The sequence below is a fragment of the Luteimonas rhizosphaerae genome, assembly GCF_002849595.1.
GTDB classification, from domain to species: Bacteria; Pseudomonadota; Gammaproteobacteria; order Xanthomonadales; family Xanthomonadaceae; genus Luteimonas; species Luteimonas cellulosilyticus.
The window spans coordinates 1-57671 of sequence record NZ_NRQR01000013.1; the positions used below are offsets into that span (position 1 = coordinate 1).

The following is a 57671-nucleotide window of genomic DNA, read 5'->3' on the forward strand; positions in this document are numbered from 1 at the left end:
CGCCGCGCCGCCCACCGCCGCCGCAGCGCCGGCACCGCGCGCGCCTGCCGACGCGCCACCCGCGCCGAAGGCCGCGCCGGCCGGCGAACCCGGCCTGGTGCAGGTCACGGCGGTGCGGTCGGGCCAACAACTGTATGCGCAGAACCGCGACCTGACCGTGCTGTCCTCGGTCGGCGCCGGCGCCGAAGTCATCGCCGACGGTTCGATCCACATCTACGGGCCGCTGCGGGGCCGCGCGCTCGCCGGCGCCCAGGGCAGCACCACCGCCCGCATCTTCTGCCGCAGCTTCCAGGCCGAACTGGTCGCGGTGGCGGGGCACTACAAGGTGCTCGACGATATCCCCAAAGAACTCCATGGCCAGGCCGTCCAGGTCTGGCTGGAGCATGACGAATTGAAGATCGCCGCACTCGAGTGACGGCGGCATACCAGGAGATGTGTTTTGGCTGAAATCATCGTAGTCACCTCGGGCAAGGGCGGCGTCGGCAAGACCACCAGCAGCGCGAGCATCGCCATCGGCCTGGCGCGCAGCGGCAAGCGCACCGCGGTCATCGACTTCGACGTCGGCCTGCGCAACCTCGACCTGATCATGGGCTGCGAGCGGCGCGTGGTGTACGACCTGGTCAACGTGGTCCAGGGCGAAGCCTCGCTGAAGCAGGCCCTGATCAAGGACAAGCGCTTCGACAACCTCTACGTGCTGGCCGCGTCGCAGACCCGCGATAAGGACGCGCTGACCAAGGAAGGCGTCGAGAAGGTGCTCAAGGACCTCTCCGACGAGGGCTTCGAGTACATCGTCTGCGATTCGCCGGCGGGCATCGAGAAGGGCGCGTTCCTGGCGATGTACTTCGCCGACCGCGCGATCGTCGTGGTCAATCCCGAAGTGTCGTCGGTGCGCGACTCCGACCGCATCATCGGCCTGCTGCAGTCCAAGACGCGCCGCGCCGAAGCCGGCGAGCGCGTGCAGGAATACCTGCTGCTGACGCGCTACAGCCCGGCGCGCGTCGAGACCGGCGAGATGCTGTCGATCGCCGACGTCGAGGAAGTGCTGGGCCTCAAGAGCATCGGCGTGATCCCCGAGTCGAGCCACGTGCTCAACGCGTCCAACAAGGGCGAACCGGTGATCCTGGACATGGAATCGGACGCCGGCCAGGCCTACGACGACGCGGTCGCACGCCTGCTCGGCCAGGAGCGGCCGATGCGGTTCACCACGCTGGAGAAGAAGGGGTTCTTCAGCAAGCTGTTCGGAGGCTGATCCATGGGCATGTTCGATTTCCTGAAGGTCAAGAAGAACACCGCCTCGATCGCCAAGGACCGCCTGCGCATCATCGTCGCGCAGGAACGGACCAACCGCGGTGCGCCTGACTACCTGCCGCTGCTGCAGCGCGAGCTGCTCGAGGTGATCCGCAAGTACGTCAGCATCGACGTCGACGCGGTCAAGGTCGATCTGGTCAAGGACGGCGAACACGACGTGCTCGACATCTCGGTTCTGACGACGGCAGTGGCGGCGCGCGTTGCGGCCTCCGCCGCGGCGCGCGTCGCACGCGACCAGGCTGTCATGTTCCTGTCGCATCCCGGGCGTCAAGTCGTGGCGCCCGCCGCATCCGCCCCGCGTCCGACCGCCATGGCTCCCCACCCCGACACCCCTGCCCCGATCGCGACCGCCGAGCCGGCCGTGCTGCGTGTCGGTGACATCGCATTCGACGCAGCGCAGGCGCTGCTCGCTTCGCACGGCTTGCGCCTGGTCCACGTCGCCCCCGGCACGCCGATCCCGGGCAGTTACTGGGGCGATCCGGAAGCCGGCGTCATCGGCAGCGACGTCTACGTGCGCGACGACACGCCCGTGCACTCGCTGCTGCACGAGGCCTGCCATCTGATCGTGCTGCCGCCCGAGCGGCGCGCCGTGGTGCACACCGACGCGACCGATTCGGACGAGGAAGAAGACGCGACCTGCTATCTGCAGATCGTGCTCGCCGACGCGCTGCCCGGTGTCGGCCGCGCGCGGCTGATGGCCGACATGGACGCCTGGGGCTACAGCTTCCGGCTGGGCTCGACGCGTGCCTGGTTCGAGGCCGATGCGGACGACGCGCGCACCTGGCTGCAGACACGTGGGCTGCCGGTCACCGCGGCGGCATCCGGTCCGCGCGACGGGTTCCGCTGAGCGCTTACGGCAGCGGCTGCATCGTGCGCGCGATGTCCGGCACCTGCGCTTCGGCCCAGTCGTCGAGGGCGACGAGCGCGGGCATCGGCGCCTGGCGGCGGCTGGAATGGAAGACCGTCAGCGTCGGCGTGCCGTCGCAGCTCGTGGTCGCGGCGCCGCAGTTGCGATGGATCAGGCCGGCGACCAGCACGACACCCGCGTCCGCGTCGTAGACCACCGCGCCGGCTTCATCGCAGGCGCGCTCGCGGCAGCCGGTCTGCAGGACGAGTCCGTCACCGACCGCACGCGCGCGCGACGCCGGGTCGCCGTCGGCGGGCGTCGCCATCGCGCCCACCATGCGTGCGAGCAGCGTATCCGCCGCGTCTCCACCGGCGACGCGGGCATTGCCGAAGAACGCGCGCAGCGCGGGATCGTCGGCGGTGGGCGTCCGCGCATGGGCCGCGGCGCTGGACGCGGCCTGCGCGGACGCGACCGCCGGCAGCACGGCCGCACCGCAGGCGAGCGCGGCCGCGAGCATGGGCGGCGCGGAATACCGCAGAGAGAACATGGACATGATCTGGTCTCGGGGGAACGCCGACCGCGGCGCCGCGGGACGGCCCGTGTCTGCTGGCGGGGCGCCATCCTTAGCACACCGACACTTGCGAGCCTGCATGCGGCGCACTAGCCTCCCGGGTTCCCAATGCCGACCGGTAACGTTCCGTGAATCCTCGCCTCGCCCTGCTCGCCCTCGCCGTCACCGCGAGCCTGACGCTCGTCGGCTGCAACCGCTCGCCGTCGCCGGACGCGACGCCCGCGACCGGCAGCACGGCGCCGGCCGGCGAAACCGCCGACCAGTTCATCGCCCGCGTCAACGACGAACTCAAGACGATGATGCCGGAGCTCACCGCTTCGCAGTGGCTCTCGTCGACCTACATCAACGACGACAGCCAGCTGCTCGCGGCGAAGTACAACGAGCGCTACCTGGCCCAGCTCAACCGCTGGATCGAGGACGCCAAGCGCTTCGAAGGCCAGGAGATGTCGGCCGAGACCGCGCGCGCGATCAACCTGCTGAAGCTCGGCGCGTCGATGCCGCCGCCGCGCAACCCCGAGCACCTGGCCGAGCTGACGAAGATCGCGTCCAAGATGGAAGGTGTCTACGGCAGCGGTGCCTACTGCACCGGCGAGGGCGATGCCCGCAACTGCCGCCAGCTCGGCGCGCTCGAGGACGTGCTGCGCACCAGCCGCGACTACGACGCCCAGCTCGACGCGTGGCAGGGCTGGCACACCGTCGCCCAGCCGATGCGCCAGGACTACGTGCGCTTCGTCGAGCTGGTCAACGAAGGCGCCAACGACCTCGGCTTCGCCGATGCCGGCGAAGTCTGGCGTTCCGGCTACGACATGCCCCCGGCCGAACTCGCCGCCGAGACCGACCGGTTGTGGGGCCAGGTCAAGCCGCTGTACGAGCAGCTGCACTGCTACACGCGCACGCGCCTCGAAACGCAGTATCCCGGCCGCGGTACCGTCGACGGCGGTCTGCTGCCCGCGCACCTGATGGGCAACATGTGGCAGCAGGACTGGGGCAACCTGTGGGACGTCCTGCAGCCCTATCCCAACGCCGGCAGCCTCGACATCACCGCCGCGCTCGAGCAGCAGTACCAGTCGACGCTCAACGAGCGCATGGTCCGCGAAAACGTGCTGATCGATGCCGACCGCCGCGCCGACATCGCCCACGCGGCGCAGATCGACAACGCCAAGCGCATGAACGAACGCGCGCAGGATTTCTACGTCTCGCTGGGCATGCCCAAGCTGCCCGAGAGCTTCTGGGAGAAGACCCAGTTCGTGAAGCCGCGCGACCGTGACGTGGTCTGCCACGCCAGCGCCTGGGACATGAACATGGCCGGCGACGTACGCACCAAGATGTGCACCAAGCCGAACGAGGAAGACTTCACGACGATCTACCACGAGCTCGGCCACGTCTATTACTACCTCGCCTACAACGGCCGTCCGCCGCTGTTCCAGACCGGCGCGCACGACGGCTTCCACGAGGCGATCGGCGACACCATCGTGCTGGCGATGACGCCGCGTTACCTGCACACGATCGGCCTGACCGGGGCGCAGGTGCAGACCGAGGAATCGCTGGTCAATTCGCAGATGCGCATGGCGCTGGCGAAGGTGTCGTTCCTGCCGTTCGGCCTGATGATCGACCGCTGGCGCTGGGGCGTGTTCGACGGCTCGATCACGCCGGAGAACTACAACAGCGCGTGGTGGGCATTGAAGGCGCAGTACCAGGGCGTCGCCCCGGCGACGCCGCGCGGCGAGGAATTCTTCGACGCCGGCGCCAAGTACCACGTGCCGGGCAATACGCCGTACACGCGCTACTTCCTGTCGCACGTGCTGCAGTTCCAGTTCTACAAGGCGCTGTGCGATGCGTCCGGCCACACCGGCCCGCTGTACGAGTGCAGCTTCTACGGCAACAAGGCCGCGGGCGAGAAGTTCTGGGCGATGCTCGAGAAGGGCAACAGCCAGCCGTGGCAGCAGACGCTCAAGGAGCTGACCGGTGGCGAGCAGATGGACGCCGCGCCGGTGCTCGAATACTTCGCGCCGCTGCAGACCTGGCTCACCCAGCAGAACGAAGGCAAGACCTGCGGCTGGACCGCGCCGGCGACCGCACAGGCGCCAGCGCCCGCAGCACGTCCGGCGGCACCGACCCAGGGCTGAGCCCGCGGGAGGGTGTGCAGCGACAGGCCGGCGCAAGCCGGCCTGTTGCGTTGTGGCATCCGTACGCCGCGGATCGGTGTCTTGGAGCTCCGATGCCGCGTTGCGCCAGCGTCACATCTGGTCGGTCGGTTCCAGCTGGGCGGCGTCCTTCGGGCAGGGCGGCGTCGGTGTGCCGCGCCGCTGCTCCCAACGCCAGAACAGCCAGCCGACCAGCATGAAGGACGCGCCCGCCACCGCCAGATGCAGCGGCGTGTCGCTGACCAGCGGCGACAGCACGCCGGCGACGACCGCATTGAGCACCAGGCCGGTGAAGGCCTGCAGCGACGAGGCCGAGCCGCGCTGGCGCGGGTACATGTCGAGGATCGCCAGCGTCAGGATCGGGAACACCAGCGCGATGCCGAACGAGTTGAGCATCATCGGCAGTACCGCCCACGGCACCGTCGGCACGTCGACGAGCAGGTTGTAGCCGAGGTTGAGCGCCATCGCCACGCCGCTGCAGGCGAAACCGATGTTGGCGAGCCGCGTCCCGGTGATGCGCCCCGCGGCGCGGCCCGACAGGAACGCGCCGAACATCATGCCGCTGATCATGGGGATGAAGAACCAGCCGAACTGGCGTTCGTCGAGGCCCAGGTGGTCCATGACGAACGCCGGCGCCGAGGCGATGTACAGAAACAGCGCCGAGAAATTGAACGCACCGGCGGCGGCGATCTTCTGGAAGCGCGGATTGACGAAGATCGCGACGTAATCGCGGACCAGCCGCCTCGGCACCAGCGACAGGCGATTGGCCGGCGTATGGGTCTCCGGCAGGCAGAACCACGTCACCACCAGCAGCACCAGCGAGAACGCGACCAGGAACCAGAAGATCAGCGGCCAGCGGCCCCAGCCCAGGATCCAGCCGCCGATGATCGGTGCAATGGCCGGCGCGATGCCGAAGATCATCGACACCTGGCTCATCAGCCGCTGCGCGTCGTCGCCCTGCAGCACGTCGCGGATCACCGCGCGGCCGACGATCAGGCCGACACCCGCCGACAGGCCCTGCAGCGCGCGGAATGCCAGCAGCGTGCCCAGATCGGTCGACAGCGCGCAGCCGACGGACGCGACGACGAACATGCCCAGGCCGCCGAGGATCACCTTGCGCCGCCCGATCGCATCCGACAGCGGCCCGTGCACGATGCTCATCAGCGCGTAGGCGATCAGGTAGACCGCGATGGTCTGCTGCATGGCGACCCGGTCCGCGCCGAGGTCGGTGCCCATCGCCGGGAACGCGGGGAAGATCGTGTCGATCGAGAACGGACCGAACATCGCCAGCCCCGCCAGCAGCAGCGCCAGCGTGCGCATGCTCGGCATCCTGGGCGTGCTCATTGGGTTGGCGCCGGCGACGCGGGCGGGACCGGCGTCGCGGACGCGGCAGCGGGCGGCGGGGTGCGCACCACCGGCTCGGGACGCATCGCGATCCTGGCGACCGACGAGACCGGGATCACCTCGGCGCGGCGCGTCTCGGGCCACCACAGATAGACGAACGCGCTGCTGGTGCCCAGCAGACGCGCCTCGGGAAGCGACGCCGTCTGGCCCATCAGACGCACTTCCACCCGGTCGCCGCCGCGGCCCTCGTGAATCGCCTGCGCGTCGTTGCGGTTGATGACGAACAGCATGTACATGGCCAGCAGCGCGGACCCCAGCACCAGCTGCGATTCACTGCGCGCACCCCAGAAATGCATCCAGCTGTCGCTGGCCGGGAACACCCAGCCGCCCCACCAGCGGGCGCGGATCCGTGCCGCACGCTCGGGGTCGCGCTCGTTGATGCGCTGTGGCCACGTGGACAGCCACATGCCGGCGATCGACAACAACAACATCATCAGATAGGTGGGTCGCCGCAGCCCGGCGAAGAACACGTCGCTGATCTGCAGGTATTCGAGAATCGGAATGCCAAAGCGCCGGTAGAACCAGTAGCTCGACCACAGGCCGAGGACCGAGACCAGCGCATACCCGAGCGACAGGAACAGCACGGGCTCGCGATGCAGCGTGCCGAGCAGCCGAAGCACCAGTGACGCGTCGCTCCCCCGCCCGGCCGCCTGGGTTTGCTGGCGCGCGTCCGGAGCCGCGGGCTGCACGGCAGGCCGAAGCGGCGGCGGAGTCGATGGGGGCATGGCACGGATCCTGTTGGGTGACGACTTACCGGGACGGAACCGGTAGGCCGGATGTGTCCGTTCCGCGCCGGGCCGGCGTGCCCGGCTCCGGCAGCCGGTCATGATAGAGCGCCCTCTCCCACGACAGCAGCCCGGCGTGCGTGCTCCGCCGGCACGGCCGGTATACTGCGCGGGTTCGCAGTGGGAGAAGCGGGGCGACCCGCTGCCGTAGGCGCAACCGCCCGGAATCGCTCAGGCCCAACACCGCTGCGGGCCACACACTCTGGAGAGACCGGCGGCCGGATCATCGGCACGCAGGCGCCGAAGGGGCACGAAGTCCGGCGACGCAGCAGCGTTCGTGGCTTCCAAACTCTCAGGCAAAAGGACAGAGGGGCGCGAGGAAGACCGCGGTCTTCCGGCAACGGTCGGCATGCGCCGCCGCGTCGCCGGACCGGGGCTTCCGACCTTCGCGTCTCCCCCTATCCGGATGCCCGCCATGTCCCAGACCCGCGCTTCGCTGACCGCACTCGAACACCACTCGGCGTTCGTCGACCGCCACATCGGGCCGAACGAGGACGAGATCGCGCAGATGCTGCGCGTCGTCGGACACGACTCGCTCGACGCGATGACCGCGGCCATCGTGCCGGGCAACATCCGCTCCGGCGACGCGCTGGCTCTGCCCGACGCGATCACCGAGGTCGAGGCGCTGGCCAAGATCCGCGCCGTCGCCGACAAGAACACCGTGCTGCGCAGCTTCATCGGCCAGGGCTACTACGGCACCCACACGCCGAACGTCATCCTGCGCAACATTCTCGAGAACCCGGCCTGGTACACGGCCTACACGCCCTACCAGGCGGAAATCTCGCAGGGCCGCATGGAAGCGCTGATCAACTTCCAGACCATGGTCACCGACCTGACCGGCATGGACATCGCCAACGCCTCGCTGCTCGACGAAGGCACCGCGGCGGCCGAAGCGATGACGCTGGCCAAGCGTTCGGCGAAGTCGAAGTCCAACGTGTTCTTCGTCGCCGACGACGTGCATCCGCAGACGCTCGACGTGCTGCGCACGCGCGCCGACGGGCTCGGCATCGAACTGCGGATCGGCCCGGCGACCGACGCCATCGACGCCGACAGCTACGGCGTGCTGCTGCAGTACCCCAACACCTTCGGCCGCATCGACGACCACGCGGCCGTCGCCGAGGCGGTGCACGCGCGCGGCGGCATCGTCGCGGTCGCGACCGACCTGCTGGCGCTGACCCTGATCCAGGCGCCGGGCCAGTGGGGCGCGGACATCGTCGTCGGCAACTCGCAGCGCTTCGGCGTGCCGTTCGGGTTCGGCGGCCCGCATGCCGGCTTCATGGCCTGCCGCGACGCCTACAAGCGCTCGATGCCCGGCCGCCTGATCGGCGTGTCGGTCGACGCGGCCGGCAACCAGGCCTACCGCCTGACGCTGCAGACCCGCGAACAGCACATCCGCCGCGAGAAGGCGACGTCCAACATCTGTACCGCGCAGGTGCTGCTGGCGGTGATGGCGTCGATGTACGCCGTCTACCACGGGCCCGACGGCCTGACCCGCATCGCGCGCCGCACGCATCGCCTCGCCGCGCTCCTCGCCGCCACGCTCGGCGAGGCGGGCGTCGCCGTCGGCACGGATTTCTTCGACACCCTGCACGTCACCGGCATCGATGCCGATGCACTGCACGCGAAGGCGCGCGCGGCCGGCGTGAACCTGCGCGTCATCGACGGCGCGTCGCTGGGCATCAGCGTCGACGAGACCACGACCCGCGCCGACCTCGTCACGCTGGCCGGCCTCTTCGGCGCAGCGATCACCGACGTGGACGCGCTGGACGCCGCGACCGCCGACGCCCTGCCGCAGGCGCTGCTGCGCGATACGCCGTTCCTGCAGCACCCGGTGTTCAACACCCACCACAGCGAGCACGAGCTGCTGCGCTATATGCGCGCGCTGGCCGACAAGGACCTGGCGATGGATCGCACGATGATCCCGCTGGGCTCGTGCACGATGAAGCTCAACGCGACCGCCGAGATGATTCCGGTCACCTGGCCCGAGTTCGGCAACATCCATCCGCTCGCACCGGCCGACCAGACGGCGGGTTACGTCGACCTGATCGACGGGCTGGAGGCGATGCTGGTCGAGATCACCGGCTACGACGCGATCAGCTTCCAGCCCAATTCCGGCGCGCAGGGCGAGTTCGCGGGCCTGCTGGCGATCCGCGCCTACCACCGCTCGCGCGGCGAAGGCCATCGCGACATCTGCCTGATCCCCGAATCCGCGCACGGCACCAACCCGGCGTCGGCGCAGATGGTCGGCATGACCGTCGTCGTGACCCGCTGCGACAAGGACGGCAACGTCGACCTCGACGACATCCGCGCCAAGGCCGAGAAGCACTCCGACCGCCTGGCCGCGATCATGATCACCTACCCGTCCACGCACGGCGTGTTCGAGGAGGACGTGGTCGCGATCTGCGACATCGTCCACCAGCACGGCGGCCAGGTGTACACCGACGGCGCCAACATGAACGCGCTGGTCGGCCTCGCCAAGCCCGGCAAGTGGGGCTCGGACGTCAGCCACCTCAACCTGCACAAGACCTTCTGCATCCCGCACGGCGGCGGCGGCCCGGGCGTCGGCCCGTGCGCGGTGAAGTCGCATCTCGCGCCGTTCCTGCCGCGCGCGTTCGGCGGTGAGGGCGACGTGGGCATGGTGTCGGCGGCGACCCACGGCTCGGCCAGCATCCTGCCGATCAGCTGGATGTACATCGTCATGATGGGCGCCGAAGGCCTGCGCCGCGCCACCCAGGTGGCGCTGCTCAACGCGAACTACGTGGCGACGCGTCTCGCGCCGCATTTCCCGACGCTCTACACCGGCCGCAACGACCTGGTCGCGCACGAGTGCATCCTCGACCTGCGTCCGATCAAGGACGCGACCGGCATCAGCGCCGAGGACGTCGCCAAGCGGCTCATCGACTTCGGCTTCCACGCGCCGACGCTGAGCTTCCCGGTCGCCGGCACGCTGATGGTCGAGCCGACCGAGAGCGAATCGCTGCACGAACTCGACCGCTTCATCGACGCGATGATCCAGATCCGCGGCGAGATCCGCAGCATCGAGGACGGCCGCCTGGACCGCGAGGACAACCCGCTCAAGCACGCCCCGCACACCGCAATGCAGGTCGCGGCCGCCGAGTGGCGCCATGCGTATCCGCGCGAACTGGCCGCGTTCCCGCTGGCGACGCTGCGCCACACCAAGTACTGGCCCCCGGTCGCGCGCGTGGACAACGTGCACGGCGACAAGAACGTGTTCTGCAGCTGCATCCCGATCGGCTCGGCCGAAGAGGCGCCGGAAGCCTTCAGCGAACCCGACGTCGTCTGATCCACGCCGCCCCGGTGCCGGCTGCGCCGGGGCGCAGGCCTGCAGCCGGACCGGAAGGTACCGCGGCGACCCGCCTGACCGGCGCGATCCGGCCCGTGCCCGGGGGCCGCTGCACGTCACAAACCGTCGATGCGGCTTGCGCGCGGGCCGCGTCGGGGGTGGCCCCGCGCCTTCCGTTCAGGCGGACCCCCCGTCCGGCGCGGCGGCCGTCCGGCTGAACCGTGGCATGCAACTTGCTTGAGCACGGGACCGTCGTTTCCCGCGCGTCCCCATGCTCGTCGGCACCTACAACTCCCTGCTCGTCGTCCTGTCGTTCGTCGTCGCGGCCGTGGCGTCGTTCGTCGCGCTCGACATGGCCGGGCGCATCAACGCCAGCCGCGGCGCGGCGGCGCGTGGCTGGCTGACCGGTGGCGCGGTGGCGATGGGGTTCGGCATCTGGTCGATGCACTTCATCGGCATGCTCGCGTTCGAACTGCCGATCCCGCAGGGCTACGACCTCGCGATCACCCTGTACTCGCTGGTGATCGCGGTCTGCAGCTCGGCGTATGCGCTGTGGGTCGTCTCCAGCGCCACGCTGCCGTTGCGCCGGCTCGTGCTCGGCGCGCTGATCCTCGGAACCGGCATCGCGTTCATGCATTACGTCGGCATGGCCGCGATGCAGATGCAGCCCGGCATCGACTACGACCCGTGGTGGTTCGTCCTCTCGATCGTGATCGCGGTGGCCGCGGCCGGCGCCGCGCTGTACATCGGTTTCGCGCTGCGGGCCGAAGGCGTGCGCAACCGCCGGTTCCGGCTCGCCGCCGCTCTCGTCATGGGCCTGGCGATCGTCGGCATGCACTACACCGGCATGGCGGCGGCCCGGTTCCCCGACGGCAGCATCTGCGGCGCCGCGCTCAGCGGCGGCATCTCGCCGCAATGGCTGGGCAGCCTCGTCGGCACCACCACGTTCGCGATCCTCGGGCTCGCCGTCGTGACTTCGATCTTCGACCGCCGCCTGCAGGAGCGCACGACCCTGCTCGGCGATTCGCTGAAGAAGGCGAACCAGGAACTGACCTATCTCGCGCTGCACGACAACCTGACCAAGCTGCCGAACCGGCTGCTGCTCGAGGACCGGCTGGCGAACGCGGTGCACCGGTCGTCGCGCAGCGGTACGCCGTTCGCCCTGCTATTCGTCGATCTCGACGGCTTCAAGGCGGTCAACGACGTCTACGGCCATCCGGTCGGCGACCGGCTGCTGCTGCAGGTGGCCGACAACCTGCGCGCCGCGATCCGCGCCGGCGACACGCTGGCCCGCCTCGGCGGCGACGAATTCGTGGTGCTCGCCGACATCCAGGAACCCGACGACGCCGCGACGCTGGCCGAGAAGCTCATCGGCCAGGTCGCCCGCCCGGTATCGCTGGAGCGCGGCGAATTGCACGTCACCGCGAGCGTCGGCATCGCGATCTTCGGCGCGGACGGCGACAGCGCGCGCGAGCTGATGGCCAATGCGGATGCGGCGATGTACTCGGCCAAGGGCCAGGGCCGCAACGGCTACTGCTTCTTCGAGCCGTCGATGAACCACGGTGCGCACGAACAGCTGGCGCTGATCCAGGACCTGCGCCGCGCGGTCGCGCTGGACCAGCTGTCGCTGCACTACCAGCCGAAGATGCGCGCGCCGTCCGGCCCGCTGATCGGCGTCGAGGCGCTGCTGCGCTGGCACCATCCCGAACGCGGCCTGGTGATGCCCGACCGCTTCATTCCACTCGCCGAGAAGACCGGGCTGATCCTGGAGATGGGCCGCTGGGTCATCGACGAGGCCTGCCGCCAGCTGATGGCGTGGCGCGCGGACGGCCGCACGGTGCCGTCGGTGTCGGTGAACCTGTCGGCGACCCAGTTCCGCTCGCCCGGCCTGTTCGGCAAGATCACCAGCGCGCTCGAACGCCACGGCATGCCGCCGTCGTCGCTGGTGCTGGAGATCACCGAGTCGACGGCGATGCACGACCCGGAATCCAGCCTCGCGATCCTCAAGCGGCTGTCCGACCTGGGCGTGCAGATCTCGATCGACGATTTCGGCACCGGCTATTCCAGCCTGCTGTATCTCAAGCGCCTGCCGGCCAGCGAGCTGAAGATCGACCGCGCCTTCATCCAGGGCCTAGAACGCGACAGCGAGGACGCTGCGATCGTCTCGTCGATCATCGCGCTGGGCCGCACGCTGAACCTGTCGGTGATCGCCGAAGGCGTCGAGACCGAGGCGCAGCAGAACCTGCTGACCGAACTCGGATGCACCTCGCTGCAGGGCTTCCATCTCGGCCGGCCGGTCGACGCGCTGTCCATCGTCAGCCGCTTCTGACGCCACACCGCCCGGGCGGCGCCAGCCTGCGCCGCCATTCCGGCGAGCCTCTACGCGGGCGACCGCCGCTTCGAGACGGCGGGGCGCAGCAGGTCATCCGTCAGAACCGGACGCGCAGGGCGCTCCACGCGACAACGGCTGACGCGCTCAGGTGAGCAACGCCGCCAGGGCTTCGTCGAGCGGCGCCGGCCGGCCCAGGTGATACCCCTGCGCCTGGTCGCAGGCGTTCGCATGCAGCCACGCCAGCTGACCGTCGCGCTCGACGCCCTCGGCGATCACCCGCAGACCCAGCCCGTGTCCCAGCGCGATCAGCGCCCGGCAGATGGAGGCATTGCGGGCGTCGCGGTCGACGTCGTGCACGAAGGCCCGGTCGATCTTGAGGTGATCGAGCGGCAGGTCGCGCAGGTAGGCCATGCTCGAGAAGCCGGTGCCGAAATCGTCGATCGACAGGCACACGCCCTGCTCGCGCAGCCTCCGCATCTGCGCGCGCGCGGCGTCGGGATTGCGCAGCACCACGCTTTCGGTCAGCTCCAAGTGCAGTGCGTTCTCCGGCAGCGCGTAGTCGCGCTGCAGGCGCCGCAGCACGTCCGCCGTCGTGCCCGCATCGAACTGCACCGCCGACACGTTGACCGCGATCGCGACGTCGCCGTGCCCCGCCGCCGCCAGCCGCTGGTGCGCCCGCGCCGCCTGCTCGAGCACCCAAGCGCCGATCGGCACGATCAGGCCCGACTCTTCGCACAGCGGGATGAACTGCAGGGGTGGCACGAAGCTGCCGTCGGGCTGGCGCCAGCGCAGCAGCGCTTCGAGCGCGGTCGGCTTGCCGCCCGGCACCTGCCGGATCGGCTGGAAGAACAGCTCGAACTCCGACAGCTCCACCGCGCGTCGCACGCGCCGCAGCAGCGCCAGACGGTCCGCGGCGACGGCCGCCATCGTCGCGTCGTAGGCCAGCAGCGGCAGATTGTCGCGACGGGCCTTCAGCGCCGCGAGCGCGGCATGGCCGACGACCTTCTCCGCGCCGCCCGCTTCGCAGGGCGCCGACGCGAGCCCGATCCAGGCTTCCAGCGACTGCAGACCACCTTCGAGTTCGATCGGCGCGTCGATCGCCGCCACCAGCGCCGCGACCATCTCGTCGCGATGCGCGGGATCGAGCGCCACGACGACGAAGGACTCCGCCGGCGCATAGGCGACCCAGCCGAACTGCGCGCCGATGCGGGCGAAGCGCGCGGCCGCTTCGCGCAGCAGCTTCTCGGCGGCGCGCTGGCCCAGCGTCGGCGCCACGAGCTCCAGGTCGCGCAGGCGCACGTAGGCCACTGCGAATCCCGGCGCGGCGCCGGCGTCGCAACTGGTGTCGAGGCGCAGGATCAACGCCGGCACCGTCAGCAGGCCCGTGGTCGAATCGTGGTTCGCGCGCCACGCCAGGTCGCGCTCGTAGGTCAGCCGTTCGCCGATGTCCTCGGCCAGCACCAGTCGCGCGGGACGATCGGCGAAGTCGATGTCGCGCGCCTGGATGCGCACTTCGATCTCGCGGCCGTCGCGCGCGACGTGCCGCACGATGCCCGTGCGCAGGTCGAACTCCGCGCTTTCCTGCTCGGCGACCGACGGCGCCAGCAGATCGGTATCGCGCATCGCCAGCAGCTCCTCGCGCCGATAGCCGTAGCTGTCGATCGCCGCGTCGTTGGCGGCGAGGAAGCGGCGCGTCGCGATGTCGACGACCCAGAACGGCAGGGGGTTGCGCTCGAACAGGTGCCGGAACTGCAGTTCGGCGCGTTCCAGCTGCAGCTGCGCCGCATGCAGCGCACTGACGTCGTTCACGGTGCCGGTCATCGCCGGCGTGCCGCGCCGGTCGCGGACGGTCGCGCCGCGCCCTTCCACCCAGCGGACGCTGCCATCGGAGGGCACGATCCTGTAATCCTCCTCGAACGGCGCGCCATCCATCTGCGAGTGCGCGAAGCTCGACCGGATCCGCTCCCGGTCGTCGACGTGGATGCGGTCGAAGAAGTCGTCGATGGGGACCAGGCCATCGCCCGGTTCGAGACCGAACAGCGCGGCCATCTCGCTGGAGACCCGGACCGTCGACGTGCCCGCCTCGACACGCCAGACACCGGTCTTCGTCGCGCGCTGCGCCTGCTGCAACCACTCCGACTGCGTCTCGATCTGCTCGAGCATGGTTTCGCGCGCACGTTCGTTGGCGCGCAGCCGGCGCACGAGATACAGCAGCGACAGCCAGTAGAGCAGCACCAGCGAACCGCCCGCCGCGGCATACCAGCGCCAGGCCGACAGCGCTTCGCTCAGCCCGATGCCCGCGCCGACGACGAAGGGATAACCGCTGGTCGCGCTGAAGCGCATCGCGCGTTCGACGCCGTCCAGCTGGCTGACCGCATCGCGGCCTGCGATGCCGTCTGCCCACTCCCCCGTCGCCGGCAATGCGATCCGCTTGCCGACATGGGCACCGGCACGGCGGTCGTGCGCCACGATCGTGCCGTCGCGCGCGAGGATCGCCGCGCTGCCGTCGCGTCCCGTGTCGAGGCGATCGATCATGCGCTGGAATTCCGCGGTGCCGAGCCGGGCGACCAGCCAGCCCCGCGGCGTCGGGAGCGCGACCGGCAGCGTCCAGAGGTCGCCGCGTCGTTGCAGCGGTCCGATCGACAGACCGGCCTGCGCATTCGTGCCACGGCCGGCCCAGGTCGGCAGCGTGGCATCGTCCTGCCGCCCACCGCGGGCACCGCCCTGTGCATCGAACCACTCGACCGCCTGGATTTCCTCCTGCCGGGACAGGAGGTCCGAGACCGCCGCGTCGCGGCGCGCGTGCATCATCGGGTCCAACGTCGCGTCGCCGGTGTTGCGCGCGATCCCGGCCAGCGCACGCTCGAGGTTGCGCATTTCATAATGCACGAGGCGGTCGATGCCGGTCGCGAGCGCCAGGCTCTGACGACGCGCGGCATCGATGCGCGCATTGCGATCCTGCAGCACCAGGACGCCGAGGACGATCGTGATCACCAGTCCAAGGCAGACGCCCGCGTTACGTACCACGCGTGAAGAGCCCAACCGGTGCCGTCGTGGCGTTGCTTGCAAGTGAACCATCCTTAGCCAGCAGACCCCGACGATAGCCACCCCGCATACGTCCCGCAACACCTGTCGGGGATATCACGATGGCGTGACGAAACCGCTTGATTCCACGCCTCCCGTGCGTGTGAGCCGTGCGGTGCGCCCACGCGTGCCTCGCTGCATCGCGTTGACATCGCCAGGTCTAGCGTGGGCGACTCTCGAGGACGCCCGACAGGTCCCCATCGCCACCCTGCAAGGAACCGTCATGGCCGCCACCGACAAGCCCGAATCCGCCACCAATCCCGATCAGCCCGAACAGGCCGACCATGTCGCCGTCAACGATCGCAAGTCATCGAAGGGCGACCGGTACGCGCACGACAACAACGCATACGCGGAAGGCAACGATCCGGCGCTGACCGCAGGCAAGACGCGCATCCGCGAGGTGCCGTCGGAGGCGACGCGCAAGCCGGGTGACGCGAAGCCCTGATCCCGGCGATCGCGGCACTGCCCTGCGGGCCCGACACGCCGAATCCCTTGCCGGGCGATGCGGAATTCGCATTCGCGCAGCCCGGCGCGCTTGCGTACCGCAGCACCACGGTCTCCGGGTCGACGCGATGCGACCTGCCGTTCTGCACGTGCACCCATCCCTACCGACAGAACCTCTGTGCTTGCGTGGTTCGAACCGAACCACGCCTGGAATACTGCGCTGAATACGTGCAGCGCACAGGCCCGTCACGGTGCCGCCCACAAGATCGACGCCGCCAGCCGCTGCGAGGTTCCTCCGCAGCACCGCCCGCTTTCTCCCAGGACCCCATTCATGGCTAACAAGACTGCCCGCCCGGCCAAGCCCGGCGCTCCCGCTCGTTCCACCGGTGCGTCCGGCGTGGCCGAGGTCACACGTGGCAACGGCGACGAACTCCATCAGTCCGCCGGTGGCGACCATCCGGCGTTGACGACGAACCACGGCGTGCCGATTTCCGACAACCAGAATTCGCTGCGCGCGACGGAGCGGGGCCCGACCCTGCTCGAGGACTTCATACTCCGCGAGAAGATCACCCACTTCGATCACGAGCGCATTCCCGAGCGCATCGTCCATGCCCGCGGCTCGGCTGCGCACGGCTATTTCGAGCTGACCAAGTCGCTGTCGCAGTACACGCGCGCCAGGATCCTGACCGAGGTCGGCGAGAAGACGCCGCTGTTCACGCGTTTCTCGACGGTCGCCGGCGGTTCGGGCTCGGTCGACACGCCGCGCGATGTGCGCGGCTTCTCGGTCAAGTTCTACACCAAGGAAGGCAACTGGGACTTGGTCGGCAACAACATCCCGGTGTTCTTCATCCAGGATGCGATCAAGTTCCCCGACGTCATCCACGCGGTGAAGATGGAGCCCGACCGCGGCTTCCCGCAGGCCGCCAGCGCGCACGACACGTTCTGGGACTTCATCTCGCTGACGCCCGAGTCGATGCATATGATCATGTGGGCGATGAGCGACCGCACGATCCCGCGCTCGCTGCGCACGATCGAAGGCTTCGGCGTGCACAGCTTCCGGCTGATCAACGAGGCCGGCGACAGTACCTTCGTGAAGTTCCACTGGCGGCCGAAGCTGGGCATCCAGTCGACCGTGTGGGACGAGGCGCTGAAGCTGCAGCATGCCGACAACGATTTCCATCGCCGCGACCTGTTCGAGTCGATCCAGGCGGGCGCGTTTCCGGAGTGGGAACTCGGCGTGCAGCTGTTTACGCAGGACGAGGCCGACAAATTTCCGTTCGACCATCTCGATTCGACCAAGCTGATCCCCGAGGAACTGGTGCCGCTGACGATCGTCGGGCGCATGGTGCTCGACCGCTGGCCGGACAATTTCTTCGCCGAGACCGAGCAGGTCGCGTACTGCCCGTCGCACGTCGTGCCGGGCATCGACTTCAGCAACGATCCGCTTCTGCAGGGCCGCCTGTTCTCGTATCTCGACACCCAGCTGTCGCGCCTCGGTGGCCCGAACTTCCACCAGATTCCGATCAATGCGCCGAAGTGCCCGTTCGCGAACAACCAGCGCGACGGCCACATGCAGATGAACGTGCCCAAGGGCCGCGTCGCGTACGAGCCGAGTTCGCTGCAGGGCGACGCGCCACGCGAAACGCCGGCCGGCTTCCGCAGCCATACCACGCCCGCCGACGATGGCGCCAAGGGCCGCGTGCGCGCGGAGAGCTTCGCCGATCACTACTCGCAGGCGCGCATGTTCTTCCGCAGTCAGTCCGCGATCGAGCAGGCGCACATCGCGTCGGCGCTGGTCTTCGAGCTGTCGAAGGTCGAGACGCCGCACGTGCGCGAGGCTATCGTCGGCCATCTGCAGCACGTGGACCCGTCGCTGGCGCAGCGCGTCGCCGACGGTCTCGGGCTGGAGACCGTGCCGCCTGCCCCGGAGGCACGCGTGGCCCCGCAGGATCTGGCCCTGTCGCCTGCCCTGCGCATCGTCGACCGGATGAAGGACACGCTCGAAGGCCGTTGCGTCGGCATCCTGGTGCATGACGGCTCCGACGGCGCCACGGTGCAGGCGCTGCGCAAGGCCGCCGAAGCGGCCGGCGCGATGGTCAAGATCGTCGCGCCGAAGCTCGGCGGCGCGACATTGGCCAACGGCAAGAAGCTGCCGGCGGACGGCCAGCTGGCCGGGACGCCGTCGGTGCTGTTCGACGCGGTTGCGGTGGTGCTGTCCGAGGCCGGCGGCAAGCAGCTGTCGAAGGAAGCGGCCGCGGTCGACTGGGTCCGCGACGCCTTCGGCCACCTGAAGGCGATCGCCGCGGACGCCGGCGCGCAGGCCGTGCTCAAGGCGGGCGGCATTGCCAAGGATGCCGGCGTGCTCGACGCCGGTGACGCCAAGGCCTTCATCGCCGCGGCCAAGACCCGCCAGTGGGATCGCGAAAAGATGATCCGCATGCTGGCCTGATCCGTTTCGGGTCGCGTGATGCAGAACGCCGCCGCGAGGCGGCGTTCTGTTGTGTGGGTGGCGACGGTCACGGCCAGCGGCACCTGGGCCGGTCCCCGTGACGCCAGCGGGCGCCACGGGTTCTCGCGGTGCGCGTTGCCGCGTGCCGTGGACGCATCCCCCAGCGCTCGTACGATGCAGGCGATCCATCGGCGCGACGTCGCCCCAGGCGATGAAATGCCGGTCCAAGCGGCGCGCCGTCGAGCCGACAAGCCATCGGCGCCGTAGAATCGATCCGGGTCGACGCACCCGCCGTCGCGCGCCGCGCGCGACGCAGACGATCAGCGGTGACCGGCCTCGCCGAAGCAGGGCTGCAGCGCGCCGTCGAATCCGGACGCCAGCACGCTCCCGCCGCGCGCCGCGCGCGCCAGGGTGCGGGCCTCGAGCGCGAGCAGGTAATCGGCGAAGCCGCCGCGCGCGCGCGCGACCCGGCGGGCGCTGGTGACGACGACGGGCGTCGCCTTGCGCGCGATGCACGCGCCAGCCGCCACCAGCGAGGCGACGACGGCGACATCCTCGTGCGCGGCCAGCGGCTGGAAACCGCCACAACGCCGGTACATCGCCGCGCTCATGCCCAGGTTGGCGCCGTGCACGTGCGGGTGTTCGTCGCGATCGCATTCGGTCGACAGATAGACGTCGCGCACGCGCGGATCGTGATCGCGCCAGTCACGCACGGTGACGATGCCGCAGAACGCATCGGCGCCATAGGCGAGCTGCGCCGACAGCCAGTCGGGCGGCACCAGCGAATCGGCATCGGTGCAGGCGACCCAGCGCGCACCGCGCTCGATCGCCCGGTCGGCGCCGGCGGCGCGGGCGCGTCCGACATTGCCCTCGCCGAGCACGATCGCGACCAGGCCGTGCGCGGCGACGATCGCCGCGGTGCCGTCGCTGCACCGGTCGAGCACGACGACGATCTCCACCGCCTCGCCGCGCAGCGCGTCGCAGGCGGCGGCGATCTGCACCGAGGTCAGGCACGCGGCGATCGCGGCTTCTTCGTTGTGCGCGGGAATGACGACGCCGATCATCGCAGGCCCGCCTGCGCGGCCACCGACACGCCCTGCCCGCCCCAGCCTTCGAGCCGGAGGTCGCCATCGGTGTAGGCGAACAGGCGCGGCAGGCCGAGCACGCGCCGCAACAGCCGATGCACCTCGCGCCCCGACTGCGGCGCCTCGCGGAATGGCGGCAGCCAGTGGCAGGCCACGAGCACGCCGTCGTCGCGCAGACTCGCGCGCAGGCGCAACGCCATGCGCGTCAGCGTTGCGACATCCAGGTAATAGCCGACCTCGCTGAAGACGATGAGATCGAACCGCCCCTCGGGCCAGTCGTCGGGATGTTGCGCCTGCTGCGTGCGGACATGCGCCTGGTCCTGCGTCCGCGCCGCGGCCAGCGCGACCGCGCGTGCGTTGAGGTCGGTCGCGAGCAGGCGGTCGCAACGCGGTGCGAGCGCCGCGGTCAGTTCCCCGTTCGAGCACCCGATCTCCCACGCAGCGGCGAAACGCGCCGCCGGCAGGCTGGCGAGCAGCAGGCTGCGCTTGCGCGCCTCGTACCAGCGTTCGCGATAGCCGAACGGATCGTCGTCGGCGTAGATCGCATCGAAGTATTGCGCGGGCGTCGACGCGCTCATGGCAGCAGCACTTCGAAGTCGCGACCGAACCGCGCCAGCACGTGGACCGGCAGGATCGGCGCGGGGAACGCGGGATCTTCGGATGCGAGCTGCGAGGCGAAGCAGGCCAGCGCGCGCGCCTTCGCCTGCTGCGCATCCGCGTCGAGGCGGCAACGGAGCGCACCCGGCAGCGGCGACGCGGCCGCGTCGGGCGACATCCAGTGCCAGGCCCATACCGGGAACTGCAGGCCGCGCGCCCCGGTCAACGCGACCGCCCGCTCGACCGCGCGTGCGGTCGCTTCGTGATCGGGATGCGCATCGCCACGCCACGTGGTCAGCACGCGGTCGCCTTCGCGCAGCAGGCGCCGCAGCGCATCGACCAGCGCGGCCTCGCGTGCGGCGACAGCGCCGTCGCCGAAGTCGAGCGTGACGATCGCGCCGGCAGGCACGCCGAGGCAGGCCATCGCCGCTTCGAGTTCGCGGCGACGCACGGCGCGCAGGTGCGCGACCGGCCAGACCGCGGCATCGGGATAGCAGGCTTCGCCATCGGTGACCGAGACCACGACGACATCGACGCCGGCCCTGCGGGCCGTCGCGATCACGCCGCCGCAGCCGAGCGCTTCGTCGTCCGGATGCGGCGCGACCACCACCAGGCGTTCGCAACCGGCGATCCAGTCCGCGGCCGCGTGCAGCGGCAATGCCGCCAGCCAGGCCGAACGTTGCCAGGCGGATTCCGGCGTGCCCAGGCCTTCGATGCGTGGACCGACCGCCACCGCCGCGTCGATCACAGCGACCATGCGTCGACCTCCTCGCGCGCGGCATCACCGAGCGTGGCCCAGTCGCGCTCGGCATGACTCTGCCGCAGAAACGTCGTCAGATCGGCGCAGCGTCGCGCGTGCGCGCCGTCCTCGCACAGCGGACCGGGTCCGAGTGCGCGACCGACGCGATCGATGACCTCGGTCGCAGTGCGTTCCACGACGCTGCGCACACGGGTGACAGCGGTGGCGTGCGTCCGCTGCGGCACCGCGTCGACCTGCGCGGCGGTCTCGCGCAGCAATGCGGCCGCGGCGGACAGCACCATGTCGATCGCGCCCAGATGCGCCATCGCATGCGGATTCTTCGCCGCGCGCGGCGCGCGCCGCAGGGTGTCGGCGATCGCGGTCGCCGCGCCGTACCAGCACGCGGCGATCCCGCCGCCGCCATGCCAGAAGCCGGGGCGGTCGAGATAGGCCCCGGGCGCGCCGACCAGCACCGCATCCGCGCCCTGGAACGACAGGCGCCCGCTTTCCACGCGCGCCATGCCGACCGCCTGCCAATCGCCTGCGACACGCGTGATGCCGGGCTGGTCGAGCACGACCTGCACCAACACGCGGCGATCGCCGTCGTGCGCGGTGACCAGCGCGGCGTCGACCAGGTCCGCGCCCGAACACCAGGCCTTGATGCCGTCGACGCGGCCCGCACCCGCACCAGTGCGCGCGAACGTCAGCCGCGCATCCGGCGGCTCCGCGGCCCAGACCGCGTACAGCGCATCGGCAATCGGCCCGGGCGCGTGGTCGAGTTCGTCGAGGATGGCGCGGGCATCGTAGTGCGCTTCCATCACCTTGACGCCGCAAACGTCCTCGCGCGCGATCGCCGCCAGCGTGCGCCAGCGCGACAACGTGTCGCCGCCGCCGGGACGCGGCAGCTCGGGACAGCGCGCGCGCCAGTCGCGTGCGAACGACGCCAGCGCCGCGGGCGCGGCCATCGGCGGCAGGGAGACAACGGGAGCGGACACGGACACGCGGCGAACCTCGACAGCTGGGCCGGCGACAGTGCGCCGACCGCAGTGACGGGATCGCGAGGCCGTCGCGCCCGACGCCCGCGATCAGCCGGTTTCGATTGCAGCGTGCAGATACTGCGCGGTGCGGCTCTCCGGGGCCGAGGCGACGTGCACCGGCGTCCCGGCCGCGACGATGCGACCCCCCGCCTCGCCCGCGCCGGGGCCGATGTCGACGACCCAGTCGCTCTGCGCGACGACGCGCATCTCGTGTTCGACGACGACGACCGTGTTGCCCGCGTCCACCAGCGCCTGCAGCTGCGCCATCAGGCGGTCGACGTCGGCGGGATGCAGGCCGGTCGTCGGTTCGTCGAGCACGTACAGCGCGTCGCCGCGTTGCGGACGCTGCAGCTCCGTCGCCAGCTTGATGCGCTGCGCCTCGCCGCCCGACAGTTCGGTCGCCGGCTGACCGAGCCGCAGATAGCCCAGACCGATCGCCTGCAACAGCCGTAGCGGTTTAACGATCGCCGCCTCGTCCGCGAAAAAACTGCAGGCGTCGTCGACGCTCAGCGCGAGCACGTCGGCGATGGTGCGGTCCTGCCACGTGACCTCGAGCGTCTTGGGGTTGTAGCGCGCGCCGTGGCAGGTCGGGCACGGCGCGTAGACGCTGGGCATGAACAGCAGTTCCACACTGACGAAGCCTTCGCCTTCGCAGGTGTCGCAACGGCCCTTGGCGACGTTGAACGAGAAGCGGCCCGCGTCGTAGCGGCGTGCCCTCGCGAGCTTCGTCGCGGCGAACAGCTTGCGGACCTGGTCGAACAGGCCGGTATAGGTCGCGAGGTTCGAACGCGGCGTGCGTCCGATCGGTTTCTGGTCGACCTGCACCAGCTTGCGGATGTGCTCGAGCCCGCCCGTGATCCTGCCTTCGGTGCGCGCGACCGGCAGCGCCGGCGCTTCGCCGTCGCCGGATTCGTCCGCCGGCGGCACGTGCCCGAGGTGATCGCCGACCAGTTCCACCAGCGCCTGGCTGACGAGGCTGGACTTGCCCGAGCCCGACACGCCGGTGACCGCGGTCAGCAGGCCGAGCGGCAGGTCGGCGTCGAGCCCGTGCAGATTGTTGCGATGGATGCCGCGCAGCTGCAGCCACATCGTCGGCGTCCGCGGTGCCCGCGGCGCCGGTCGCCCGTCGCGGGGAAACAGATAGGCCGCGGTCTGCGAGGCCTCGATGCCCGCCAGTCCGTCCGGCGGTCCGCTGTAGAGGATCGCGCCGCCGCGCTCACCGGCGCCCGGACCCACGTCGACCAGCCAGTCGGCGCGCCGCATCATGCCGAGGTCGTGCTCGACGACGAACAGCGAATTGCCGGCGGCCTTGAGGTCGTCGAGCGCGTCGAACAGCGCTTCGCCGTCCGCCGGGTGCAGGCCCGCCGACGGCTCGTCGAGCACGTAGACGACGCCGAACAGATTGGAGCGGATCTGGGTCGCAAGCCGCAGCCGTTGCAGCTCGCCCGGCGACAGCGTCGGCGTGGCGCGGTCCATCGGCAGATAGCCGAGTCCGAGCGCCTGCAGCGTGCCGATCCGCGCGCACACATCGGCGGCCAGACGCTGCGCGACGATGCGCTTTTCCTCCGAGAGGTCGGGCGTGCGCCGCACGTCGCTGCTCGCGGCATGCGACGCGCCACCACGCGCGGCGCGTGCATCGGCGGCCTTGCGCACGGCCGCTTTCGACACCCGGGACCGGCGCGCATCGGCCGTGGTGAAGTCGCCCGCCGCCGCCGGTGCCAGTGCCTCGGCCATGCGATCGAGCGACAACGCCGACAGCGCGCCGATATCGAGCCCGGCGAACGTCACCGCCAGCGCCTCGCGCTTGAGCCGCTTGCCGTCGCAGGTCGGACACGGGCTGCCGAGCATGAACTTCGACACGCGCTTCTTCATCTGCGCGCTCTGGGTCGTCGCGAAGGTATGCCGCACGTAGCGGCGCGCGCCCATGAACGTGCCCATGTACGCCGGTTCGGTCTTGCGCCGCAGCGCGGTGCGCGTTTCCGCCGGCGTGAAACCGGGATAGACCGGCACCACCGGCTGTTCCTCGGTGAACAGGATCCAGTCGCGGGTCTTCTTCGGCAGTTCGCGCCAGGGCGTGTCGACGTCGTGGCCCAGCGTGACCAGGATGTCGCGCAGGTTCTGTCCGTGCCAGGCCGGCGGCCACGCGGCGATCGCACGCTCGCGGATCGTCAGCGACGGATCCGGCACCATCGAGGCCTCGGTGATCGCGTAGACGTGACCGAGCCCGTGGCACTCCGGACATGCGCCCTGCGGCGTGTTCGGCGAGAAATCCTCGGCGTAGAGCATCGGCTGCTTCGGCGGATAGGTGCCGGCGCGCGAATACAGCATGCGCAGCAGGCTCGACAGCGTGGTCACGCTGCCGACCGACGAACGCGTGCTGGTCGCGCCGCGCTGCTGCTGCAGTGCGACCGCGGGCGGCAGGCCCTCGATCGCGTCGACGTCCGGCACGCCGGCCTGCTGGATCAGGCGCCGGGCATAGGGCGCCACCGATTCCAGATACCGCCGTTGCGCCTCGGCGAACAGCGTGCCGAACGCCAGCGACGACTTGCCCGATCCCGACACGCCGGCGAACACCACCAGCGCGTCACGCGGCAGGTCGACGTCGACGTTCTTGAGGTTGTGCTCGCGCGCGCCGCGGACCTGCACGAACCGGGCGCGGTCGTGGGTGGCGGTGTCGGGCTTGCGCGCGCGCGGGCGCGGCGTGGTCTTGCGGGCGGACATCGGGTGGATCCTCTGGAAGACGCGGAACGGCCTGGCACGACACCGCAACCGGCACGGCAATGTGCGGCATTCGGCAAGGCGGGCACAGGCGCGCGACCACGTCGCGACGTCCGCAGGCCCTCATCCCACCATCCGCGGCATGACCGGAGCGTGTGCGCGGCGGCATCGGGCCCGCCCGGCTGGCGCGCAGATCCACTAGAATCCGCACGCCGCCTTTCCCGGAGTTCCGCCATGTCGTCGCCCCTCGCCTACCGCCGTGTCCTGTTGAAGCTGTCCGGCGAGGCCCTGATGGGCGACGAGGATTACGGCATCGATCCGAAGGTCATCGGCCGGCTCGCCGACGAAGTCATCGAGGCCCAGCAGGCGGGCGCCGAAGTCGGCGTGGTCATCGGCGGCGGCAACATCTTCCGCGGCGCGGGCCTGGCGGCGGCCGGCATGGACCGCGTCACCGGCGACCAGATGGGCATGCTGGCGACCGTCATCAATGCGCTCGCCATGCAGGACGCGCTGGAGAAGCGCGGCGCGCGCGCCCGCGTGATGAGCGCGATCAAGATCAACGACGTCTGCGAGGACTACATCCGCCGGCGTGCGATCCGGCACCTGGAGAAGGGCCGCATCGCGATCTTCGCCGCCGGTGTCGGCAGCCCGTTCTTCACCACCGACTCGGGCGCCGCGCTGCGCGGCATCGAGATCGGCGCCGACCTGCTGCTGAAGGCGACCAAGGTCGACGGGGTCTACGACGCCGATCCGAAGAAGGTGCCGACGGCGAAGCGCTACGACACGCTGACCTACGACGAGGTGCTGAGCCAGGGCCTCGAGGTCATGGACACCGCCGCGTTCGCGCTCGCCCGCGATTCGGACCTGCCGCTGCGCATCTTCGACATGAGCCAGCCCGGCGTGCTGCTGCGCATCCTGCGCGGCGAGGCGATCGGCACCCTGGTGCAGGGCCGCAGCAACGGCTGAGCGCGGCGCGCGCACGAGCGACATGCGGTACGAGTTCGCGCTGTTCGCCGACTATTTCCAGATCCTGCTGCGCGACGATGGCGCCGACGGCGACCTGGCCGCGTGCTGGGACGACGCGGCCGTGGCCCGCATGATCACCGCCGCGCCCGGCCTCGTCGGCATCGGCACGGCCCGCAACACGACCGTGCCTGTCGTGGTCGACGTCCTGGCGGCCGATCCCGGCCCGCCTGCGTCCGATCACGCGCACGTGGCGGAAGCGTCGCTGCACGTCGCCAGCGGTCGGCTGGTCGTCGCCGGCTGCACCGACTATCTGCCCGACGCCGCGCGGATCGCACTGCCGTCCGGAGATTACCGTGTCCGGTTGTGCGCCTCGGGACTGGACACGCTGTCGGACGACGGGCTCGCCGGCGACGACCGCTATCTGGTGCAGCTGTGGCCCGCACCGCTCGCCGGCCCGGTCTGCCTGCGCCGGCACCCGGCGTGATCCGCAAACGCGGCGGCCGCGCGACGCTCTGCGGCGGTGCAGCACGTGTCTCGGTGCGTCTGCCGGCCGGCAGTGCAGCGGCGGCATCGCGTCGCGCCGACCCGCCGGCCCGGTGCGCAGGCCGCTTGCTTATATAATCGTGCGATTCCGCACACGGACCGGGCCCGAACAATGCTCAACGACATCAAGAAAGACACCCAGACGCGCATGGCCAAGAGCATCGAGGCGCTGAAGCACACCTTGATCAAGGTGCGCACCGGCCGCGCATCGACGGCGCTGGTCGAGCATCTGAAGGTCAACTACTACGGCTCGGACATGCCGCTGAGCCAGGTCGCCAGCATCGCGGTGTCCGATGCCCGCTCGCTGACGATCACGCCGTGGGAGAAGCCGATGGTCGCCGCCGTCGAGAAGGCGATCCTCGGCTCCGACCTCGGCCTGACCCCGAACACCGCCGGCACGACGATCCGCCTGAACCTGCCGGCGCTGACCGAAGAACGCCGCAAGGAACTGTCGAAGGTCGTGCACGCCGAAGGCGAGGACACCAAGGTCGCGATCCGCAACATCCGCCGCGATGCCAACCAGCAGGTCAAGGAGCTGCTGAAGGAAAAGGCGATCTCCGAGGACGACGAGCGCCGCAGCGAGGACGAGATCCAGAAACTGACCGACAAGGCGATCAAGGACGTCGACGAGGTCGTCAAGGGCAAGGAACAGGAACTGATGGCGGTCTGACGGTCCCGGCCGTCGTCGCCATGTCCAGTCCGCTGCAACCGGTCCCGCGCCACCTCGCCGTCATCATGGACGGCAACGGGCGCTGGGCCGCGCGTCGTCGCCGCCCGCGCGTCATCGGCCACCGCGCCGGCGCGCGCACGGTCAATCTGTGCATCGATTTCTGCCTCGAACGCGGCATCGAGGTGCTGACGCTGTTCGCGTTCTCCAGCGAGAACTGGGGCCGGCCCGACGAAGAAGTCGGTGCGCTGATGAAGCTGTTCATGGGCGCGCTGGACCGCGAGGTGGACGAACTGCACCGCCGCGGCGTGCGACTGCGCTTCATCGGCGAGCGTGAGCGCTTCAGCGACGCGATCCGCGCCCGCATGGCCGCTGCCGAAGCCCACACGGCCGGCAACGATCGCCTGGTGCTGGCAGTGGCCGCGAGCTACGGCGGCCGCCAGGACATCGCCCACGCGGCCCGCACGCTGGCCGGCGAAGTCGCGGCCGGCCGCCTGCGGCCCGAGGACATCGACGAGGCCGCGATGGCGCCGCATCTGGCGCTGTCGGACCTGCCGGCGCCGGACCTGTTCGTGCGCACCGGCGGCGACCTGCGGATCAGCAATTTCCTGCTGTGGCAGCTGGCGTACACCGAACTGTGGTTCACCGAGACCCTGTGGCCGGAGCTCGACGCCGCCGAACTCGACCGGGCGCTGCAGGCCTACGCGTCGCGCGAGCGCCGCTTCGGCCTGACCGGCGACCAGATCGCCGAGGGCGCGTCGCCCTCCCTCACCCGGACGAATGCCCGATGACGAGTACCCGGATCCTCGCGGCGCTGCTGATGGCGCCCGTCGCCATTGCCGCGGTGCTGCTGCTCAACACGCCGTGGATGGCCGCGGTCTCGGCGATCTTGTTCCTCGCCGCGCTGTGGGAATGGCTGCGGCTGACCGATATCGAGGACACGCTGTCGCGCACGCTGCTGCTGCTGACCAACCTGCTGCTGATGGTGGCGGTGGTGTGGGCGTCGGCGACCGGCGGCGGGTCGCTGATTTTGCTGAAAATCCTGGTGATGGTCGGCGTCGGTTGGTGGCTGCTGGCCGCGCTGTGGCTGCGCCATTACGACTTCGCGTCCGATCACGACACCAAGGCGCGGGTGTTCAAGCTCGCGGCCGGCACGCTGGCGGTGATTCCCGCCTGGTGCGCGCTGTGCGTGATCCACGCCAACGAGGGCGGTTCGAACGGCAACCGCTGGCTGCTGCTGGCGCTGGCGATCGTCTGGGCGACCGACACCGGCGCCTATTTCGCCGGCCGCAGGTTCGGCAAGCGCAAGCTGGCGCCGCGGATCAGCCCGAACAAGACCGTCGAAGGCTTCATCGGCGGCGCGCTCGCCGGCGTGCTCGTCGCGGTCGCGGCGGCGCCGCTGGCCGGCGCCACCCTGGCGCAGCTGCCGCTGGTGGCCCTGGTCGCGTTGCTGACGGTCTTCGCATCGGTCGTCGGCGACCTGTTCGAAAGCCTGCTCAAGCGCCACGTCGGCGCCAAGGATTCCGGCACCCTGATTCCCGGCCACGGCGGCGTGCTCGACCGCATCGACAGCGTGCTCGCCGCGCTGCCGGTGTTCGCGTTCGGCCAGATCTGGCTCGGCTTTTGAGGTGCCGATGCGTCCGGTGTCCGCATTGCATCACGTGATCGAGAGGCCCGCCCCGGAGCGCCCTGCGACCGTGTCCTGCGCTGCAGCGGCACGCGTCGCTGCGATCGACGGGAGCGCGCGATGATCCGCCGGGTCGCGGTCTACGGCGCCACCGGTTCGATCGGCACCTCCGCGCTCGATGTGATCGCCCGGCACCCCGGGCGGCTGCGCGCCAGCGTGCTCGCAGCCGGCAGCAACGTCGACGCCCTCGTTGCGCTGTGCGCGCGGCATACGCCCGATCACGCGGTCATCGCCGATCCGGCCCTCGCCGCCGCGTTGCGCGACGGCCTGCGCGCGGCCGGGCTCGCCACCGAAGCGCACGCCGGCGCCGACGCACTCGACGTGCTGGCTGCGGGCGATGCCTGCGACACCGTTATCGCCGCGATCGTCGGCGCCGCCGGCCTCGATTCGACCCTGGCCGCGGTGCGCAGCGGCAAGCGCGTGCTGCTGGCGAACAAGGAATCGCTGGTGCTGGCCGGAGCGCTGATGATGCAGGCCGCGCGCGAGGCCGGCGCGGCCATCGTGCCGATCGACAGCGAGCACAACGCGATCCACCAGTGCCTGCCGCCCGGCGGCGATTGCAGCGGCGTGCGGCGCATCGTCCTGCCCGCGTCGGGCGGCCCGTTCCGTGGTCGCACGCGGGCATCGCTGGCCGACGTCACCCCGGCCCTGATGAACAAGGGCCTGGAGCTGATCGAGGCGCATCATCTGTTCGCCATGCCGTCCTCGCGCCTCGACGTGCTGGTGCATCCGCAGAGCCTGGTGCACTCCCTGGTCGAGTTCATCGACGGCTCCACGCTCGCCCAGCTGGGCCTGCCTGACATGCGCACCGCGCTCGCGGTCGGTCTGGGCGATCCGCAGCGGATCGCCTCGGGCGTCGGCGGGCTGGACCTGCTGCAGCACGGACGGCTCGATTTCGAGCCGCCGGATCTCGCCGCGTTCCCGTGCCTCGCCCTGGCGCGCGCAGCGCTCGAGGCCGGCGGCACGGCGCCCGCGCTGCTGAACGCGGCCAACGAAGTCGCGGTTTCAGCGTTTCTTCAGGGGCGACTGCGCTTCCTGTCCATTCCCGCGCTGGTCGAGCACACACTCGCCGCGCTCCCCGCCGCGCCTGCGGATTCGCTGGACGTGCTGCGCGATGCCGACGCGCGCGCCCGGCGAGTCGCGGGTACGGCCCTCGACACGGCCACCGTCCATTGAGCACGCGACATGTCTGAATTCCTCGGCTCGGTGTGGTGGCTGATCGTCAGCCTGGGCGTGCTGGTCACGTTCCACGAGTTCGGCCACTACTGGGTCGCGCGCCGCTGCGGAGTCAAGGTGCTGCGCTTCTCGGTCGGCTTCGGGCGGGCGCTGTGGTCGCGCCGTGGCCGCGACGGCACCGTTTACCAGATCGCGATGATTCCGCTCGGCGGCTACGTGAAGATGCTCGACGAGCGCGAAGGCACCGTCGCACCCGAAGACGCGTCGCAGGCCTTCAACCGCGCGTCGGTGTGGAAGCGGATCGTGATCGTCGCGGCCGGGCCGATCGCCAACCTGATCCTCTGCGTTGTGCTGCTGTGGGCGATGTTCGTCGTCGGGCGCCCCGATTTCGCGCCGGTGATCGGCCAGGTCACCGGCATCGCCGAGACCGCGGGCCTGCGCAGCGGCGACAGCATCGAAGCGGTCGGCGACCGTGCCACGCCGACCTGGACCGAGGTCCAGCTGGCCCTGATGCCGGCCGCGCTCGATCACGCCGATGTCGCGCTGCAGGTCGTCGATGCCGAGGGCCGGGAGGTCGAGCGCACATTGCCGCTGTCGACGCTGCCCGTGTTGTTCGACCAGCGCCGCATCGCCCAGACGATCGGCCTGCTGCCGCGGCATTTCCTGCTGCCGCCGGTGATCGGCGAGGTCACGCCCGATTCAGCCGCCTGGGGTGTGCTGGCGGAGAACGACCGCATCACCGCGATCGACGGCGCGCCGGTGCGCTGGTTCGAGGACATCGGACCGCTGGTGCAGACGCTCGGCGCACGCGGCGGGCCGGCGATGGTCGAGGTGCTGCGCGACGGGGACCGGCTGGCGCTGGAGATCACCCCGGGTCGCCTCGACCATCCGGACGGCGGCCAGTACTGGGCGTTCGGTGTCGCGCCGCCGCGCGAGCTGCCGCTACCGGAGAAGGATGCGATGCAGCGCTACGGTCCGCTTGCGGCGGTGCCGGTCGCGTTCCGCGAGGTCGGTCATCTGACCGGCCAGCTGGTGGGCATGGTAGGGCGGGCGTTCAGCGGCCGGCTCGCGCTCGAGAACACGGTATCGGGTCCGATCACCATCGCCCGCGCCGCGAATACCTACGCCCAGCAGGGCGCGGCCTGGTATCTGACGATCCTCGCGCTGCTGTCGCTGAGCCTGGCGATCCTGAACCTGCTGCCGATCCCGCTCTTGGATGGCGGACACCTGTTGTATTACCTTATCGAGTTGCTCAAGGGCAGCCCCGTCAGCGAGCGCGTGATGGTGGCCGGGCAGTATGTCGGCCTGGTGCTGCTGGCCAGCCTGATGGGCCTGGCGTTCTACAACGACATCCTGCAACTGGTGCGCTGACGCCATCCCTGCCGTGACAACCGCTCGACCGTCCGCCGCATGCGACACCGCGACGGACAACCTCCCCTACCCGGATCCGATGATGACGCGAATGCCCGACCGCCGCCTGCTTGCCCTCGCCCTTGCCGCGGCCATCGCCACGCCAGCCTGGGCCCAGACGACGGAGTCCGCACCCGCGACCACGACGGCGCCCGCGACCGGCACCACGCTGCCGCCACTGGCGCCGCCGAGCGCCAGCAGCTTCACCGTCAGCGACATCCGCGTCGATGGCCTGCAGCGCATCGGCGCCGGCACGGTGTTCACCTATCTGCCGATCGAGCGCGGCGACGCCGTCGACCAGACCCAGCTCACCAACGCCGTGCGCGCGCTGTACCGCACCGGCTTCTTCGAAGACGTGCAGGTCGGTCGCCAGGGCGACATCCTGGTGTTCAACGTCACCGAACGCCCGGCGATCAACCGCCTGACGCTGACCGGCAACAAGGACATCAAGACCGAAGACTTGACCAAGGGTCTGAACGACATCGGCCTGTCGGAAGGCGAGACCTTCGACCGCCTCGCGCTCGACCGCGTGACGCAGGAACTGGTGCGCCAGTACAACAACCGCGGCAAGTACAACGTCAACATCACGCCGACGGTCTCGCGCCTGGACCGCAACCGCGTCGACATCGCCATCAACGTCGAGGAAGGCGACGCCGCGAAGATCCGCCACATCAACATCATCGGCAACGAGACCTACGACCTCGACACGCTGACCGACAACTGGGAATCGGGCGAGTCGAACTGGCTCAGCTGGTACCGCCGCGACGACCAGTACGCGCGCGAGAAGCTCGAAGGCGACCGCGAGAAGCTGCACAACTTCTACCTCGACCGCGGCTACATCGATTTCAGCGAGGACAACATCCAGGTCGCGATCAGTCCCGACAAGGCCGACATGTACATCACCGCCGGCATTACCGAAGGCGAGATCTAACACGGTGCTGCCCAAGGAAGAGATCGAGAGCCGCGTCTTCATCCAGAAGGACCAGGTGTTCTCGCGCGCGCTGCTGGAGCTGAGTTCGGACGCGATCACCGCGACGCTCGGCAACATCGGCTACGCGTTCGCGCAGGTCAATCCGGTGCCGGAAGTCGACCGCGAGAACCGCACCGTCGCGATCAACATGCAGGTCGTGCCCGGTCCGCGCGTCAACGTGCGCCGCGTCCAGTTCAAGGGCAACACGCGCACCTCCGACGAGGTGATGCGCCGCGAGATGCGCCAGTTCGAGAACGCGTGGTACTCGCAGGCCGCGGTCGACCGCTCCAAGGTCCGCCTGCAGCGCCTGGGCTACTTCGAGTCGGGCAGCGTCAACGTCGAGACCCAGCCGGTCGCGGGTACCAACGACCAGGTCGACGTGGTCTTCAGCGTCACCGAGACGACGTCGGGCAGCTTTACCTTCGGCCTCGGCTACTCGCAGCTGGCAGGCCTGACGACCTCCGTGCAGCTGTCGCAGAACAACTTCCTCGGCAGCGGTAACCGCGTCTCGGTCGAAGCGCAGCGCAACGTCTATCTGCAGCGCTACTCGTTCTCCTTCATGAATCCGTACTTCACCGACGGCGGCATGTCGCTGGGCTACAACCTGTGGTGGCGCGAGTTCGACAACTCCGAGTTCAACACCGCGCAGTACTCGTCGACCAGTGCTGCGGCGCAGACGATCCTCGGCATCCCGCTGACCGAGAACGACTCGATCTCGCTGCTGCTGGGCATCGACCGCAACCAGATCTTCACCTTCCGCGGCAGCTCGCCGGAATCGATCGTCGACTACGTCGACGCGTTCGGCACGCGCACCTTCCACGCCTGGCGCAGCGAGCTGGCCTGGGCGCGCGATACCCGCAACGATTTCCTGCAGCCGACCCGCGGCATGATGCAGCGCGTCTCGCTGGAGACGACGCTGCCCGGCTCGACCGCCGAGTACTACAAGCTCAACTACGAGATCTCGAAGTACTGGCCGATCAGCCGCGCACTGATCCTCAACACCCGCGCCGAGATCGGCTACGGCGACAGCTACGGCAGCGACATCGTGCGTAACGTCTGCTACACCGCGCCGACGCCGCCGACGCCGCCCACGACTGCCAATCCGAATCCGCCGGCACCGCCCCCGCCGCCGCCGCCGAGCGATCCCTGCGAGACCGGCTCGGACGACTACATCCGCACGCTCACCGCGAACGGCCTGCCGTTCTACGAGAACTTCTACGCCGGCGGCGCGCGCTCGGTGCGCGGTTTCCGCGACAACACCCTGGGCCCGCGCGAAGCGGCGCTCGGCAGCACCTTCCTGCAGCCGGTCGGCGGCGCGGTCAAGACCATCGGCTCGATCGAGATGTTCTTCCCGCAGCTGATCAAGTCGCCCGCCGCGCGCATCTCCGCGTTCGTCGACTTCGGCAACGTCTACGCGGACGTCGATTCCTGGGATGCGAAGGAGCTGCGTGCGTCGGCGGGTATCGCGCTGATGTGGCGCGCGCCGGTCGGCCCGATCTCGATCAGCTACGCCTATCCGCTGCGCAAGCAGGACGAAGTGCGCGGTGGCTCGGGCGATCTGATCCGCGAAGGCGACGAGGTCGAGCGCCTGCAGTTCACGTTCGGCGGCGCGTTCTGACCGGGGCATCCGAGGTCCGCACGATGGCTGAGCCCCCCCGTTCTCCGCAGACCGCCGCCGCGCTCGCCGAGCGTTTCGACCTGACGCTGCGGGGAGATGGCGCGCAGGCCGTCGACGGCGTCGGCACGCTCGCGAAGGCCGGCCCCACGCAGCTCGCCTTCCTGTCGAATCCGCGCTACCGCTCGCAGCTGGCCGGAACGACTGCCGGGATCGTCATCCTGCGCGATGCGGACGCCGAGGGCTTCGCCGGGACCGCGCTGATCGCGCGCGACCCCTATGTCGCCTACGCCAAGATCGCAGCGCTGTTCGAACCGGTCCGCGCCGCGCCGGCCGGCGTGCATCCGACGGCCGTGGTCGATCCGGGCGCGACCGTCGATCCGACCGCCTCGATCGGGCCGCAGGTCTGCATCGGCGCGGGGACGACGATCGGGGCCGGCGTCCGCGTCGGGGGGGGAGCGGCGAGCGGGGACGGTGGCGACGTCTGATCGCCCGCGTCACCGTGGTCACGCGCGTGCGCCTGGGCCGTCGGGTGACGATCCATCCCGGTGCCGTCCTCGGATCGGAAGGCTTCGGTCTCGCGATGGACCGTCCGCCGGGCGGCACCCCGCACTGGATCAACGTGCCGCAGCTCGGTGGCGTCGTGGTGGGTGACGATTGCGACATCGGCGCGAACACGACGATCGACCGCGGCGCGCTCGAGGACACCACACTCGAGGAAGGCGTCCGCCTCGACAACCTGATCCAGATCGGCCACAACGTCCGCAGCGGCGCGCACACCGCGATCGCCGGTTGCGTCGGCATCGCCGGCAGCACCCGGATCGGCCGCTACTGCCTGCTCGCGGGCAAGGTCGGCGTCGCCGGCCATCTCGACATCTGCGACAACGTCGTCGTCCACGCGATGACGATGGTGTCGGCATCCATCACCGAGCCCGGCGAGTATTCGGCCGGCATTCCCGCGCAGCCCACCCGGGAATGGCGCAAGAATGCCGTGCGGATCCGCCAGCTCGATTCACTCGCGCGCCGGATCACCGCGCGCGACAAGGGGGAGTCATGAGTTCCGAGTTCACGCTGCCGATCGACATCACCGGCGTCCGCAAGCTGCTGCCCCACCGTTATCCGTTCCTGCTGATCGACCGCGTGATGGAGTGCGAGCCGGGCAAGCGCGTGCTCTGCTACAAGAACGTGTCGGCCAACGAACAGTTCTTCGAAGGCCACTTCCCCGATCGCCCGGTCATGCCCGGCGTGCTGGTCATCGAGGCGCTGGCGCAGGCCGGCGGCATCCTGACCCACCTGACCAAGGGCAAGAACTGCGAAGGCAACCTGTCCTACCTGGTCAAGGTCGACGCCGCGAAGTTCTCGCGGATGGTCGTACCCGGCGACCGCCTGGAGCTCGAGGTCACGATCAAGCGCGAGATCCGCAACATGACGATGTACAGCGGCGTCGCGCGCGTCGACGGCGAGCAGGCGGCCTGCGCGGAGATCCTCTGCGCGGAAGTGAAGCGCTGACATGGGCGACGCGGCGCTGACGCCAGCGATCCACGCCACGGCGGTCGTCGACCCCGGCGCCGTGCTCGGCGACGGCGTGCGCATCGGCGCGTTCACGATCATCGGCGCGGACGTCGAGATCGGCGCGGGCACCGTCATCGGGCCGCACTGCAGCGTGCACGGACCGACGCGCATCGGACGCGACAACCACATCCACGGCCACGCCGCGATCGGCGGCGAGCCACAGGACAAGAAGTTCGCGGGTGAACGCGCGGAGCTCGTCATCGGCGACCGCAACACGATCCGCGAGTTCGTCACGATCAACCGCGGCACCGGCGACGGCGGCGGCATCACCCGCGTCGGCGACGACAACTGGTTCCTCGCGTATACGCACGTCGCCCACGATTGCGTCGTCGGCAACCGCTGCGTGTTCTCGAACAACGCCACGCTGGCCGGCCACGTCACCGTCGGCGACCACGTCATCCTCAGCGGCTTCGTCGGCATCCACCAGTTCTGCCGGATCGGCGCGCATGCGTTCATCGGCATGGGCGCCTTCGTCAACGGCGACGTGCCGCCGTTCGTCATGGTCGCGCAGGACGGCTACGGCCGGCCGCGCGGCATCAATGCCGAGGGACTGAAGCGGCGCGGCTTCGACAGCGCGCGCACGGCGGCGATCAAGCGCGCCTACCGCGCGGTGTACGTGTCCGGCGATACGCTGGCCGACGCCCGCGTGCGACTCGCCGAACTGGCCGCCGACAGCGACGACGTGCGCAGCTTCCTCGACTTCATCGACGCAGGCGATCGTCCGCTGCTGCGTTGACCGCTCGCGCGGCACGGCGATCCGTCGATGCCGCACAATGACGTCGTGTCCATGTCCGCGCCCGCCCCTGTCCCATCGCTGCACGACGGCTCGCCCGGCGCGCCGCTGCGCATTGCGCTCGTCGCCGGCGAAGCGTCCGGCGATCTGCTCGGCGCCGGACTGATCGAGCAGCTGCGCATGCGCCATCCGCAGGCGACGTTCGCCGGTGTCGGCGGCGATGCGATGCGCGCCGCCGGCATGACCACCTGGCACGACGCCTCCGAGCTCGCGGTCATGGGGCTGTCGGAAGTGCTGCGCCATCTGCCGCGGCTGCTGACCTTGCGCGGCCGCCTGCGCGCGCGCCTGCTCGACTGGCGTCCGGACGTGTTCATCGGCATCGATGCACCCGATTTCAATCTCGGCCTAGAGCGCTCGCTCAAGCGTCACGGCATCCGCACCGTGCATTACGTCAGCCCGTCGATCTGGGCCTGGCGGCAGGGCCGTGCGGCGAAGATCGGCCGCAGCGCGGATCTGGTGCTGTGCCTGTTCCCGATGGAACCGCCGATCTATGCGAGGCATGGCGTCGATGCGCGCTTCGTCGGCCATCCGCTGGCGGAAATGCTGGCGCTCGAGCCCGATCGCGCGGCGGCGCGCGACGCGCTCGGCCTCGCGCCCGAGGCCAGGGTGCTGGCCGTCCTGCCGGGCTCGCGGCTGGGCGAGATCGCGCGACTCGGCGAGGTGTTCCTGGACGCGGCCGCGCGCGTCGCCGAGGCGTTGCCCGGTCTGCTGATCGTCGTGCCCGCCGCGAATGCCGGCTGCCGCGCCGCGATCGACGCGCTGCGCGCGCAGCCGCGCTTCGCCTCGCTGGATGTGCGGGTGCTCGACGGCCAGGCCCGCCTCGCGATGGTCGCCAGCGATGTCGTGCTGCTGGCCTCGGGCACCGCGACGCTGGAAGCCTTGCTGGCCAAGCGGCCGATGGTCGTCGGCTACCGCATCGCCCCGAGCACCGCCTTCCTCGTGCGGCTCTTCAAACTGATGAAGGTCGATCGGTTCTCGCTGCCCAACGTGCTGGCCGGGCGCACGATCGCACCGGAGTTCATGCAGGAAGACTGCACGCCCGCGCATCTCTCGGCCGCGGTGCTGCACTGGTTCCGCGATCCGGCCGCGGCCGAGGCGCTGCAGCCGGTCTATCGCGAACTGCACCTGCAGCTGCGCCAGGGTGCCTCGGCGACCGCGGCCGACGCGGTCGCGCGTCTGGCGATGCCGGCCCTGCCCGCGCCTGCCGCAACGGCGCATTCGCCGTGACCCGCCGCCTGCGCACCGCCGGTGTCGACGAAGCCGGGCGTGGCCCGCTGGCCGGGCCGGTCGTGGTCGCGGCGGTGATCCTGCATCCGAAGCGCCCGATCGACGGTCTGGACGATTCGAAGAAGCTGACCGAAAAACGCCGCGAGGCGCTGTATCCGCAGATCGTCGAGCGTGCGCTGGCCTGGCGCGTGGAATTCGTCGAGGTCGACGAGATCGATCGCATCAACATCTTCCAGGCGACGATGGTCGGCATGGCGCGCGCGGTGCAGGCGCTGGCGCCCGCGGCCGAGCGCGTGCTGATCGACGGCAACCGCCTGCCGCGCGGCCTGCCCTGCCCCGCCCGCGCGATCGTCGGCGGCGATGCGATCGAGCAGGCGATCATGGCGGCCTCGATCCTCGCCAAGGTCGCGCGCGACCGCTCTATGGTCGCGCTGCATGCGCAGTTCCCGGCGTACGGCTTCGACCGCCACAAGGGGTACTCCGCGCCGACGCACCTGGCCGCGCTGCTGGCCCACGGTCCCTGCGCGCAGCACCGGCGGAGTTTCGCGCCGGTGTCGCGTCTGCTGCCCGGATCGGCGCCGCCGCCTTCGCGTCCGACGACCGCCGATCTGTTCGCGGATCCGCAGACGATGCCGCACGCCGAACCGGCGTGACCGTCTCCGCGGGTGCCTGCGTGTACCCCGCACGTCGACATCCGGGTGATGCCTGCGCGTCCGCGATCCGCCGCGAACCCCATGGCGGGTCACCGGGCATCGCGCTGGTCCAGGCGCATCGCCGCGGGTGGGCGGCACCCGTTCGATGCCCCGTCCGGCCTGCCGCGGCAGGTGAACGGCGCCAGGTCGGCCCTGCATCGGCGACCACCTTCGATGACGTCCCGGCGTGGCAGAACGCAGCGTCGCGCTGAACCGGTGCGGCCGCGTGCGCGCGGGCCCGCTGTCAAGCCTTGTCCGGGTCGCCTGCCGGCCCTAACCTGATCTGCCGGGCCGCGGCCTCGACCGAACAGGCGGCCTCGGCCCGCCCGCGTCGCATGTCCGGGCGCTCCCGCGCCATCCGCGGACCCCCGATCTCCGACGACAGGTCTCCGCAGCCCGCAATGTCCGCCCGTTTCGTCCATCTCCAGACCCACAGCGAGTACTCGCTCTCCGACTCGACGATCCGGATCAAGGCGCTGGTCAAACGCTGCGCGGCGCTCGGGCAGCCGTCGGTCGCGGTGACCGACCGCAACAACCTGTTCTCGCTGGTGAAGTTCTACAGGGCGGCCGAAGGCGCCGGCATCAAGCCGGTGATGGGTGCGGACATTTCGCTGGCCGAGGGCGACGAACCGGCGACGACGCTGACCCTGCTGTGCCGCGACCACGACGGCTACCTGTCGCTGTCGCGCCTGTTGACCCGCGCCTGGATGGAAGGCCATCGCACGGACGGCGTCGTCGTGCGGCCATCGTGGCTGCGCGAAGCGAACGCCGGCCTGTTCGCGATCGCCGGTCGCCACGGGCCTGCGGCGAAGCTGCTGGCCGGCGGTCGCGACGATCTCGCCCGGCAGTGGTTCGCCGACTGGCGCACGGTGTTCGACGACCGTCTGTTCCTGGCGCTGTCGCGCTGCGGCTTCGACGACGAGGCCGTGCACAACGCGCTCGCGCTGCAGGTCGCGGCCGACCACAGCCTGCCGGTCGTCGCCGGCAACGACGTGCGCTTCCTCGATGCCGAAGGCTTCGATGCCCACGAGGCGCGTGTGTGCATCTCGACCGGGCGCGTGCTCGACGATCCGCGCCGCCCGCATCTGTACACGCGCGAGCAGTACCTGAAGTCCGGCGACGAGATGGCCGCGCTCTTCAGCGACGTGCCCGACGCGGTCGACAACACGCTCGCCCTGGCGCAGCGCTGCAACCTCGAACTGCGGCTGGGCACCTACTACCTGCCCGCCTATCCGGTCCCGACCGAGCACACGCTCGACACCTGGATCCGCGCGCAGTCGCACGAGGGCCTCGAGGAGCGGCTGGCGAAGTACCCGCTGGCACCCGGGCACACCCGCGAGAGCTACGTCGAGCGTCTGGACATCGAGCTCGACGTCATCACCAAGATGGGGTTCCCGGGCTACTTCCTCATCGTCTCGGACTTCATCAAGTGGGCCAAGGAACACGACATCCCGGTCGGTCCGGGCCGCGGTTCCGGCGCCGGCTCGCTGGTCGCCTGGGCGCTGAAGATCACCGACATCGATCCGCTGCCCTACGACCTGCTGTTCGAGCGCTTCCTCAATCCCGAACGCGTGTCGATGCCCGACTTCGACATCGACTTCTGCATGGACCGGCGCGACGAGGTCATCGACTACGTCGCCGCGAAGTACGGCCGCGACCGCGTCAGCCAGATCATCACCTACGGCACGATGGCCGCGAAGGCGGTCGTGCGCGATTCGGGTCGCGTGCTCGGCTATCCCTACGGCTTCGTCGACAGCGTCGCCAAGCTGGTGCCGATGACGCTCGGCATCGGCCTCGACGACGCGCTGGGCCGCACCGAGAAGTCCCGCAGCGACGATGCCTGGCGCTCGGACGAACTCATCGCGCGCTACAACGACGAGGACGACGTCCGCGACCTGCTCGATCTCGCCCTGCAGCTCGAGGACCTGACCCGCAACGCCGGCAAGCACGCCGGCGGCGTGGTCATCGCGCCGTCGCCGCTCAGCGACTTCTGCCCGCTGTTCGCCGAACACGACGAGGACGGCCGAGGCCGCAATCCGGTCACCCAGTTCGACAAGGACGACGTCGAAACCATCGGCCTGGTGAAGTTCGACTTCCTCGGCCTGCGCACGCTCACGATCATCGACTGGGCGGTCAAGGCGATCAACGCGCGCCGCGCGGCGGCCGGCGAGGATCCGCTCGACATCGCCGCGCTGCCGCTCGACGACGTCGAGAGCTACAAGCTGTTCGCGCGCGGCGACACCGTCGCGGTGTTCCAGTTCGAATCGCGCGGCATGCGCGAGCTGCTCAAGCGCGCCCAGCCCGATACCTTCGAGGACATCATCGCGCTCGCCGCGCTGTTCCGGCCCGGCCCGCTGGGTTCGGGGATGGACAAGGAATGGGTCGACCGCAAGCACGGCCGCACGGACGTCAGCTATCCGCATCCGTCGCTGGAACCGGTGCTGTCGCCGACCTACGGCGTCATCGTCTACCAGGAACAGGTGATGCAGATCGCCCAGGTCCTGGCCGGCTATTCGCTGGGCGGCGCCGACCTGCTGCGCCGCGCGATGGGCAAGAAGAAGGCCGAGGAGATGGCCAAGGAGCGCGCCAAGTTCGAGGCCGGCGCCGCGACCAACGGCGTCGATCCCCGGGTCGCCACGTCGATCTTCGACCTGATGGAGAAATTCGCCGAGTACGGCTTCAACAAGTCGCACTCGGCCGCCTACGCGCTGGTCGCCTACCAGACCGCGTGGCTGAAGGTGCACTACCCGGCCGAGTTCATGGCCGCGGTGCTGTCCTCGGACATGGACAACACCGACAAGGTCACCGGCTTCCTCGACGAGGCGCGCGCCCAGGGCATCACGGTGCTGCCGCCGGACGTCAACGCGTCGGCCTACATGTTCGAGGCGATCGATCCGACGACCATCCGCTACGGCCTGGGCGCGGTGAAGGGCGTGGGCCGCGGCGCCTGCGAGAGCATCGGCGAGGCGCGGCTGCAGGGCGGTGTCTACACCGATCTGCTGGATTTCTGCCGCCGGGTCGATTCGACGCGCATGAACAAACGCACGCTCGAAGCGCTGATCCACGCCGGCGCGCTCGATGCGCTGGGCCGCAACCGCGCGTCGCTGATGCTGCAGCTGCCCGAGGCGCTGAAGGCGACCGACCAGCTGGCCAAGAACCGCGACGCCGGCATGATGGACATGTTCGGCAGCAGCAACGGCCAGGACGACCTGCACATCGACCTGCCCGAATGCGACGACTGGCCGCTGAAGCAGATCCTCGACGGCGAGCGCGACACGCTGGGCCACTACCTCAGTGGCCATCCGCTCGATCCCTACCGCGCGGAGTTGCAGGCGCTGGTCGGGACCGATCTGGGTCAGCTCGACAGCCTGTGGGCGGCGCGCGACCAGAAGGGCGGCGGCAACAGCTGGCGTCCGGAAACCCAGGTCATCGTCGCCGGCCAGGTCGGTTCCATGCGCAAGCGCGGCGATTCGCAGGCCTTCGTGCTGCTGGAGGACGGCCGCGGCCGGCTCGAATGCGGGTTCTTCGCCGATGCTTCGGCCGAATACGCGCACCTGCTGACCCGCGACCGGATCCTGATCGTCGAGGGCGGCCTGCGCGAAGACGAGTTCAGCGGCGGCTTCGCGCTGCGGGTCAAACGCTGCTGGGATTTCCACGCCGTCTGCCCGCAGCACGCGCGCCGCCTGTCGCTGCGGCTGGACCTGCGCGTTCCCGGCACGCTGGACCGGGTCGAGCGGCTGCTGGCGCAGCACCGCCCCGGCCCGACGCCGTTACGGCTGGATCTGCTGCTCGACGGCACCGCCGGCACGCTCGACGTCAACGGCAGCCAGTCGATCCGCGCCGACGCCGACCTGCCCGGCAGCCTGCGCGCGCAACCGGGCGTACGCGTCGCGCGGCTCGACATGTCCAAGCCTTGGGCCAGTTGAGGCCGCCGCGCCGCGCCGCGCAAGATCGGGCAACGTGCGCCGATCTGCGTTCCAAACGCCCACGTACGGGTCTCTCCGACGTCGTCGGCTAGACTGTCGCCCTCCCGGCCCCCGGGCCCGGCCCGCCGCGCGCAGCGCAGGCAGGCCGGCGTCGCCCGCAGGCCCGCTCCCATCCGGATGGTCCCACCCCGCATGAATCCCAATTACCTCGACTTCGAACAGCCCATCGCCGATCTCGAAGCGAAGATCCAGGAACTGCGCCAGGCCAGCGACGGCCCGGCGGTCAACATCGACGCCGAACTCGCCACGCTGCGCGACAAGCTGCGCAAGCGCACCGCGCACATCTTCCGCGACCTCACGCCGTGGCAGGTCTCGCAGCTGGCGCGCCACCCGCAGCGTCCCTACACCCAGGACTACATCAAGGTGTTCTGCGACGAGTTCGAGGAGCTGGCCGGTGACCGCGCCTATTCCGACGACGCCGCGATCGTCGGCGGCCTCGGCCGCATCAACGGCCGCAGCGTGGTCATCATCGGCCACCAGAAGGGCCGCGACACCAAGACCAAGGTGCGCCGCAACTTCGGCATGCCGCGCCCCGAGGGCTACCGCAAGGCGCTGCGCCTGATGAAGATGGCCGAGCGCTTCAAGCTGCCGCTGCTGACCTTCATCGACACACCCGGCGCGTATCCGGGCATCGGTGCGGAAGAACGCGGCCAGTCCGAAGCCATCGCCCGCAACCTGCTGGAAATGGCCGAGCTGAAGACCCCGATCATCTGCACCGTGATCGGCGAAGGCGGCTCGGGCGGCGCGCTGGCGATCGGCGTCGGCGACCGTACCCTGATGCTCGAATACAGCACCTACTCGGTGATCTCGCCCGAGGGTTGCGCGTCGATCCTGTGGAAGGACGCCGGCAAGGCGCGCGACGCCGCCGAGCAGCTCGGCCTCACCGCCAAGCGCCTGCACGGGCTGGGCCTGATCGACAAGGTGGTGCGCGAACCGATCGGCGGCGCCCATCGCAACCCGCACCAGACGGCGACCCGGCTCAAGGCCGTGCTGCTCAACGAACTCGATGCGCTGGAACAGCTGCCGATCCCGGCCCTGCTGGAACGCCGCTACCAGCGGCTGCGCAGCTACGGCGCCTACGAGGCCGCGTAACGGAGGAAGTCTCGATGGGTCCTGTTCTGCTGCTGTCCATCCTGCTGCAGATCGGCTGTGCCGTGCATGTGGTCCGCACCGGCCGGCCGCTGTACTGGGTGTTCATCTTGCTGATCGGTTCCTACATCGGCGTGCTGGTCTACCTGCTCGCCGCGGTGTTACCGGATCTCCGCCACAGTCGGGGGGCGAATCGAGTGGTCACGCGCGTGCGCGATCGGATCGATCCTGGCCGGCATACGCGCGCGGCCGACCGCAGTCTCGAGATCGCCGACACCCTCGACAACCGCCGGCGGCTCGCGGAACGCAAGCTGGCCGATGGCGACTACGCCGCCGCTGAAGCGCTGTATCGGGAATCGCTGCGCGGCCTGTACGCGACCGATCCGGTGTTGATGCTCGGACTGGCGCAGGTGCAGTTCCATCGCGGAGAACCTGCAGCGGCGCGCGAGACTCTCGACACATTGATCGCGGCCAATCCGGAGTTCCGTTCCCACGCCGGTCACCTGCTGTACGCACGCGCGGTCGAGGCCAGTGGCGACTTCGATGCCTCCGTCGAGGAATACGAGGCGCTGGTACAGGGCTATCCGGGCGAGGAAGCGAGGGTGCGCTACGCCCAGTTGCTCAAGCGGAACGGCAAGCTGGACGAGGCCAACGCGCTGTTCGCCGAGACCCTGCGCCGGGCCGAACTCGCACCCGCTTACTACCGGCGCGAGCAACGCGAATGGGTCGACGCCGCCAGGAGCGAATCGGCGCTGTCCTCGCGCTGAAACGGCGCGCCTGATGCAGCCGCCTCCTTGCCGGTGACGACCCGGCCACCCGCTGGGCCAGTTCGTCTCGCGCCCGCGTCCATGAAACTCCCCTCCCTGCTCACCAAGCCCGCAGGTACTGCGCAGGCGTGGGCAGGTCCGCGCCCAGCACCGCCGCCGCGCGGCGCGGAAAATAGGGATCACGCAGCAGTTCGCGCGCCAGCAGTACGACGTCCGCTTCGCCATCGGCGAGGATGCGTTCGGCCTGCTCCGGCGTCGTGATCAGGCCGACGGCGCCGGTCGGCACCTTGGCTTCGCGGCGGATGCGCGCGGCGAACGGCACCTGGTAGCCGGGACCCAGCGTGATCTTCTGGTCACGCGAGAGCCCTCCGCTGGAGGTGTCGACCAGGTCGACGCCGCGCGCCGCGGCCAGCGCCGACAGGGAGACGCAGTCCTCGACGGTCCAGCCGCCGTCGACCCAGTCGGTCGCCGAGAGCCGCAGCCACAACGGCAACGCCTCGGGCCAGACGCCACGGACGGCCTCGACGACCTCGAGCACCAGCCGCACGCGGCCGTCGAAACCGCCGCCGTAGCCATCGGTGCGCAGGTTCGACAGCGGCGACAGGAACTGGTGCAGCAGATAGCCGTGCGCGGCGTGGATCTCGACCAGTTCGAAGCCGGCCTGCAGCGCGCGCAGCGCGGCATCGCGGAAGGCCGACACCAGCGACGCGATGCCGTCCGCGTCGAGCGCCTGCGGCTGCGGGTAGGACGCGTCGTAGGCGAGCGTCGACGGACCGACCACGGGCCAGCCGCCCGCGGCTTCGGCCACGGCGCCCTGCCCGCGCCACGGCGCGAACGTGCTGGCCTTGCGGCCCGCGTGGGCGAGCTGCATCGCCGGCACCGCGCCCTGTGCGCGGATGAAGGCCGCGATCGGCGCCCACGCCGCGGCCTGCGCGTCGTTCCAGATGCCCGTGTCTTCGGGCGAGATACGGCCTTCGGGCGTCACCGCCGCCGCTTCGGTGAACACCACGCCGGCACCGCCGACCGCGCGACTGCCCAGGTGCACCAGATGCCAGCTGTCGGGCATGCCGTCGCGCGCGGAGTACTGGCACATCGGCGAGACCACGAGCCGGTTCGCGAACGTCAGACTGCGCTGGCGCAGCGGGGTGAACAGCAGGGACATCGCAGGGCTCCGGCAGGTAAACCGCGACTGTAGGCGTCATGCGCGGCGGCGGCGAGCGCACCGCCGGATCGCTGCATCCGGTGCGTGGCACCATGCGCGGATGACGTCCGCCTTCCCCGATCTGCCGCTGCCTGTCGCGCCCGAGGGCGGCGCGGTGCTGGTCGGTTTCAGCGGTGGCCTCGATTCGACGGCGCTGCTGCACCGGCTCGCACGCGATCCCGACCTCCGCGCGCGCGGGCTGCGCGCGGTGCACGTGCATCACGGCCTGCAGGCCGGTGCCGATGCCTGGGCCGCGCAGTGCCGCGGGTTCTGCGCTGCGCTCGACGTGCCGCTCGCGGTCGTGCGGGTCGTGGTCGACCGCGCCAGCGGTCTCGGCCTCGAAGGTGCCGCACGCGCTGCGCGCCATGCCGCGTTCGCCGGGGCGCTCGGCGACGGCGAACTGCTGGCGCTCGCCCACCACCGCGACGACCAGGCGGAAACCTTCCTGCTGCGGGCGCTGCGCGCGTCCGGTCCCGACGGCCTCGCGGCGATGCGCGCCCAGCGGCCGCTCGCGCGTGGCCAGCTGTGGCGGCCGCTGCTCGACACGCCGCGTGCGGCCCTGCTCGCCTATGCGCGCAGCCACGCACTGACGTGGGTCGAGGATCCCAGCAACGCCCGCGACGACGCCGATCGCAACTTCCTGCGCCACCAGGTGCTGCCGCTGCTGCGCACGCGCTGGCCGCATGCGGCCGCCGCGCTGGCGACTGCGGCCGAGCTGCAGGCCGGCACGGTGGGTCTGCTCGACAGCGGCGATGCCGACGCACTGGCGCAGGTGCGCAGCCTCGATCCGCAGGTGCTGCGGGTCGAGGCGTTACGCGGACTGCCAGCGGCGCGGCGCGCGCGGGTGCTGCGGCGCTGGGTGGCTGGCCTCGGCCTCGCGCCGCTGCCGGCCGCGGGCGTGGCGTGGTGCGACGCGACCGGCCTCGCCGCGAGCTCGGACCGCACGCCCTGTTTCGAGTGGCACGGCTGCCGCCTGCAGCGCTGGCGCGACCTGCTGCACGCCGATCGTGCGCACCCGCCGTTGCCGGCAGCGTTCGAGGTGCGCTGGACCGGCGAGACCCCGTTGCCGCTGCCGGGCGGCGGCGTGTTGCGCCTGGCGCCGGCCGCCGCCTGGCCCTGGCCGGTCACGGTGCGCGCGCGCCGCGGCGGCGAGCGCATCGTCCAGCCCGGTCGCCCGCATTCGCATGCGTTGCAACACGTGCTGCAATCGCTCGGCGTGCCGCCGTGGGTCCGCGCCGGGCTGCCGCTGCTGGTCGACGATGAGGATCGTCTGCTGGCGGCGGGCGACCTCGCATTTGCCGCCGAGGCCGACGCCTGGTTGCGCACGCACGGCGCCGTGATGCGCTGGCAGCGTCCGGGTCTGCAGGTGAGTCGGCCGTCCACGTCGATGCCTTAGAATGGCCGACATGCCGAAGAAATCCGCCACCGCCGAGACCCCCTCCCCCGTCGCCGACTTCGAGAACGCGCTGGGCCAGCTCGAACAACTGGTCGAGAAGATGGAAGCCGGCGAGATGAGCCTGGAGGAATCGCTCGGCGCCTACGAACGCGGCGTCAGCCTGTATCGCCAGTGCCAGCAGGCGCTGGAAGATGCCGAGCAGCGCGTGCGCCTGCTCAGCGACCCGGCGGCACCGGAGCGCGCGCAGCCGTTCGCGCCGCTGCCCGGCGACGCCCGCGATGCCTGAGTCCGCCGTGCGCGACGACGCGACCGCCGCGCGGATCGCCGAGTGGCGCACCCGCACCGATGCGGCGCTGACCCACGCACTCGACAGCTGCGCCGGCACCGAGCCGCGCCTGCACGCCGCGATGCGTCATGCCGTGCTGCTCGGCGGCAAGCGCATGCGCCCGCTGCTGGTGCACGCGACCGCGGCGGCATTCGGCACGACGCCCGCGTCGGCCGATGCGCCGGCCGTCGCGGTCGAACTGGTCCACGCCTATTCCCTGGTCCACGACGACCTGCCGGCGATGGACGACGACGCGCTGCGTCGCGGCCAGCCAACGGTGCATGTCGCCTTCGATGAAGCGACCGCGATCCTCGCCGGCGATGCGCTGCAGACGCTCGCGTTCTCGACCCTTGCGGGCAGCGCGGCGCTGCCGGCGGAGGCCCGGTTGCAGATGGTCGCCGTGCTGGCGCGCGCGTCCGGCGCGATCGGCATGTGCGGCGGCCAGGCGCTCGACACCGCGGCGACCGGCGATGGCGCCGCGGTCTCCCTGGAGGCGCTCGAGCGCCTGCACGCGATGAAGACCGGCGCCCTGCTGCGCGCGTCGGTGTCGCTCGGCGCGCTTGCCGCCGGCGTCGACGCCGCGACGCGCGCGCGGCTCGAGATCTTCGCCGGGGCGCTCGGCCTCGCGTTCCAGATCCGCGACGACCTGCTCGACATCGAGGGCGACAGCCAGACGCTCGGCAAGACCGCCGGCAAGGACGTCGAACAGGACAAGGCCACGTTCCCCGCGCTGATCGGTGCCGACGCCTCGCGCGCGCGCCTGGCCGAGCTCGCATCGACGATGCGCGAGGCGCTCGCGCCGTTCGGGTCGGCAGCTGCACCGCTCGTCGAACTGGGCCGGCAGGCGGTCGAGCGGGACCACTAGTCCCCTGCAGATCCGGCGCGGGCGCGCGCGACGTGCGCGGACGCCGCCACACGGGAATATTCACGTCCATCGTCGCGTTCTTGCGACGTGCGGAGGCGCTCGCCTGCCAGCCGATGCGCCGTCGCTCCCGTTCACGCGCGAGCGCGCGCCTACAGGTGGAGCGCGCCCGTGCGCTCGAGCCTCAACGGTCGGTCAGCGCACCAGCCGGATCGACAGCGGATAGCGGTAGGCCTCGCCATTCCAGGCCTTGATCGCGGCGACGATGCTGCACACCAGCCATGCCACCGCCAGCGCGCAGATCGCGGCCACCAGCACCAGGCCCAGCGGCAGGGTGACGATGGCGCCGATTCCCAGCGTCAGCACGGTCGCGCCGAGCAGCACGACACCGAGCACCCCGATCGCGCAGGCATAGAGGAACATCGACAGGTTGAAGTTCAGCGCCTCGCGCGCGTGCTCGGCGACGAAGGGCGCGCTGTCGCGCTTCATCAGGTAGACCACGCCCGCGAACAGCGCACCGGCGAGCCCGGAGATCCAGCTCGTCAACAGGGCGAGCACCAGGGCGCCGACGTGCGCGCCGGCGGCCCACTGGCGGTCGCTGGTGTCGGGCAGGGAACGGGACGGCATCGTGTCGTGCATGGCGCAACTCCGGTGGGTGATCACGTCTTCGAATATGGCAGCGGCCGCAGGCGATACAACCCAACCGATGGCAGGGTCCCGCACCGGGATCGGTGATGGTGCGCGCAAGAAAAAGCCCCGACGCATGACGTCGGGGCTTCGGATTCCGCACATCGGCGCCGAAACGGCCCGGGCTCACTTCACCAGGCGCAGAATCGCCGGATAGCGGTAGGCCTCGCCGTTGTTGGCCTTCAGACCGGCGATGATGAAGAACACCACCGTCGCGATCCAGAACAGGAACGACAGCGGGCTGGCCAGCCCGAACGTGATGACGGTCAGCACGAACAGCGCGACGTAGACCAGCATCGTCGTGATGCAGGCGTTGAGCGCTTCCTTGGCCTGGTCGACGAGGAAGGTCTTCTCCGGCTTGTCCTTGTGGAGCAGCCAGACGATCAACGGGCCGACGAAGTTGAAGACGATGCAGGACAGGTGGGTCAGCATCGCCAGCGTGCGGTCGTCCTGATTCGCCGCGCCGCCGACCGGTACCTCGTGGTATTCGCTCATGGTGGATCCCCTGGTGATGGAGTGGAACGCGTTGGCGCGGCACCCCCTGCCGCGCCGGTATCCGCAGAATACGTCAATCGCCGCCGGCGACGGTCATCCGGCCGACGAGGATCGAGCCGGTGCGCACGTGCGAACGCGGGTCGATGTCGCTGCCCACCGCCTCGATGGCGGCGAACATCGTCCTGAGGTTGCCGGCGATGGTGATGCCGTCGACCGGATGCACGATCTCGCCGTGCTCGACCCAGAAGCCGCCGGCGCCGCGCGAGTAATCGCCGGTCACGCCGTTGACGCCCTGGCCCATCAGCTCGGTGACCAGCAGGCCGGTGCCCATGCCGCGCACCATCGCGTCGAGATCCCCGGCATTGCTCGCGATCTGCAGGTTGTGCACGCCGCCCGCGTTGGCCGTCGTCTGAAGGCCCAGCTTGCGCGCCGAGTAGCTGCCCAGCACGTAGCGCTGCAGCACCCCGTCCTCGATCAGCGCGGAGTCGCGGGTCGCGACGCCTTCGGCATCGAACGCGGCCGAGCGGAAACCGCGTGGCAGGAACGGCCGCTCGACGATCGAGAACCAGTCCGGGAACAGGGGCGTGCCGACGCTGTCGAGCAGGAAGCTCGCCCGGCGATACAGTGCGCCACCCGATACCGCGCCGAGCAGGTGGCCGACCAGCGAGCGCGCGACGTCGGCCTGGAACAGCACCGGATAGCTGCCGGTCGGGATGGGCCGCGGCGCGAGCCGCGCCAGCGTGCGCTGCGCGGCGTGCCGGCCGATCGCCTGCGGCGACTCGAGATCGCCCTCGGCCAGCGCGATGCTGTACCAGCCGTCGCGCTGCATCGCCTCGCCCTGTCCGGCGATCAGCGCGCAGCCGATGCTGTGGTGGCTGCCGCGTTCGGCGCCGACGAAGCCGTGGCTGTTGGCGTAGACGCCGAGCGAGCGCGCGGTGCTGACCGATGCGCCATCGGAATTCGCGATCCGCGGGTCGGCGTCGCGTCCGGCGGCTTCGCAGGCCAGGGCCAGGTCGACGGCGCGGTCGGCGTCGAGCGCCCACGGGTGCCAGCTGTCGAACTCGGGGAAGCGCCCGCCCGCGCCCGGGCGCGCCATCAAGGCGGCGTCGGCGAGACCGGCCGCGTCGTCGTCCTCGGTGAAGCGCGCGATCGCGCAGGCCTGGTCGACGGTCGCGTCGAGGCTGCCCGGCTGCAGGTCGGCGGTACTGGCGCTGCCCTTGCGCTGGCCGAAATAGACGGTCACCGCGATGCCGCGGTCGCGCGTGGATTCGACGGTCTCGACCTCGCCCATGCGCACGTTGACGCTGAGGCCGACGTCTTCCGAACACGACACTTCGGCCTGGGTCGCGCCCTGCGCGCGGCAACGGTCGAGCAGCTGCTGCGACAGCGACGCGAGTGCGTCGAGGCGCGCCTGCGACGCGTCGGGATCGTGCACGTCGCGCGGATTGCGCGCGGCCGAAGGTAAGGCGCTGTTCAATGGCTTATCCTGTTGCAATGAGAGGCGTAGACGACGACACCGGGGAATACCTGGGCCCGAGCCGCAAACAGCAGCGCCGCGAGGCGCTGGAAGTGCTGGCATTGTGCGAACAGCTGATCGCGCTGCCCGACGGCCAGCTGGCGAAGCTGCCGATTCCGGACAACCTGCTGCCGCACATCGCCGAGGCGCGGCGCATCACGTCGCACATCGCGCGCAAGCGCCAGCAGGCGTTCCTGGCCAAGCAGATGCGCCGCGAGGACGACGACACGCTGCACGCGATCCGCGATGCGCTCGATATCGGCGGTGAAGCCGCGCGCGTCGACACCGCGCGCCTGCACCGGGCCGAGCAATGGCGCGTGCGCCTGCTCGAGGAAGGCGACGTGGCGCTGGCCGCCCTGCTCGACGACTACCCGCAGGCCGACCGCCAGCACCTGCGCCAGCTGGTGCGCAACACGCTGGCCGAGCGCGCGAAGAACAAGCCGCCGACCAACTTCCGCGAACTGTTCCGCGCGCTGCGCGACATCCTCGCCGGCGAAGGCGCGGCCGAGCGCCAGGACGACACGGGTACGGACACCGACGATTCCGCGCCGGCGGACGACGCCGCCCGTTGATCGACACCGCGGGCGCGGCCCGCGGTGCCATCCCGTCGCGATCGCACCGCGACGGCGAGTCGACTCGGCACGCACCGCGCTCAGGCCCGGGTACCGCCGACGGTGATCTGGTCGATCAGCAATGAGGGTTGGCCGACACCGACCGGCAGGCTCTGGCCGTCCTTGCCGCAGACCCCGACCCCGTCGTCGAGCGCCATGTCGTGGCCGATCATGCGCACCCGCTGCATCGTCTCCGGACCGTTGCCGATCAGCGTCGCGCCCTTGACCGGTGCGGTGATCTTCCCGTCTTCGATCAGATAGGCCTCGGTCGCGGAGAACACGTACTTGCCGCTGGTGATGTCGACCTGGCCGCCGCCGAAGTTCACCGCGTACAGGCCCTTCTTCACCGAGCGGATCATGTCCTGCGGGTCGTCCTGCCCGGCCAGCATGTAGGTGTTGGTCATCCGCGGCATCACCAGATGCGCGAACGACTCGCGGCGGCCGTTGCCGGTCGGCGCGACGCCCATCAGGCGCGCGTTGAGCGTGTCCTGCATGTAGCCGGTCAGCACGCCGTCCTCGATCAGCGTCGTGCATTGCGTCGGCGTGCCCTCGTCGTCGATGTTGAGCGAACCGCGGCGCCCGTCGAGGGTGCCGTCGTCGACGATGGTCACGCCCGGCGAAGCGACGCGCTGGCCCATGCGTCCGGCGTAGGTGCTGGTGCCCTTGCGGTTGAAATCGCCTTCCAGGCCGTGGCCGACGGCCTCGTGCAGCAGCACGCCCGGCCAGCCTGCGCCGAGCACGACCGGCATCGGGCCGGCCGGTGCGTCGATCGCCTCGAGGTTCACCAGCGCCTGGCGCAGTGCTTCGCGCGCGAAACGTTCGGGCTTGCCGTCGCCGAGCAGCACGTCGTAGCCGTAACGACCGCCGTAGCCGGCACTGCCCGATTCGCGACGCCCGTTCTGCTCGACGAGGACGGTGATGTTGAGCCGCACCAGCGGCCGCACGTCGCCCGCGAGCACACCGTCGCTGCGTGCGACCAGCACGGTATCGACGCCGCCCGACAGGCTCACCATGACCTGCTGCACGCGCGGATCGGCGGCGCGCAGCAGACGGTCGATCACGCGCAGCGCGTCGACCTTCTCGGCGCTGCCGAGGCCGTCGATCGGATCCGCCGCCGGGTACAGCGCATGCGCATTGCCGCGCACCAGCGCATGCGGCGCGTGCTCGCGGCCGTCGCGCGCGATCGCGCGCGCGGACTGCGCGGCGCTCAGCAGCGCGCCGGTGTTGATGTCGTCGGAATACGCGAAGCCGGTCTTCTCGCCGCTGATCGCGCGGACGCCGACGCCCTGTTCGATCGAATGCGCACCGCTCTTGACGATGCCGTCCTCGACCGACCAGCTCTCGCGTCGCGCGTGCTGGAAATACAGGTCGCCGAAGTCGATGCCCGGCCCCAGCAGCGCGGAGAAGGCATGGTCGAGCTGGGGGCCGTCGAGGCCGGCGGGCAGCAGCAGACGGGATTCGGCGAGCGCGAGCGGCGACGCATGGGACATCGTGGTTTCGGTCATCGGTCCAGTGTGGGGGCTGTGGCAGGAATGGCAACCGCGTGCGCGGGTCGGCGCGGCTCCGGCGCTGCGCAGGCATCAGGCGAATCGACAGCGGGACGCAGCGCGTCAGTCCGCGGACGCGGGACCTCGTGGGCGCGTCGGGGGCGGTGACGTCGTGCCAGTGCCGCGGCGGTCGACGACGTCCACCTGCGGATCCTGCCAGGGTCCGCTGACGTGGTAGGTCTTGGCGCCAAGCTCGCCGAGCGGTCGACGCAGCACCGCATTCGCGACCGCGCCGACCGCGGCGCCGACCGGCCCGGCCGTCAGCGCGCCGACCGCGGGCAGCAGATTGCCGGTCCGCGGCAGCACTTCGATCGCCTGGTCGTGCGTGCGCGCCTGCAGGTCCGAGCTGCCGCTGATGCGGATCTCGGCCGCAGGCGCCTCGATGACGAGATTGTCGCTGCGGGCATGCGCATCGCCGAACCGCACGTCGCCGCCGATGCGGTTGAAGCCCAGGCCCTTGTTGAAGAAATCGCGGAAATCCAGCATCAGGCGCCGCGGCAGTTCGGCGACGCTCAGCAGCCCCAGCACGCGGCCGGCGCCGGGCTCCACCTCCACCAGCTGGCCGTCCTTGATCGCCAGCGTCATCGCGCCGCGGACCCGGGTGACGTCGAAGGCCGTCGGTGCGCCGGGCCAGGACGCGTCGAAGTCCACCCGGCCCTGTCCGCCCTGGATGCTGCCCGCGAACCCGAGCCCCGACGCGAGTGCGCCGAAATCCGCGCTTTCGACATCGGCGGTGAAGCGCGTGCTGGCGTCCGCGCCGCGCCCGGTCCAGTGCCCCGCGACGTCGATCTGCTGCCCCGGCGCCCGCACCCGCAGGTGTTCGACCTCGAGTCCGCCGGGCACCTGTCGTGTCTGCACGCTGGCCGTGCCGAGCGGCAATGTGTTGAACCGCAGGTCGTCGACGACGACGTGGATCGGCGGCAGCGCCGCGGGATCGAGCGCGTCGTCGTCGGGCGCCGGCGGGGCGCGCCGGGCGGTTCCGGTCGCCGCGCCCGTGTCGGGCCTGGGCGGCGCCTGCCAGTGCAGCCGCTGCAGATGCGCCTCGACCGGCGTGCCGGTCGCCTGCGGGGCGCGCAGCGTGCCCGCGAGCGCGGCGCCGTCGAAGGCGACTTCGGTCGTGCCGCCGCGCTGCGCGGCCGTGATGCGCGTCGGCCCGAACCGTCCGCCGAGCAGCTGCAGGTCGTCGGCCACGAGGTCCACGCCGGCCAGTGCCAGGCCATCGCCGCCGCCGGCGGATCCACCGGCCAGACCGAACCAGTCGATCAGATCGACGACCGGTGTGCGGCCGCCGATCACGAGGCCGGCGGCGGGCGGCGCGCTGTCGACGCGGCCGGTCCCGAGTGCGACCCGGATCCCGGTGCGTCCACCGCTGGTGCGGGCGCGCAAGGCCAGCCGCTCGCCGAAGGCGACGTCGATGTCGCCGCTGCCGAACGGCAACGGCGTCTCGACCGTCGTCCGCAGCGCTCGCGCTGCCGGTTTATCGAGCGGGGCCGGCAACGACAGCGTGGTGCCGACGAGATCGGAATGAAGCCGCAGCCGGGCCTCGACGCCACCGGCCCTGGTCTTCGGCACCGAGACCGCGACCGTCCACGGCGAGCGCCCTGCGGCCAGCGGCTGCAGCCACGCGAGATCGGGCGCGCGCGACAGCAGGTCGCGGGTCGACAGCGGCATCGCCAGGTCGGCCTCGAAGGCCTGCGCACCGTCGCGGACATGGCCGTCGCCGGCGCGCAGCGACAGGCGCCCCGCCTGCCCGCCGCGCAGCGCGTCGAGCGCATCGGCGCTGAAGCCGCGCTGGTCGAAACCGACCAGGCCGCGCAGCGATTGGAACGCGATGTCGAATCCGGTGTCCTCCGCCGCGATGCCGTCGAGCTGCACGCGACCGTCGATGACCGCCGCCGCGCCCAGCGGCACCGCCACGGTGACGTCGGCAGCGGCCGGACCGGACACGCGCAATCGCGCCAGCGTGTCGCCGAGCCGCGACTCGAACGGACTGGCGCGCAGCAGGGCGAGCAGGCGGGCGGCATCGCCGTCGGCGCGCGCCTGCACGGTCACGCCGCTGCGGCCGTACTGCGGAATGCCGCCCTCGATGTCGCGCACCTCGACCTCGTCCAGGCGCCCGGTCGCGCCGGTCAGGCGGAAGCCGTCGTTGACGAAGCGCAGGTCGCCGTCGAGTGCCTGCAGCGCCGGCCAGTCGTCCTGGAACCGCACGGTGGCGTCCGCGATCCGGCCTTCGGCGACGAAGACGCCGCGGGTGCCGTGCGCGCCGATCGCGGAGAACGGCCAGTCCTCGAGCTCGCCGGCGACGATACCGCGACCGTCCCGGACCTCGCCCGCGACCAGCGCCATGTCCAGCCACGTGCGCGCCGCCTGCGGCATCCGGTGCCGGACCCAGAACTTCTTCGCCACCGGAATCTGCGCGGTGTCGACGCGTGCGGCGAGGTCCATCCGCGGCCGCGTGCCGTCGCCCTGGAACCACAGCTCGATGCGCGCATCGGCGGCGTAACCGTCGCCTTCGACGCGCAACGCCGGCGTGCCGACATGCCAGCCCGCGCCGTCGCGCCAGCCGGCCAGCGTGCCGTCGAGGCGCAACGGATGGGCGACGCCGAAGCCCGCGGGCCAGTCGAACACGGGGCGCGCGGCGGGATCGAACGCGAACACCACGCCGTCGGCATCCCCGCTCAGCGTGCCGCCGAGACCGTCGAGCCCCGGCTGCACGCCCACGGGCGAGAAGCCGAGCGAGGCCACGCGCGCGGCGATGCGCAGTGGCCCGCCGCGGTCGGCCGCGAGTTCGACGTCGGTCAGCAGCGCGTGCGGCGCAGCGGCCTGCAGCCAGTCGCGCAGGCCCGGCGACACGCCGTCGGCCAGCGCGGCGAGCGCCAGCACCGGCGCGATCTCGACCCGTTCCGCCTGCATCGCGATGCGTCGGCCACCGGCCAGCAGCAAGCCGTCGAGCACCTGCTCGCGACCCTGGTGCACGACCCGCAGCGTCGGCGCATCGACCCGCCAGTCGCCGTCGGCGACGGTCCAGCGGCCGCGCGCGGTCATGCCGTCGAACGTGACCCGGTGCGCGTCGGTCGCGCCGGACGCGACGGCGTCGGCGCGCTGCAGGGCGATGGTGTCCAGCGCGACGTCGGCGGTGACCGCCACGACGCGTTTCTCGCGCAGGTCGAGCCAGGCGCGCACGTGCCCGTGTCCGGACGCGATCGCGACGCCGGTCGCCGCCAGCAGCGGCGACCACACCTGCAGGTCGTTGCGCGGCATCGCGATGTAGGCGCGCCCGCTGCCGTCGCCGCGCTGCAGCGCCAGGCGCACGTCGACGGGCTGGCCGTCCGCCTCGATCCAGGCCCGCGCGGACCCGCGCGCCTCGCGGCCGTCGACCTGCAACCGCAGATCGATCCGCGGCAGCGTGTGCTGCAGCCCCAGCGACGGTGCGTCGACGGTCAGGCGGGCCGCGATGACCTGCAGCTCGCCGAGTCCTTCCAGCGCCTCCAGCGGATCGTCGCCGGGATGCGCGGCGCCCGGCAGACCGAGCAGCTGCCAGCGGCCGTCGTCGTCGCGCTGCAGGGTCAGCGCGAGGCCGCGCAGGCGCAGCTCGGTCAGCGACCGTCCCGGCAACAGGCCGCTGTATTGCGCGACCTGGATCTCGGCCTCGTCGACCGGGACCGCGGCGTCCGGATCACCGATCCGCAATCCGGTGACGCGCAGCAACGGGCCGCGCCGGGTCCATTCGGTGCGCAGGGTCTCGAACGCCACCGGGCGCCCGGCGCGCGCGCTGAGCCAGGCTTCGACACGATCCGGATGGCGCTCCGCCCAGGGCAGCAGCTGCGACGCGGCGATCGCGGCGAGCGCCATCGTCACCAGGACCGCGGCGACGAGCAGACCGCCGCCGTGACGCGCCCGGCGCAGGCGCGTCGCCCACGCCGTGGTCACGGGCGACTCCGACCTGGCGCGTCAGAGCAGCACAACGTCGAACTGCTCCTGCAGATACTGGTCGTCGGCCTGGAAGCGGATGGTCTTGCCGAGGAATTCCTCGAGCTCGACGACCGCGGCCGATTCCTCGTCGGTGATTGCCGACACCACCTTCGGCGAGGCGATCACGAGCAGGCGCTCGGCCTCGAACTGGCGCACCGCGCGGACGATCTCGCGGAAGATCTCGTAGGTCACCGTCTCCACCGTCTTGACGATGCCGCGGCCATTGCACGACGTGCAGGCCTCGCCGAGCTGGCGCTCCAGGCTTTCGACGGTGCGCTTGCGGGTCATCTCGACCAGGCCCAGCGGCGAGAAGTCGTAGACCGTGGTCTTGGCGTGGTCGCGGCTCAGCGACTTCTCGAGCGTGCGCAGCACCTGGCGGCGGTGCTCGTCGTCGGTCATGTCGATGAAGTCGATGATGATGATGCCGCCGAGGTTGCGCAGCCGCAGCTGGCGCGCGACCGACTGCGCGGCCTCGAGATTGGTGCGGTAGACGGTTTCCTCGAGATTGCGCTGGCCGAGGAACGAGCCGGTGTTGACGTCGACCGTCGTCATCGCCTCGGTCTGGTCGATGACCAGATAGCCGCCGGACTTCAGCGGCACATCGCGGCTCAGGGCGCGCTGGATCTCGTCCTCGACGCCGTAGAGGTCGAAGATCGGCCGCGAGCCGGTGTAACACTCGATGCGGTCGACCAGTCGCGCCTGTTCGGCCGGGCCCGGTGCCGGCAGGTACTGCGCGGCGAACACGCACAGCTTGTCGTAGGTCTCGCGCGAATCGACCTTGACCTTCTCGACGTCGCGCCGCATCAGGTCGCGCACCGCGCGCATCGGCAGCGTCAGGTCCTCGTAGACGCGGCTGCCGACGCGGGCATCGACGACGGTGCGCTCGATCAGCGCCCAGGCCCGCTGCAGATACGCGATGTCGTCGGCCAGCGCCTCCGCGCTCTGGCCCTCGGCATTGGTCCGCACGATGTAGCCGTGGCCGCCGGTGGCGTCGGCCAGCTCGGTCATCAGCGTCTTCAGGCGCATGCGCTCGCCGTCGTCCTCGATCCGC

42 protein-coding genes, 3 pseudogenes and 2 riboswitches (1 of these 47 running past the window's edge) are annotated in these 57671 nt (G+C 70.6%); of the genes and pseudogenes, 29 read left to right on the forward strand and 16 right to left on the reverse strand.

All coding sequences use genetic code 11. The features are described from left to right. The 4 genes and pseudogenes from minC to CJ022_RS17230 all read left to right on the forward strand — a co-directional run. Positions 1-415, forward strand: a 415-nt coding sequence (gene minC, locus CJ022_RS05955; protein ID WP_101925760.1) for a septum site-determining protein MinC, incomplete at its 5' end; no start/stop codon positions are given. Positions 416-439: 24 nt separating this feature from the next. Next, on the forward strand, positions 440-1249 hold the full coding sequence (gene minD, locus CJ022_RS05960) for a septum site-determining protein MinD (RefSeq protein ID WP_101925761.1): 810 nt from the start codon (positions 440-442) through the stop codon (positions 1247-1249). Between the two features lie 3 nt (positions 1250-1252). Further along, positions 1253-1483: pseudogene (gene minE, locus CJ022_RS17225) on the forward strand (cell division topological specificity factor MinE); the annotation flags it as partial. Positions 1484-1618: 135 nt separating this feature from the next. Then, the gene (locus CJ022_RS17230) at positions 1619-2155 is read left to right on the forward strand and encodes a hypothetical protein (protein ID WP_199171440.1); all 537 of its coding nucleotides are present in this window, start codon (positions 1619-1621) and stop codon (positions 2153-2155) included. 4 nt (positions 2156-2159) lie between these two features. Here CJ022_RS17230 and CJ022_RS05970 read toward each other — a convergent pair whose 3' ends face one another. Beyond that, the gene (locus CJ022_RS05970) at positions 2160-2708 is read right to left on the reverse strand and encodes a hypothetical protein (RefSeq protein WP_143703897.1); all 549 of its coding nucleotides are present in this window, start codon (positions 2706-2708) and stop codon (positions 2160-2162) included. A gap of 146 nt (positions 2709-2854) precedes the next feature. Between CJ022_RS05970 and CJ022_RS05975 the strand changes: the two genes are divergently transcribed. Then, positions 2855-4852 (forward strand): M2 family metallopeptidase, encoded by a 1998-nt coding sequence (locus CJ022_RS05975; protein WP_101925764.1) that lies wholly within the window; start codon positions 2855-2857, stop codon positions 4850-4852. Positions 4853-4963: 111 nt separating this feature from the next. Here CJ022_RS05975 and CJ022_RS05980 read toward each other — a convergent pair whose 3' ends face one another. Both CJ022_RS05980 and CJ022_RS05985 read right to left on the reverse strand, forming a co-directional pair. Next, positions 4964-6214, reverse strand: a complete 1251-nt coding sequence (locus CJ022_RS05980) for a multidrug effflux MFS transporter (RefSeq protein ID WP_101925765.1) — start codon at positions 6212-6214, stop codon at positions 4964-4966. Then, positions 6211-6894: a hypothetical protein gene (locus CJ022_RS05985; RefSeq protein WP_101925766.1), complete on the reverse strand. Its 684-nt coding sequence runs from the start codon at positions 6892-6894 to the stop codon at positions 6211-6213. The genes CJ022_RS05980 and CJ022_RS05985 overlap by 4 nt, the downstream gene beginning before the upstream one ends. Positions 6895-7170: 276 nt before the next feature. Further along, positions 7171-7255: riboswitch (glycine riboswitch) on the forward strand. Then, a riboswitch (glycine riboswitch) is annotated at positions 7256-7377 on the forward strand. 88 nt (positions 7378-7465) lie between these two features. On the opposite strand from CJ022_RS05985, the gene gcvP reads away from it, so the two are divergent. Both gcvP and CJ022_RS05995 read left to right on the forward strand, forming a co-directional pair. Beyond that, the gene (gene gcvP / locus CJ022_RS05990) at positions 7466-10363 is read left to right on the forward strand and encodes an aminomethyl-transferring glycine dehydrogenase (RefSeq protein ID WP_199171436.1); all 2898 of its coding nucleotides are present in this window, start codon (positions 7466-7468) and stop codon (positions 10361-10363) included. Positions 10364-10634: 271 nt separating this feature from the next. Next, positions 10635-12692: a putative bifunctional diguanylate cyclase/phosphodiesterase gene (locus CJ022_RS05995; RefSeq protein ID WP_101925767.1), complete on the forward strand. Its 2058-nt coding sequence runs from the start codon at positions 10635-10637 to the stop codon at positions 12690-12692. A 147-nt stretch (positions 12693-12839) separates the two neighbouring features. Here the strand turns inward: CJ022_RS05995 and CJ022_RS06000 are convergent, their stop codons facing one another. Beyond that, positions 12840-15689 (reverse strand): bifunctional diguanylate cyclase/phosphodiesterase, encoded by a 2850-nt coding sequence (locus CJ022_RS06000; RefSeq protein WP_158238366.1) that lies wholly within the window; start codon positions 15687-15689, stop codon positions 12840-12842. 313 nt (positions 15690-16002) lie between these two features. Here CJ022_RS06000 and CJ022_RS06005 point away from each other — a divergent pair, with 313 nt between their 5' ends. Further along, complete coding sequence (locus tag CJ022_RS06005) at positions 16003-16224, forward strand: hypothetical protein (protein WP_101925769.1); 222 nt, start codon at positions 16003-16005, stop codon at positions 16222-16224. Positions 16225-16554: 330 nt separating this feature from the next. Continuing rightward, the gene (locus CJ022_RS06010) at positions 16555-18672 is read left to right on the forward strand and encodes a catalase (protein WP_101925770.1); all 2118 of its coding nucleotides are present in this window, start codon (positions 16555-16557) and stop codon (positions 18670-18672) included. A 320-nt stretch (positions 18673-18992) separates the two neighbouring features. Here CJ022_RS06010 and CJ022_RS06015 read toward each other — a convergent pair whose 3' ends face one another. The 5 genes from CJ022_RS06015 to CJ022_RS06035 all read right to left on the reverse strand — a co-directional run bounded on the left by CJ022_RS06015 (position 18993) and on the right by CJ022_RS06035 (position 24851). Next, positions 18993-19736 (reverse strand): glycosyltransferase family 2 protein, encoded by a 744-nt coding sequence (locus CJ022_RS06015; RefSeq protein ID WP_101925771.1) that lies wholly within the window; start codon positions 19734-19736, stop codon positions 18993-18995. After that, a complete protein-coding gene (locus CJ022_RS06020; protein WP_101925772.1) occupies positions 19733-20335 on the reverse strand; it encodes an SAM-dependent methyltransferase in 603 nt (200 codons plus the stop codon). Before CJ022_RS06020 ends, CJ022_RS06015 begins: the two co-directional genes overlap by 4 nt. Further along, a complete protein-coding gene (locus tag CJ022_RS06025) occupies positions 20332-21111 on the reverse strand; it encodes a PIG-L deacetylase family protein (protein ID WP_101925773.1) in 780 nt (259 codons plus the stop codon). Before CJ022_RS06025 ends, CJ022_RS06020 begins: the two co-directional genes overlap by 4 nt. After that, positions 21099-22058: an acyl-CoA dehydrogenase family protein gene (locus CJ022_RS06030; protein ID WP_199171437.1), complete on the reverse strand. Its 960-nt coding sequence runs from the start codon at positions 22056-22058 to the stop codon at positions 21099-21101. Before CJ022_RS06030 ends, CJ022_RS06025 begins: the two co-directional genes overlap by 13 nt. A gap of 120 nt (positions 22059-22178) precedes the next feature. Continuing rightward, entirely contained in the window at positions 22179-24851 is a 2673-nt protein-coding gene (locus tag CJ022_RS06035) for an ATP-binding cassette domain-containing protein (RefSeq protein ID WP_101925774.1), read from the reverse strand. Positions 24852-25082: 231 nt separating this feature from the next. On the opposite strand from CJ022_RS06035, the gene pyrH reads away from it, so the two are divergent. The 16 genes and pseudogenes from pyrH (at position 25083) to CJ022_RS06115 (ending at position 44008) form a co-directional block, all read left to right on the forward strand. After that, positions 25083-25814: a UMP kinase gene (gene pyrH, locus CJ022_RS06040; RefSeq protein WP_101925775.1), complete on the forward strand. Its 732-nt coding sequence runs from the start codon at positions 25083-25085 to the stop codon at positions 25812-25814. A 22-nt stretch (positions 25815-25836) separates the two neighbouring features. Then, entirely contained in the window at positions 25837-26298 is a 462-nt protein-coding gene (locus CJ022_RS06045) for a hypothetical protein (protein ID WP_101925776.1), read from the forward strand. A gap of 171 nt (positions 26299-26469) precedes the next feature. After that, the gene (gene frr / locus CJ022_RS06050) at positions 26470-27027 is read left to right on the forward strand and encodes a ribosome recycling factor (protein ID WP_101925777.1); all 558 of its coding nucleotides are present in this window, start codon (positions 26470-26472) and stop codon (positions 27025-27027) included. A 20-nt stretch (positions 27028-27047) separates the two neighbouring features. Further along, positions 27048-27815 (forward strand): polyprenyl diphosphate synthase, encoded by a 768-nt coding sequence (gene uppS / locus CJ022_RS06055; RefSeq protein ID WP_101925778.1) that lies wholly within the window; start codon positions 27048-27050, stop codon positions 27813-27815. Then, on the forward strand, positions 27812-28651 hold the full coding sequence (locus tag CJ022_RS06060; RefSeq protein WP_101925779.1) for a phosphatidate cytidylyltransferase: 840 nt from the start codon (positions 27812-27814) through the stop codon (positions 28649-28651). The genes uppS and CJ022_RS06060 overlap by 4 nt, the downstream gene beginning before the upstream one ends. Positions 28652-28771: 120 nt before the next feature. Then, positions 28772-29887, forward strand: a complete 1116-nt coding sequence (locus tag CJ022_RS06065; RefSeq protein ID WP_101925780.1) for a 1-deoxy-D-xylulose-5-phosphate reductoisomerase — start codon at positions 28772-28774, stop codon at positions 29885-29887. Positions 29888-29896: 9 nt separating this feature from the next. Beyond that, positions 29897-31258 (forward strand): RIP metalloprotease RseP, encoded by a 1362-nt coding sequence (gene rseP / locus CJ022_RS06070; RefSeq protein WP_101925781.1) that lies wholly within the window; start codon positions 29897-29899, stop codon positions 31256-31258. Positions 31259-31340: 82 nt separating this feature from the next. After that, a pseudogene (gene bamA / locus CJ022_RS06075) lies at positions 31341-33885 on the forward strand (outer membrane protein assembly factor BamA). A 23-nt stretch (positions 33886-33908) separates the two neighbouring features. Then, positions 33909-34939, forward strand: a pseudogene (gene lpxD / locus CJ022_RS06080) (UDP-3-O-(3-hydroxymyristoyl)glucosamine N-acyltransferase). Continuing rightward, complete coding sequence (gene fabZ, locus CJ022_RS06085; protein ID WP_101925782.1) at positions 34936-35391, forward strand: 3-hydroxyacyl-ACP dehydratase FabZ; 456 nt, start codon at positions 34936-34938, stop codon at positions 35389-35391. The pseudogene lpxD and the gene fabZ overlap by 4 nt, the downstream one beginning before the upstream one ends. 1 nt (position 35392) lies before the next feature. Continuing rightward, positions 35393-36190: an acyl-ACP--UDP-N-acetylglucosamine O-acyltransferase gene (gene lpxA, locus CJ022_RS06090; protein WP_101925783.1), complete on the forward strand. Its 798-nt coding sequence runs from the start codon at positions 35393-35395 to the stop codon at positions 36188-36190. Positions 36191-36241: 51 nt separating this feature from the next. Then, the gene (gene lpxB / locus CJ022_RS06095) at positions 36242-37474 is read left to right on the forward strand and encodes a lipid-A-disaccharide synthase (protein ID WP_233198629.1); all 1233 of its coding nucleotides are present in this window, start codon (positions 36242-36244) and stop codon (positions 37472-37474) included. After that, positions 37471-38127, forward strand: a complete 657-nt coding sequence (gene rnhB, locus CJ022_RS06100) for a ribonuclease HII (RefSeq protein WP_101925785.1) — start codon at positions 37471-37473, stop codon at positions 38125-38127. The genes lpxB and rnhB overlap by 4 nt, the downstream gene beginning before the upstream one ends. 440 nt (positions 38128-38567) lie before the next feature. Beyond that, on the forward strand, positions 38568-42092 hold the full coding sequence (gene dnaE / locus CJ022_RS06105) for a DNA polymerase III subunit alpha (RefSeq protein WP_101925786.1): 3525 nt from the start codon (positions 38568-38570) through the stop codon (positions 42090-42092). Between the two features lie 192 nt (positions 42093-42284). Next, positions 42285-43244 (forward strand): acetyl-CoA carboxylase carboxyltransferase subunit alpha, encoded by a 960-nt coding sequence (locus tag CJ022_RS06110; RefSeq protein WP_101925787.1) that lies wholly within the window; start codon positions 42285-42287, stop codon positions 43242-43244. A gap of 14 nt (positions 43245-43258) precedes the next feature. Further along, positions 43259-44008, forward strand: a complete 750-nt coding sequence (locus CJ022_RS06115; RefSeq protein ID WP_101925788.1) for a tetratricopeptide repeat protein — start codon at positions 43259-43261, stop codon at positions 44006-44008. Positions 44009-44108: 100 nt separating this feature from the next. Here CJ022_RS06115 and CJ022_RS06120 read toward each other — a convergent pair whose 3' ends face one another. Next, on the reverse strand, positions 44109-45170 hold the full coding sequence (locus CJ022_RS06120) for an NADH:flavin oxidoreductase/NADH oxidase (RefSeq protein WP_101925789.1): 1062 nt from the start codon (positions 45168-45170) through the stop codon (positions 44109-44111). A 100-nt stretch (positions 45171-45270) separates the two neighbouring features. On the opposite strand from CJ022_RS06120, the gene tilS reads away from it, so the two are divergent. Genes tilS through CJ022_RS06135 form a run of 3 tightly spaced genes read left to right on the forward strand, consistent with a single transcriptional unit; the run spans position 45271 to position 47795 of the window. Next, on the forward strand, positions 45271-46605 hold the full coding sequence (gene tilS / locus CJ022_RS06125) for a tRNA lysidine(34) synthetase TilS (protein ID WP_101925790.1): 1335 nt from the start codon (positions 45271-45273) through the stop codon (positions 46603-46605). Between the two features lie 10 nt (positions 46606-46615). Next, on the forward strand, positions 46616-46891 hold the full coding sequence (locus CJ022_RS06130) for an exodeoxyribonuclease VII small subunit (RefSeq protein WP_101925970.1): 276 nt from the start codon (positions 46616-46618) through the stop codon (positions 46889-46891). After that, entirely contained in the window at positions 46884-47795 is a 912-nt protein-coding gene (locus tag CJ022_RS06135) for a farnesyl diphosphate synthase (protein WP_101925791.1), read from the forward strand. Before CJ022_RS06130 ends, CJ022_RS06135 begins: the two co-directional genes overlap by 8 nt. 192 nt (positions 47796-47987) lie before the next feature. On the opposite strand, the gene CJ022_RS06140 is transcribed toward CJ022_RS06135, so the two are convergent. The 3 genes from CJ022_RS06140 to pmbA form a co-directional block, all read right to left on the reverse strand. Beyond that, positions 47988-48431 carry a DUF4870 domain-containing protein gene (locus CJ022_RS06140; RefSeq protein ID WP_158238367.1) on the reverse strand — a complete coding sequence of 148 codons (444 nt, stop codon included), beginning with the start codon at positions 48429-48431 and terminating at the stop codon, positions 47988-47990. A 174-nt stretch (positions 48432-48605) separates the two neighbouring features. Continuing rightward, positions 48606-48974, reverse strand: a complete 369-nt coding sequence (locus CJ022_RS06145) for a DUF4870 domain-containing protein (RefSeq protein ID WP_101925793.1) — start codon at positions 48972-48974, stop codon at positions 48606-48608. 73 nt (positions 48975-49047) lie between these two features. After that, positions 49048-50409, reverse strand: coding sequence for a metalloprotease PmbA (pmbA, locus tag CJ022_RS06150; RefSeq protein ID WP_233198635.1), 1362 nt, complete (start codon positions 50407-50409; stop codon positions 49048-49050). A gap of 59 nt (positions 50410-50468) precedes the next feature. Here pmbA and yjgA point away from each other — a divergent pair, with 59 nt between their 5' ends. Beyond that, a complete protein-coding gene (yjgA, locus tag CJ022_RS06155; protein WP_101925795.1) occupies positions 50469-51062 on the forward strand; it encodes a ribosome biogenesis factor YjgA in 594 nt (197 codons plus the stop codon). An 80-nt stretch (positions 51063-51142) separates the two neighbouring features. Here yjgA and tldD read toward each other — a convergent pair whose 3' ends face one another. The 3 genes from tldD to rng form a co-directional block, all read right to left on the reverse strand. Further along, positions 51143-52591, reverse strand: a complete 1449-nt coding sequence (gene tldD / locus CJ022_RS06160) for a metalloprotease TldD (RefSeq protein ID WP_101925971.1) — start codon at positions 52589-52591, stop codon at positions 51143-51145. A 120-nt stretch (positions 52592-52711) separates the two neighbouring features. Further along, positions 52712-56578, reverse strand: coding sequence for a YhdP family protein (locus CJ022_RS06165; RefSeq protein WP_101925796.1), 3867 nt, complete (start codon positions 56576-56578; stop codon positions 52712-52714). 21 nt (positions 56579-56599) lie between these two features. Next, on the reverse strand, positions 56600-57671 hold the 3' portion of the coding sequence (gene rng, locus CJ022_RS06170; protein WP_101925797.1) for a ribonuclease G. 440 nt of this gene lie beyond the right edge of the window; the window shows 1072 of its 1512 coding nt (coding positions 441-1512); its start codon lies off the right edge, out of view; the stop codon is at positions 56600-56602.

What these genes read in the sequence shown, in the direction of transcription:
- CJ022_RS17230 (WP_199171440.1), top strand. Translation starts at nt 1,619, where the DNA reads ATGGCTCCCCACCCCGACACCCCTGCCCCGATCGCGACCGCCGAGCCG.
- CJ022_RS05970 (WP_143703897.1), bottom strand. Translation starts at nt 2,708, where the DNA reads ATGTCCATGTTCTCTCTGCGGTATTCCGCGCCGCCCATGCTCGCGGCC.
- CJ022_RS05980 (WP_101925765.1), bottom strand. Translation starts at nt 6,214, where the DNA reads ATGAGCACGCCCAGGATGCCGAGCATGCGCACGCTGGCGCTGCTGCTG.
- gcvP (WP_199171436.1), top strand. Translation starts at nt 7,466, where the DNA reads ATGCCCGCCATGTCCCAGACCCGCGCTTCGCTGACCGCACTCGAACAC.
- CJ022_RS05995 (WP_101925767.1), top strand. Translation starts at nt 10,635, where the DNA reads ATGCTCGTCGGCACCTACAACTCCCTGCTCGTCGTCCTGTCGTTCGTC.
- CJ022_RS06005 (WP_101925769.1), top strand. Translation starts at nt 16,003, where the DNA reads ATGGCCGCCACCGACAAGCCCGAATCCGCCACCAATCCCGATCAGCCC.
- CJ022_RS06010 (WP_101925770.1), top strand. Translation starts at nt 16,555, where the DNA reads ATGGCTAACAAGACTGCCCGCCCGGCCAAGCCCGGCGCTCCCGCTCGT.
- CJ022_RS06015 (WP_101925771.1), bottom strand. Translation starts at nt 19,736, where the DNA reads ATGATCGGCGTCGTCATTCCCGCGCACAACGAAGAAGCCGCGATCGCC.
- CJ022_RS06020 (WP_101925772.1), bottom strand. Translation starts at nt 20,335, where the DNA reads ATGAGCGCGTCGACGCCCGCGCAATACTTCGATGCGATCTACGCCGAC.
- CJ022_RS06025 (WP_101925773.1), bottom strand. Translation starts at nt 21,111, where the DNA reads ATGGTCGCTGTGATCGACGCGGCGGTGGCGGTCGGTCCACGCATCGAA.
- CJ022_RS06030 (WP_199171437.1), bottom strand. Translation starts at nt 22,058, where the DNA reads ATGGCCGCGCCCGCGGCGCTGGCGTCGTTCGCACGCGACTGGCGCGCG.
- CJ022_RS06035 (WP_101925774.1), bottom strand. Translation starts at nt 24,851, where the DNA reads ATGTCCGCCCGCAAGACCACGCCGCGCCCGCGCGCGCGCAAGCCCGAC.
- pyrH (WP_101925775.1), top strand. Translation starts at nt 25,083, where the DNA reads ATGTCGTCGCCCCTCGCCTACCGCCGTGTCCTGTTGAAGCTGTCCGGC.
- CJ022_RS06045 (WP_101925776.1), top strand. Translation starts at nt 25,837, where the DNA reads ATGCGGTACGAGTTCGCGCTGTTCGCCGACTATTTCCAGATCCTGCTG.
- frr (WP_101925777.1), top strand. Translation starts at nt 26,470, where the DNA reads ATGCTCAACGACATCAAGAAAGACACCCAGACGCGCATGGCCAAGAGC.
- uppS (WP_101925778.1), top strand. Translation starts at nt 27,048, where the DNA reads ATGTCCAGTCCGCTGCAACCGGTCCCGCGCCACCTCGCCGTCATCATG.
- CJ022_RS06060 (WP_101925779.1), top strand. Translation starts at nt 27,812, where the DNA reads ATGACGAGTACCCGGATCCTCGCGGCGCTGCTGATGGCGCCCGTCGCC.
- CJ022_RS06065 (WP_101925780.1), top strand. Translation starts at nt 28,772, where the DNA reads ATGATCCGCCGGGTCGCGGTCTACGGCGCCACCGGTTCGATCGGCACC.
- rseP (WP_101925781.1), top strand. Translation starts at nt 29,897, where the DNA reads ATGTCTGAATTCCTCGGCTCGGTGTGGTGGCTGATCGTCAGCCTGGGC.
- fabZ (WP_101925782.1), top strand. Translation starts at nt 34,936, where the DNA reads ATGAGTTCCGAGTTCACGCTGCCGATCGACATCACCGGCGTCCGCAAG.
- lpxA (WP_101925783.1), top strand. Translation starts at nt 35,393, where the DNA reads ATGGGCGACGCGGCGCTGACGCCAGCGATCCACGCCACGGCGGTCGTC.
- lpxB (WP_233198629.1), top strand. Translation starts at nt 36,242, where the DNA reads ATGTCCGCGCCCGCCCCTGTCCCATCGCTGCACGACGGCTCGCCCGGC.
- dnaE (WP_101925786.1), top strand. Translation starts at nt 38,568, where the DNA reads ATGTCCGCCCGTTTCGTCCATCTCCAGACCCACAGCGAGTACTCGCTC.
- CJ022_RS06110 (WP_101925787.1), top strand. Translation starts at nt 42,285, where the DNA reads ATGAATCCCAATTACCTCGACTTCGAACAGCCCATCGCCGATCTCGAA.
- CJ022_RS06115 (WP_101925788.1), top strand. Translation starts at nt 43,259, where the DNA reads ATGGGTCCTGTTCTGCTGCTGTCCATCCTGCTGCAGATCGGCTGTGCC.
- CJ022_RS06120 (WP_101925789.1), bottom strand. Translation starts at nt 45,170, where the DNA reads ATGTCCCTGCTGTTCACCCCGCTGCGCCAGCGCAGTCTGACGTTCGCG.
- tilS (WP_101925790.1), top strand. Translation starts at nt 45,271, where the DNA reads ATGACGTCCGCCTTCCCCGATCTGCCGCTGCCTGTCGCGCCCGAGGGC.
- CJ022_RS06130 (WP_101925970.1), top strand. Translation starts at nt 46,616, where the DNA reads ATGCCGAAGAAATCCGCCACCGCCGAGACCCCCTCCCCCGTCGCCGAC.
- CJ022_RS06135 (WP_101925791.1), top strand. Translation starts at nt 46,884, where the DNA reads ATGCCTGAGTCCGCCGTGCGCGACGACGCGACCGCCGCGCGGATCGCC.
- CJ022_RS06140 (WP_158238367.1), bottom strand. Translation starts at nt 48,431, where the DNA reads ATGCACGACACGATGCCGTCCCGTTCCCTGCCCGACACCAGCGACCGC.
- CJ022_RS06145 (WP_101925793.1), bottom strand. Translation starts at nt 48,974, where the DNA reads ATGAGCGAATACCACGAGGTACCGGTCGGCGGCGCGGCGAATCAGGAC.
- yjgA (WP_101925795.1), top strand. Translation starts at nt 50,469, where the DNA reads ATGAGAGGCGTAGACGACGACACCGGGGAATACCTGGGCCCGAGCCGC.
- tldD (WP_101925971.1), bottom strand. Translation starts at nt 52,591, where the DNA reads ATGTCCCATGCGTCGCCGCTCGCGCTCGCCGAATCCCGTCTGCTGCTG.